Source organism: Sagittula sp. SSi028 (assembly GCF_048553715.1).
Taxonomy (GTDB): Bacteria; Pseudomonadota; Alphaproteobacteria; order Rhodobacterales; family Rhodobacteraceae; genus Sagittula.
This window is the reverse complement of the sequence record NZ_JBLZNC010000003.1, coordinates 1-56,904: the sequence shown is the minus strand read 5'-3', so window position 1 is coordinate 56,904 and position 56,904 is coordinate 1. Positions and strand designations below refer to the sequence as shown.

52 protein-coding genes and 1 tRNA gene are annotated in these 56,904 nt (G+C 62.2%); 21 read left to right on the top strand and 32 right to left on the bottom strand.

The features are described 5' to 3' along the window. Positions 1-50: 50 nt before the first annotated feature. The 5 genes from atpD to ACN5AZ_RS06405 form a co-directional block, all read right to left on the bottom strand. Positions 51-1,472, bottom strand: a complete 1,422-nt coding sequence (gene atpD / locus ACN5AZ_RS06425; protein ID WP_419428039.1) for a F0F1 ATP synthase subunit beta — start codon at positions 1,470-1,472, stop codon at positions 51-53. Positions 1,473-1,491: 19 nt separating this feature from the next. Next, complete coding sequence (locus ACN5AZ_RS06420; protein ID WP_419428038.1) at positions 1,492-2,376, bottom strand: F0F1 ATP synthase subunit gamma; 885 nt, start codon at positions 2,374-2,376, stop codon at positions 1,492-1,494. A 12-nt stretch (positions 2,377-2,388) separates the two neighbouring features. Continuing rightward, positions 2,389-3,927 (bottom strand): F0F1 ATP synthase subunit alpha, encoded by a 1,539-nt coding sequence (atpA, locus tag ACN5AZ_RS06415; RefSeq protein ID WP_419428037.1) that lies wholly within the window; start codon positions 3,925-3,927, stop codon positions 2,389-2,391. Further along, on the bottom strand, positions 3,928-4,491 hold the full coding sequence (locus tag ACN5AZ_RS06410) for a F0F1 ATP synthase subunit delta (RefSeq protein WP_419428036.1): 564 nt from the start codon (positions 4,489-4,491) through the stop codon (positions 3,928-3,930). It abuts the gene before it with no gap. Between the two features lie 322 nt (positions 4,492-4,813). Then, positions 4,814-5,566: a methyltransferase domain-containing protein gene (locus ACN5AZ_RS06405; RefSeq protein WP_419428035.1), complete on the bottom strand. Its 753-nt coding sequence runs from the start codon at positions 5,564-5,566 to the stop codon at positions 4,814-4,816. An 85-nt stretch (positions 5,567-5,651) separates the two neighbouring features. Between ACN5AZ_RS06405 and gloB the strand changes: the two genes are divergently transcribed. The 3 genes from gloB (at position 5,652) to ACN5AZ_RS06390 (ending at position 9,940) form a co-directional block, all read left to right on the top strand. Next, a complete protein-coding gene (gloB, locus tag ACN5AZ_RS06400) occupies positions 5,652-6,413 on the top strand; it encodes a hydroxyacylglutathione hydrolase (protein WP_419428034.1) in 762 nt (253 codons plus the stop codon). 191 nt (positions 6,414-6,604) lie between these two features. Next, a complete protein-coding gene (gene clpA, locus ACN5AZ_RS06395; protein WP_419428033.1) occupies positions 6,605-8,938 on the top strand; it encodes an ATP-dependent Clp protease ATP-binding subunit ClpA in 2,334 nt (777 codons plus the stop codon). Positions 8,939-8,983: 45 nt separating this feature from the next. Continuing rightward, positions 8,984-9,940 carry a M23 family metallopeptidase gene (locus ACN5AZ_RS06390; protein WP_419428032.1) on the top strand — a complete coding sequence of 319 codons (957 nt, stop codon included), beginning with the start codon at positions 8,984-8,986 and terminating at the stop codon, positions 9,938-9,940. Here the strand turns inward: ACN5AZ_RS06390 and ACN5AZ_RS06385 are convergent. The 3 genes from ACN5AZ_RS06385 to ACN5AZ_RS06375 form a co-directional block, all read right to left on the bottom strand. After that, a complete protein-coding gene (locus tag ACN5AZ_RS06385; RefSeq protein WP_419428031.1) occupies positions 9,937-12,216 on the bottom strand; it encodes a peptidoglycan -binding protein in 2,280 nt (759 codons plus the stop codon). The genes ACN5AZ_RS06390 and ACN5AZ_RS06385 overlap by 4 nt on opposite strands. Before the next feature lie 3 nt (positions 12,217-12,219). After that, on the bottom strand, positions 12,220-13,392 hold the full coding sequence (locus tag ACN5AZ_RS06380) for a biopolymer transporter ExbB (protein WP_419428030.1): 1,173 nt from the start codon (positions 13,390-13,392) through the stop codon (positions 12,220-12,222). A 129-nt stretch (positions 13,393-13,521) separates the two neighbouring features. Further along, a complete protein-coding gene (locus tag ACN5AZ_RS06375) occupies positions 13,522-14,052 on the bottom strand; it encodes a gamma-glutamylcyclotransferase (RefSeq protein ID WP_419428029.1) in 531 nt (176 codons plus the stop codon). A 93-nt stretch (positions 14,053-14,145) separates the two neighbouring features. Between ACN5AZ_RS06375 and ACN5AZ_RS06370 the strand changes: the two genes are divergently transcribed. Further along, on the top strand, positions 14,146-15,105 hold the full coding sequence (locus ACN5AZ_RS06370) for a DUF2125 domain-containing protein (RefSeq protein ID WP_419428028.1): 960 nt from the start codon (positions 14,146-14,148) through the stop codon (positions 15,103-15,105). Between the two features lie 10 nt (positions 15,106-15,115). On the opposite strand, the gene ACN5AZ_RS06365 is transcribed toward ACN5AZ_RS06370, so the two are convergent. Further along, positions 15,116-15,604, bottom strand: coding sequence for a peroxiredoxin (locus ACN5AZ_RS06365; protein ID WP_419428027.1), 489 nt, complete (start codon positions 15,602-15,604; stop codon positions 15,116-15,118). An 88-nt stretch (positions 15,605-15,692) separates the two neighbouring features. On the opposite strand from ACN5AZ_RS06365, the gene ACN5AZ_RS06360 reads away from it, so the two are divergent. Further along, a complete protein-coding gene (locus ACN5AZ_RS06360) occupies positions 15,693-16,895 on the top strand; it encodes an NAD(P)/FAD-dependent oxidoreductase (RefSeq protein WP_419428026.1) in 1,203 nt (400 codons plus the stop codon). Next, on the top strand, positions 16,892-17,446 hold the full coding sequence (rsmD, locus tag ACN5AZ_RS06355) for a 16S rRNA (guanine(966)-N(2))-methyltransferase RsmD (protein ID WP_419428025.1): 555 nt from the start codon (positions 16,892-16,894) through the stop codon (positions 17,444-17,446). The genes ACN5AZ_RS06360 and rsmD overlap by 4 nt, the downstream gene beginning before the upstream one ends. 12 nt (positions 17,447-17,458) lie before the next feature. Here rsmD and ACN5AZ_RS06350 read toward each other — a convergent pair whose 3' ends face one another. Together ACN5AZ_RS06350 and ACN5AZ_RS06345 are read right to left on the bottom strand one after the other, a co-directional pair. After that, the gene (locus ACN5AZ_RS06350) at positions 17,459-18,646 is read right to left on the bottom strand and encodes an oxidoreductase (protein ID WP_419428024.1); all 1,188 of its coding nucleotides are present in this window, start codon (positions 18,644-18,646) and stop codon (positions 17,459-17,461) included. Positions 18,647-18,784: 138 nt separating this feature from the next. After that, on the bottom strand, positions 18,785-19,816 hold the full coding sequence (locus ACN5AZ_RS06345; protein WP_419428023.1) for a TRAP transporter substrate-binding protein: 1,032 nt from the start codon (positions 19,814-19,816) through the stop codon (positions 18,785-18,787). 251 nt (positions 19,817-20,067) lie between these two features. On the opposite strand from ACN5AZ_RS06345, the gene ACN5AZ_RS06340 reads away from it, so the two are divergent. After that, positions 20,068-21,042, top strand: a complete 975-nt coding sequence (locus ACN5AZ_RS06340) for an MBL fold metallo-hydrolase (RefSeq protein WP_419428022.1) — start codon at positions 20,068-20,070, stop codon at positions 21,040-21,042. Positions 21,043-21,114: 72 nt separating this feature from the next. Here ACN5AZ_RS06340 and map read toward each other — a convergent pair whose 3' ends face one another. Continuing rightward, positions 21,115-21,924, bottom strand: a complete 810-nt coding sequence (gene map, locus ACN5AZ_RS06335) for a type I methionyl aminopeptidase (RefSeq protein ID WP_419428021.1) — start codon at positions 21,922-21,924, stop codon at positions 21,115-21,117. Positions 21,925-22,085: 161 nt separating this feature from the next. Here map and ACN5AZ_RS06330 point away from each other — a divergent pair, with 161 nt between their 5' ends. The 3 genes from ACN5AZ_RS06330 (at position 22,086) to ACN5AZ_RS06320 (ending at position 25,057) form a co-directional block, all read left to right on the top strand. Beyond that, a complete protein-coding gene (locus tag ACN5AZ_RS06330; RefSeq protein ID WP_419428020.1) occupies positions 22,086-22,745 on the top strand; it encodes a histidine phosphatase family protein in 660 nt (219 codons plus the stop codon). A 128-nt stretch (positions 22,746-22,873) separates the two neighbouring features. Beyond that, positions 22,874-23,923: a saccharopine dehydrogenase gene (locus ACN5AZ_RS06325; protein ID WP_419428019.1), complete on the top strand. Its 1,050-nt coding sequence runs from the start codon at positions 22,874-22,876 to the stop codon at positions 23,921-23,923. 3 nt (positions 23,924-23,926) lie between these two features. Next, positions 23,927-25,057 (top strand): saccharopine dehydrogenase family protein, encoded by a 1,131-nt coding sequence (locus ACN5AZ_RS06320; RefSeq protein WP_419428018.1) that lies wholly within the window; start codon positions 23,927-23,929, stop codon positions 25,055-25,057. A gap of 48 nt (positions 25,058-25,105) precedes the next feature. Here the strand turns inward: ACN5AZ_RS06320 and ACN5AZ_RS06315 are convergent, their stop codons facing one another. From ACN5AZ_RS06315 to ACN5AZ_RS06305, 3 genes are read right to left on the bottom strand one after another with little or no spacing between them, the layout of a single operon-like run. Next, positions 25,106-26,230 carry a CaiB/BaiF CoA transferase family protein gene (locus ACN5AZ_RS06315; protein WP_419428017.1) on the bottom strand — a complete coding sequence of 375 codons (1,125 nt, stop codon included), beginning with the start codon at positions 26,228-26,230 and terminating at the stop codon, positions 25,106-25,108. Then, complete coding sequence (locus tag ACN5AZ_RS06310) at positions 26,227-26,919, bottom strand: DsbA family protein (RefSeq protein ID WP_419428016.1); 693 nt, start codon at positions 26,917-26,919, stop codon at positions 26,227-26,229. Before ACN5AZ_RS06310 ends, ACN5AZ_RS06315 begins: the two co-directional genes overlap by 4 nt. Before the next feature lie 15 nt (positions 26,920-26,934). Beyond that, entirely contained in the window at positions 26,935-27,489 is a 555-nt protein-coding gene (locus tag ACN5AZ_RS06305) for a DUF721 domain-containing protein (RefSeq protein ID WP_419428015.1), read from the bottom strand. A gap of 103 nt (positions 27,490-27,592) precedes the next feature. Between ACN5AZ_RS06305 and mutY the strand changes: the two genes are divergently transcribed. The 3 genes from mutY to ACN5AZ_RS06290 all read left to right on the top strand — a co-directional run bounded on the left by mutY (position 27,593) and on the right by ACN5AZ_RS06290 (position 30,863). Next, positions 27,593-28,663, top strand: a complete 1,071-nt coding sequence (gene mutY / locus ACN5AZ_RS06300) for an A/G-specific adenine glycosylase (protein ID WP_419428014.1) — start codon at positions 27,593-27,595, stop codon at positions 28,661-28,663. A 57-nt stretch (positions 28,664-28,720) separates the two neighbouring features. After that, positions 28,721-29,869, top strand: coding sequence for an alkane 1-monooxygenase (locus tag ACN5AZ_RS06295; RefSeq protein ID WP_419428013.1), 1,149 nt, complete (start codon positions 28,721-28,723; stop codon positions 29,867-29,869). A 73-nt stretch (positions 29,870-29,942) separates the two neighbouring features. After that, a complete protein-coding gene (locus tag ACN5AZ_RS06290) occupies positions 29,943-30,863 on the top strand; it encodes a manganese-dependent inorganic pyrophosphatase (protein ID WP_419428012.1) in 921 nt (306 codons plus the stop codon). Positions 30,864-30,968: 105 nt separating this feature from the next. On the opposite strand, the gene ACN5AZ_RS06285 is transcribed toward ACN5AZ_RS06290, so the two are convergent. Continuing rightward, positions 30,969-32,087, bottom strand: coding sequence for a TauD/TfdA family dioxygenase (locus ACN5AZ_RS06285; protein WP_419428011.1), 1,119 nt, complete (start codon positions 32,085-32,087; stop codon positions 30,969-30,971). A gap of 168 nt (positions 32,088-32,255) precedes the next feature. Then, positions 32,256-32,954 carry a DNA/RNA nuclease SfsA gene (gene sfsA / locus ACN5AZ_RS06280; RefSeq protein ID WP_419428010.1) on the bottom strand — a complete coding sequence of 233 codons (699 nt, stop codon included), beginning with the start codon at positions 32,952-32,954 and terminating at the stop codon, positions 32,256-32,258. Positions 32,955-33,005: 51 nt separating this feature from the next. Between sfsA and ACN5AZ_RS06275 the strand changes: the two genes are divergently transcribed. The 4 genes from ACN5AZ_RS06275 to ACN5AZ_RS06260 are packed head-to-tail and all read left to right on the top strand — an operon-like array spanning position 33,006 to position 35,962. Beyond that, positions 33,006-33,728, top strand: coding sequence for a competence/damage-inducible protein A (locus ACN5AZ_RS06275; protein ID WP_419428009.1), 723 nt, complete (start codon positions 33,006-33,008; stop codon positions 33,726-33,728). Positions 33,729-33,739: 11 nt separating this feature from the next. After that, complete coding sequence (locus ACN5AZ_RS06270; RefSeq protein ID WP_419428008.1) at positions 33,740-34,495, top strand: GNAT family N-acetyltransferase; 756 nt, start codon at positions 33,740-33,742, stop codon at positions 34,493-34,495. Beyond that, complete coding sequence (locus tag ACN5AZ_RS06265; protein ID WP_419428007.1) at positions 34,492-35,058, top strand: peroxidase-related enzyme; 567 nt, start codon at positions 34,492-34,494, stop codon at positions 35,056-35,058. Before ACN5AZ_RS06270 ends, ACN5AZ_RS06265 begins: the two co-directional genes overlap by 4 nt. Continuing rightward, positions 35,030-35,962, top strand: coding sequence for an OmpA family protein (locus ACN5AZ_RS06260; RefSeq protein WP_419428006.1), 933 nt, complete (start codon positions 35,030-35,032; stop codon positions 35,960-35,962). The genes ACN5AZ_RS06265 and ACN5AZ_RS06260 overlap by 29 nt, the downstream gene beginning before the upstream one ends. 110 nt (positions 35,963-36,072) lie before the next feature. Here the strand turns inward: ACN5AZ_RS06260 and ACN5AZ_RS06255 are convergent, their stop codons facing one another. The 12 genes from ACN5AZ_RS06255 to ACN5AZ_RS06200 all read right to left on the bottom strand — a co-directional run bounded on the left by ACN5AZ_RS06255 (position 36,073) and on the right by ACN5AZ_RS06200 (position 52,206). Next, on the bottom strand, positions 36,073-36,978 hold the full coding sequence (locus tag ACN5AZ_RS06255; protein ID WP_419428005.1) for a LysR family transcriptional regulator: 906 nt from the start codon (positions 36,976-36,978) through the stop codon (positions 36,073-36,075). A gap of 201 nt (positions 36,979-37,179) precedes the next feature. Further along, positions 37,180-37,740: a type 1 glutamine amidotransferase domain-containing protein gene (locus ACN5AZ_RS06250; protein ID WP_419428004.1), complete on the bottom strand. Its 561-nt coding sequence runs from the start codon at positions 37,738-37,740 to the stop codon at positions 37,180-37,182. Positions 37,741-37,889: 149 nt separating this feature from the next. Further along, positions 37,890-39,914: an FAD-dependent oxidoreductase gene (locus tag ACN5AZ_RS06245; protein WP_419428003.1), complete on the bottom strand. Its 2,025-nt coding sequence runs from the start codon at positions 39,912-39,914 to the stop codon at positions 37,890-37,892. A 119-nt stretch (positions 39,915-40,033) separates the two neighbouring features. Continuing rightward, positions 40,034-41,605, bottom strand: a complete 1,572-nt coding sequence (locus ACN5AZ_RS06240; protein WP_419428002.1) for a methyl-accepting chemotaxis protein — start codon at positions 41,603-41,605, stop codon at positions 40,034-40,036. Positions 41,606-41,691: 86 nt separating this feature from the next. After that, positions 41,692-42,198, bottom strand: a complete 507-nt coding sequence (gene msrA / locus ACN5AZ_RS06235; protein WP_419428001.1) for a peptide-methionine (S)-S-oxide reductase MsrA — start codon at positions 42,196-42,198, stop codon at positions 41,692-41,694. After that, the gene (gene msrB, locus ACN5AZ_RS06230; protein ID WP_419428000.1) at positions 42,195-42,644 is read right to left on the bottom strand and encodes a peptide-methionine (R)-S-oxide reductase MsrB; all 450 of its coding nucleotides are present in this window, start codon (positions 42,642-42,644) and stop codon (positions 42,195-42,197) included. Before msrB ends, msrA begins: the two co-directional genes overlap by 4 nt. A 403-nt stretch (positions 42,645-43,047) precedes the next feature. Further along, positions 43,048-44,091 (bottom strand): tRNA epoxyqueuosine(34) reductase QueG, encoded by a 1,044-nt coding sequence (queG, locus tag ACN5AZ_RS06225; RefSeq protein WP_419427999.1) that lies wholly within the window; start codon positions 44,089-44,091, stop codon positions 43,048-43,050. A gap of 22 nt (positions 44,092-44,113) precedes the next feature. Next, positions 44,114-44,779, bottom strand: a complete 666-nt coding sequence (locus ACN5AZ_RS06220) for a glutathione S-transferase family protein (RefSeq protein WP_419427998.1) — start codon at positions 44,777-44,779, stop codon at positions 44,114-44,116. A gap of 83 nt (positions 44,780-44,862) precedes the next feature. Beyond that, entirely contained in the window at positions 44,863-45,600 is a 738-nt protein-coding gene (mtgA, locus tag ACN5AZ_RS06215) for a monofunctional biosynthetic peptidoglycan transglycosylase (RefSeq protein ID WP_419427997.1), read from the bottom strand. 119 nt (positions 45,601-45,719) lie between these two features. Next, a complete protein-coding gene (locus tag ACN5AZ_RS06210) occupies positions 45,720-45,992 on the bottom strand; it encodes a putative quinol monooxygenase (RefSeq protein WP_419427996.1) in 273 nt (90 codons plus the stop codon). Between the two features lie 78 nt (positions 45,993-46,070). Continuing rightward, positions 46,071-50,615, bottom strand: coding sequence for a glutamate synthase large subunit (gene gltB / locus ACN5AZ_RS06205; protein WP_419427995.1), 4,545 nt, complete (start codon positions 50,613-50,615; stop codon positions 46,071-46,073). Positions 50,616-50,766: 151 nt separating this feature from the next. Beyond that, positions 50,767-52,206: an NAD(P)-dependent oxidoreductase gene (locus ACN5AZ_RS06200; RefSeq protein WP_419427994.1), complete on the bottom strand. Its 1,440-nt coding sequence runs from the start codon at positions 52,204-52,206 to the stop codon at positions 50,767-50,769. Between the two features lie 230 nt (positions 52,207-52,436). Here ACN5AZ_RS06200 and ACN5AZ_RS06195 point away from each other — a divergent pair, with 230 nt between their 5' ends. Continuing rightward, entirely contained in the window at positions 52,437-53,240 is an 804-nt protein-coding gene (locus tag ACN5AZ_RS06195) for an undecaprenyl-diphosphate phosphatase (protein WP_419427993.1), read from the top strand. Here the strand turns inward: ACN5AZ_RS06195 and rlmH are convergent, their stop codons facing one another. Continuing rightward, a complete protein-coding gene (gene rlmH, locus ACN5AZ_RS06190) occupies positions 53,241-53,711 on the bottom strand; it encodes a 23S rRNA (pseudouridine(1915)-N(3))-methyltransferase RlmH (RefSeq protein ID WP_419427992.1) in 471 nt (156 codons plus the stop codon). A gap of 7 nt (positions 53,712-53,718) precedes the next feature. Next, positions 53,719-54,114, bottom strand: coding sequence for a ribosome silencing factor (gene rsfS / locus ACN5AZ_RS06185; RefSeq protein WP_419428452.1), 396 nt, complete (start codon positions 54,112-54,114; stop codon positions 53,719-53,721). Positions 54,115-54,356: 242 nt separating this feature from the next. Here rsfS and ACN5AZ_RS06180 point away from each other — a divergent pair, with 242 nt between their 5' ends. Continuing rightward, entirely contained in the window at positions 54,357-55,211 is an 855-nt protein-coding gene (locus ACN5AZ_RS06180; RefSeq protein WP_419427991.1) for a DUF4394 domain-containing protein, read from the top strand. Between the two features lie 40 nt (positions 55,212-55,251). Here the strand turns inward: ACN5AZ_RS06180 and ACN5AZ_RS06175 are convergent, their stop codons facing one another. Further along, a complete protein-coding gene (locus ACN5AZ_RS06175; protein ID WP_419427990.1) occupies positions 55,252-55,941 on the bottom strand; it encodes a M48 family metallopeptidase in 690 nt (229 codons plus the stop codon). Between the two features lie 109 nt (positions 55,942-56,050). On the opposite strand from ACN5AZ_RS06175, the gene ACN5AZ_RS06170 reads away from it, so the two are divergent. Continuing rightward, positions 56,051-56,371, top strand: a complete 321-nt coding sequence (locus ACN5AZ_RS06170) for a TIGR02300 family protein (protein ID WP_419427989.1) — start codon at positions 56,051-56,053, stop codon at positions 56,369-56,371. Between the two features lie 215 nt (positions 56,372-56,586). Beyond that, a tRNA-Ala gene (locus ACN5AZ_RS06165) sits at positions 56,587-56,662 on the top strand. Positions 56,663-56,904: the final 242 nt, after the last annotated feature.

Sequence of the window (56,904 nt, the reverse complement as noted above, 5' to 3'; positions counted from 1 at the left end):
TGGTGAACCGGCAGGTAGGGCGGGATTACATCCCGCCTCACCCGTTCGGATTAGGCAGCGTCTGCGGCCATTTTCTCGGCTTTGGCGAGCACCTCGTCGATGCCGCCAACCATGTAGAAGGCGCCCTCGGGCAGGTGGTCGTATTCACCGGCCACAACAGCCTTGAACGACTTGATGGTGTCTTCCAGCGGAACCTGAACACCGTCAGAGCCGGTGAAGACCTTCGCCACGTCGAACGGCTGCGACAGGAAGCGCTGGATCTTACGGGCACGGGCCACGGTCAGCTTATCCTCTTCGGACAGTTCGTCCATCCCGAGGATGGCGATGATGTCCTGCAGGGATTTGTAACGCTGCAGGATACCCTGAACGTCGCGTGCCACCTGATAGTGCTCTTCACCCACGATCTGCGGGTCCATCAGACGCGAGGACGAGTCCAGCGGGTCAACGGCCGGGTAGATGCCCAGTTCCGAGATCGCACGGTTGAGAACCGTGGTCGCGTCGAGGTGGGCAAAGGTCGTTGCCGGTGCGGGGTCGGTCAAGTCGTCCGCGGGAACGTAGACAGCCTGGATCGAGGTGATCGAGCCGTTCTTGGTCGAGGTGATGCGTTCCTGCATCGCGCCCATGTCGGTCGCCAGCGTCGGCTGGTAGCCCACAGCGGAGGGGATACGGCCCAGCAGAGCGGACACTTCGGAACCGGCCTGCGTGAAGCGGAAGATGTTGTCCACGAAGAACAGAACGTCGGTGCCGGACGCGTCGCGGAACTGTTCCGCCAGCGTCAGACCGGTCAGGGCCACACGTGCACGCGCACCCGGAGGCTCGTTCATCTGGCCGTAGACCAGAGCCACCTGCGACTCCTCGAGGGCGTCGGGCTTGATGACGTTGGATTCGATCATCTCGTGGTACAGGTCGTTGCCTTCACGGGTCCGTTCACCAACACCGGCGAACACGGAGTAGCCCGAGTGCACCTTTGCGATGTTGTTGATCAGTTCCATGATCAGAACGGTCTTGCCCACGCCGGCGCCGCCGAACAGGCCGATCTTACCGCCCTTGGCGTAAGGCGCCAGCAGATCGATGACCTTGATGCCGGTCACGAGGACTTCGGATTCGGTCGACTGGTCGATGAATTCCGGGGCCGGTGCGTGGATCGGGCGGTATTCGTCCGCGGTGATCGGCTCACCTTCGTCGACGGGCTCGCCCACGACGTTCAGGATGCGGCCGAGGGTCTTCGGACCAACGGGAACCGAGATCGGTGCGCCGGTGTCGGCCACTTCCTGGCCACGAACGAGACCTTCGGTCGCGTCCATCGCGATGGTGCGGACGGTGTTTTCGCCGAGGTGCTGCGCCACTTCGAGAACAAGCGTCTTGCCGTTGTTGTCGGTGGTCAGCGCGTTCAGAATTGCCGGCAGGTGGTCGTCGAACTGGACGTCGACCACGGCGCCAATCACCTGGGTGATCTTGCCTTGTGCTGTCATTGGTTTCTCTCCGGGTTCCTTAGAGCGCCTCGGCGCCCGAAATAATTTCGATCAGTTCGTTGGTGATGACGGCCTGACGCGAGCGGTTATACTCGATCGTCAGTTGGTCGATCATCTCGCCCGCGTTGCGGGTCGCGTTGTCCATTGCCGACATACGGGCACCCTGTTCAGAGGCCGCATTTTCGAGCAACGCCGAGAAGATCTGCGTTGCCACCCCACGCGGGAGCAGGTCAGCCAGGATCGCCTCTTCGTCGGGCTCGTAGTCGTACAGGGTGGACGCGCCGTCCGCCGCGGTCTCCTCAGCGGTTTCGTAGGACGCCGGGATGACCTGAAGGGCCGTCGGATCCTGCGAAATCACCGAGTTGAACTTGGCAAAGAAGATCGTCGCCACGTCGAACTCACCGCCGTCAAAACGGGCCAGCACATCACGGGCAATGCCCTGTGCGTCGCCGTAGCCGAGGCGTTTGACCTCGGACAGGTCCACATGACCCACGAAGAGGTCGCTGTATTCCCGCTTGAGCTGCTCGCGACCTTTCTTGCCGACCGTCAGGATCTTCACGGTTTTACCCGCGGCCTTCAGTTCGACAATCTTGGCTTTGGCCAGCTTGACGATGTTTGTGTTGAAGCCGCCGCACAGACCGCGTTCGGCGGTCATGACCACCAGCAGATGTACGTCGTCTTTGCCGGTCCCCGCCAGAAGGCGGGGGGCCGTGTCGCTGTCGCCGACAGAAGCGGCCAGGGACGCCATCACCGCGTTGAAGCGTTCCGCGTAGGGGCGGGACGCTTCGGCCGCATCCTGGGCGCGGCGCAGTTTTGCAGCCGCGACCATCTGCATGGCCTTGGTGATCTTGCGGGTCGATTTGACCGACGCGATCCTGTTTTTGAGATCCTTAAGATTGGGCATCGGATGATCCTCTTACGAGAAGTCCGCTGCGTATTCGTCAAGAACCGCTTTCATTTTCTCAACCGGCTCGCCCTTCTTGAACTTGGGATCTTCTGTTTCGATCCAGTTCAGGAAGTCAGCTTTCTGCGAACGCAGGAACTGCAGCAGGCCTTTTTCGTAGCGGCCCACGTCGGACACGGCGATCTTGTCGAGGTAGCCGTTGGTGCCGGCGAAGATCACGCAGACGATTTCCGCGTTGGTCAGCGGCGAATACTGCGGCTGCTTCATCAGCTCGGTCAGGCGCGCACCACGGTTCAGCAGCTGCTGCGTCGCGGCGTCGAGGTCGGAGCCGAACTGCGCAAAGGCGGCCATTTCGCGGTACTGGGCGAGCGACAGCTTAACCGGGCCGGCCACGGAGGACATGGCGTCGGTCTGAGCGGAGGAGCCCACACGAGACACGGACAGACCGGTGTTCACAGCGGGGCGGATGCCCTGATAGAACAGTTCGGTTTCCAGGAAGATCTGACCGTCGGTGATCGAGATCACGTTGGTCGGAATAAACGCGGACACGTCGCCGCCCTGGGTTTCGATGATCGGCAGAGCGGTCAGCGAGCCCGAGCCGTTGTCTTCGTTCAGCTTCGCCGAACGCTCCAGCAGACGCGAGTGGAGGTAGAAAACGTCGCCCGGGTAAGCTTCGCGGCCCGGCGGGCGGCGCAGCAGCAGGGACATCTGACGGTAGGACACGGCCTGTTTGGACAGGTCATCATAGATGATCAGGGCGTGCTTGCCGTTGTCGCGGAAGTACTCGGCCATTGCGGTCGCGGCGTAGGGCGCGAGGAACTGCATCGGTGCCGGGTCGGACGCGGTTGCGGCCACCACGATCGAGTAGTCGATCGCACCGGTTTCTTCGAGCTTCTTCACCAGCTGGGCAACGGTCGAACGCTTCTGACCAACGGCGACGTAGATGCAGTACAGCTTCTCGTCGTCGGACTTGGCGGCGTCGTTGTAGGACTTCTGGTTGAGGATCGCGTCCAGAGCAACGGCGGTTTTACCGGTCTGACGGTCACCGATGATCAGCTCGCGCTGGCCACGGCCGATCGGGATCATCGCGTCAACGGCCTTGAGGCCGGTCGCCATGGGCTCGTGCACGGATTTACGCGGGATGATGCCCGGCGCTTTGACGTCGGCGATGCGGCGCTCTTCGAAGGAGATCGGGCCCTTGCCGTCCAGCGGGTTGCCCAGACCGTCGACAACGCGACCCAGCAGGCCGTTGCCCGCGGGCACGTCCACGATGGAGTTGGTGCGCTTGACGGTGTCGCCTTCCTTGATGTCACGGTCGGAGCCGAAGATCACGATACCGACGTTGTCGGTTTCGAGGTTCAGCGCCATGCCCATGATGCCACCGGGGAATTCGACCATCTCGCCGGCCTGAATGCTGTCGAGGCCGTGGACACGGGCAATACCGTCCCCAACGCTCAGCACGCGACCCACTTCGGCGACTTCGGCATCTTGCCCGAAGTTCTTGATCTGGTCCTTTAGGATCGCAGAAATCTCTGCTGCTTGGATACCCATTTATCCGACCTCTTTCATTGCATTCTGAAGGGAGTTGAGCTTCGAGCGGACCGACGTGTCGATCATCTTGGAGCCCACCTTGACGATAAGACCACCGATGAGGCTTTCATCGACGGTGGCATTGATCTTTACGTCCTTGCCGACCTTCTCCTTGAGGGTCTTGGCAAGGTTGGCCGACTGTTCGTCGGTCAGCGGCTGCGCTGTCTGCACCTCTGCGGTGACTTCGCCCTTTTCGTCGGCGAGCATTTCACCAAGGCGACGGACAAGCGCGGGCACCACAAACAGGCGACGCTTCGACGCCATCAGGCCCAGCACGTTCTGCATCGCGGGGATCAGGCCCATGGCCTTTGCGACAGCGCCGATGGCGTCTGCCTGCTCCTCGCGCGTGTAAACCGGGTTCACCAGCAGTTCACGCAGATCGTCGCTGTCCTTAAGGGCAGCGCTGAGGTCATTAAGGTTCGTTTCGAGCCGCGGGAGATTATTGTTCTCCTTCACGATCTCGAAAACGGCGGTGGCATACCGTTCGGCGATGCCGGAGGAAATCGAGCTGTCAGACACGTCCACCCTTCCGGTTTTCGGCCCCCGTCACGCTCCCGCCGAATGGCGAGGCGTCCGAAGGCATCTTAAAGCCCTGATTTTGGCCAAGGCAGGGAAATCGTGGCGGATGTAGCAGAGCCTCACGCACGTCGCAACATCCTTAGGACTCGGGCCGTTTCCGGCTAAAGTTAATAATATCATAAGGTTGCTTGAATTCGCGACGCCAGCGCCCAAGTTTACGTCGATAAAAGAACAATTTTTTCACGTTCTTGCGACGATTCCTCACAGGTTTTTTGACGGATCAACGGCCGGGGTGGGACGAATTGATGCAGCTGGCCGGCATTTTGCGTCACACAGAGCCGACAGCCTTACCCGGTTTCGGGGCCAGAACGCCCAAAGGATTGCTGACACGCTTTTGTTCGCCCAGCCCCGCGCGGGTTGGCGGATACCGCTTTGCCGCCTCGACGATCATCACGCCGCCCGCAGCCACAGGCACCATACGCCCCAGTTTTTCCCACAAAGGACCGGTTTTCATCCAGAACCGTCGCCCCGAGGGCGGCTGATACAACACGCTGACAGCGCGTTCGGGGATAAAATCATGTTTCTTGAGCTGCGATTCGAGCTGGCCCAGCGAATAGGGTCGCCCGTAGCCGAAGGGCGTCCAATCCGCCCGCGCCCACAGCCCCGAGCGATTCGGCAGCACGAACAGCGCCTTGCCGCCCGGTCCCAGCACCCGATAGGCCTCGTCCAACAGATCCGAGGGGCGCTCGGACGTCTCCAGCCCGTGCATCAGGATAAGCCGGTCCACATGGCCGGTTTCCAGCGGCCACAGGGTTTCCTCGCACAAGACAGACACATTCGGCAGACCCGCAGGCCAGGGCATCACCCCTTGCGGCGCGGGCATCAGCGCGCTTACCCGTCGCGCCTGTTTCAGGTAGGGCCGCAGCAGCGGCGCGGCAAAGCCATAGCCCACAACGGTCTGGCCCTGCACATCCTGCGCCGACCAGCTGCGCAGCACCTCTGCGCGCACGATCTTTTGCGCCGCACGCCCCAGCGCACTGCGGTAGTAGAAATCGCGCAACGCCTGAACGTCGAGGTGCATGCTCTCTCCCTAAGAACTCCGGTTGAAGCGCCCCCGAAGATCGGTCACGCTGACGCTATCTTTACCAAGCATACGGGGAAACACCATGCCTCTGGACGTTGTTACCGTCCCCTGCCTCAGCGACAATTACGCCTACCTCGTGAATGGCCCCGACGGGGTGGCCGTGATCGACGCCCCCGAAGCCGCGCCGCTGATCGCCGCGCTGGAGGCGCGCAACTGGCATCCGTCGGTCATCATGCTGACGCACCACCACCACGATCACGTGGGCGGCGTGGCCGAACTGGTCGCGCGCTACGGGTGCAAGGTCATGGGCCCCGCGTCCGAGCGCGACAAACTGCCACCTCTGGATCACGCTCTGGAGCCGGGTTTCGCCGGCGGCACCGGCGCAGGCCGTGTCGAGGTGATCGATGTGGGCGGTCATACCCTTGGGCATATTGCGTTCCACTACCCCGAAGGCGGCTATGTCTTTACCGCCGACAGCCTTATGGCGCTGGGGTGCGGGCGCATCTTCGAAGGCACGCCCGCGCAGATGTGGGACAGCCTGCAACGTCTGGCCGCCCTGCCCCCCGACACCATCGTCTGTTCGGGGCACGAATACACGACATCGAACGCCGCCTTTGCCCGCACTATTGAACCGCAGAACGCAGACCTTATCTCTAGGACAGAACAGATCGCTGCGGCCCGCGCCGAAGGGAAACCCACCGCGCAGGTGCCGCTTTCATTAGAACTTGAAACCAATCCCTTTTTGCGTGCCTCCCAACCGGCGGTCAAAGCCGCGTTGGGCATGCAAGATGCCTCGGATCTTGATGTCTTCACCGAGATTCGCGCCCGCAAGGACCGCTTTTGAAACGGCCCTGTCCCGCGCTGCCCGATCCGGGCCGCGCTGGATGATGAAGCGACTGGCACGGGACTGGCGTTTGGCCGAATGTGACATGGCTGTGAAAAGAAAAAACTTGAAGCCGCGGATTAATCGACCAAACTTTAACCTAACGGGGCAATGCTGATCCTGATGGACAGCGCAGACAAGAGGAGCACACAGTGCCTTCATTCTCGAACACCCTTGAGCAGGCCATTCACTCTGCGTTGGCTTTGGCAAATTCGCGCAGCCATGAATTTGCAACGCTTGAGCACCTGCTGCTTGCGCTTATCGACGAGCCGGACGCCTCCCGCGTGATGAAGGCATGTTCCGTCGATACCGAAGAGTTGCGCACCACATTGGTGGAATTCATCGACGAGGACCTGTCCAATCTCGTCACCGACATCGAAGGGTCCGAAGCGGTGCCCACCGCCGCGTTCCAGCGCGTGATCCAGCGCGCGGCCATCCATGTGCAGTCCTCTGGCCGCACAGAGGTCACCGGCGCCAACGTTCTGGTGGCTATTTTTGCCGAACGTGAATCGAATGCCGCCTATTTCCTGCAGGAGCAGGACATGACGCGCTACGACGCGGTGAATTTCATCGCCCATGGCGTGGCAAAGAACCCCGCCTTTGGCGAGGCCCGCCCGATCCAAGGCGCGACCGAGGAAGAGGATCAGCAGTCCTCTGAAAGCACCAGCCAAAGCACCGCGCAGGATAAAGAATCCGCGCTGGCGAAATATTGCGTCGATTTGAACGTAAAGGCCGATGAGGGCGACATTGACCCGTTGATCGGACGCGCCCACGAGGTTGAGCGCTGCATTCAGGTGCTGTGCCGCCGCCGCAAGAACAACCCGCTTCTGGTCGGTGATCCCGGTGTGGGCAAAACCGCCATCGCCGAAGGGCTGGCCCGCAAAATTATTTCCGGTGAAGTCCCTGAGGTGCTTGCGGAAACCACGATCTACTCGCTGGACATGGGCGCTCTGCTTGCAGGCACCCGTTACCGCGGCGATTTCGAGGAACGCCTGAAGGCGGTCGTGACCGAGCTTGAGGAACATCCCGATGCGGTGCTGTTCATCGACGAGATCCACACCGTTATCGGTGCCGGTGCCACATCCGGCGGCGCGATGGATGCGTCCAACCTGCTGAAACCTGCACTGCAGGGCGGCAAGCTGCGCACCATGGGCTCGACCACATATAAAGAGTTCCGCCAGCATTTCGAAAAGGACCGCGCCCTGTCGCGCCGGTTCCAAAAAATCGACGTCAACGAACCCTCGGTGGAAGATACCGTGAAGATCCTGAAAGGGCTGAAACCCTACTTCGAGGAACATCACGCGATCAAATACACCAACGACGCGATCAAAACCGCTGTGGAACTGTCGGCGCGGTATATCAACGACCGCAAGCTGCCGGATAAGGCCATCGACGTCATCGACGAGGCAGGTGCAGCCCAGCATCTGGTCGCCCAGTCCAAACGCCGCAAATCCATCGGCACCAAGGAGATCGAGGATGTGGTCGCCAAGATCGCGCGCATTCCTCCGAAAAACGTCTCCAAGGATGACGCCGAGGTGCTGAAAGATCTCGAAACCTCGCTGAAGCGCGTGGTCTTTGGTCAGGACAATGCCATCGTGGCGCTGTCCTCGGCGATCAAGCTGGCCCGCGCCGGTCTGCGCGAACCCGAGAAGCCGATTGGCAACTACCTCTTTGCGGGCCCGACCGGCGTCGGCAAAACCGAAGTGGCCAAACAACTGGCGGATCAACTGGGCGTGGAACTGCTGCGTTTCGACATGTCTGAGTACATGGAGAAGCACGCCGTTTCCCGCCTGATCGGCGCGCCTCCGGGCTATGTCGGCTTTGATCAGGGTGGCCAGTTGACCGACGGTGTGGACCAGCACCCGCATTGCGTCCTGCTGCTCGACGAGATCGAGAAGGCGCACCCGGATGTCTACAACATCCTGTTGCAGGTCATGGACCACGGCACGCTGACCGATCACAACGGACGTACTGTGGACTTCCGCAATGTGATCCTGATCATGACCTCGAACGCCGGCGCGGCGGACATGGCCAAGGCGGCCATCGGCTTCGGCCGCGACCGTCGCGAGGGTGAAGACACCGCCGCCATCGAGCGGACCTTCACGCCGGAATTCCGCAACCGTCTGGATGCGGTCATCAGCTTCCAGCCGCTGCCGCGCGATACGATCCTGCAGGTTGTCGAGAAGTTCGTTCTGCAGCTCGAAGCGCAGCTTCTGGATCGCAACGTGACCATCGAGCTGACCCGCCCTGCTGCGGAGTGGCTTGCTGAACGTGGCTACGACGACAAAATGGGGGCCCGCCCGCTGGGACGCGTCATTCAGGAACACATCAAAAAGCCGCTGGCAGAGGAGCTTTTGTTCGGCAAGCTGACCAAAGGCGGCATTGTCAAAGTGTCGGTCAAGGATGGCGAATTGGTGCTGGATCTGAACGGGCCGGAAAACCCGCGACTGGATTCGAAAAAGCCACCGCTGCTGACGGCAGACTAAAGTGATCGGGGCGTCCTTCGGGGCGCCCCTTTTCATATCCCCGCCATGATTTTCCTACGTAACCTGTCGATTGCCACCCTGCTCTGGCCCTCGCCCGTGCTGGCGCAACCGATGCTGACCTTTCCCGTCGACTGCACTATGGGCCAGACCTGCTTTATCGAGGATTACGTCGATCACGACCCACGCCCCAACCAGCAGCGCGATTTCACCTGTGGCATCAACAGTCGCGACGGTCACAAAGGCACCGACATTGCCTTGCTGTCGTTTGACGCGTTGGGCACGCCGGTGCGTGCGGCTGCGGCAGGACAGGTCTTGCGCACCCGCGACGGCATGGTGGACGACCGGACCATGGCCGGGGTGACGCCGCAAAACGCCTGCGGCAATGCCGTGGTGGTCGATCACGGCGACGGCTGGCAGACGGTCTATTGCCACCTCGCTGAAGGCTCGATTGCCGTTGCTGTCGGCGACAGGGTGCAAACGGGCGATCAACTGGGCGGGGTCGGCCTGTCCGGCCAGACCAACCACCCCCATCTGCATCTTGGTCTGCTGCACAACGGACGAGTGGTGGACCCGTTCGCCCCCGACAGCGCTGCATGCGGCGAAACGGGCGACAGCCTTTGGGCCACGCCCCTGCCCTATACTGACACCGGCCTGATCACGGCGGGCTTTTCAGACCGCCTGCCGGATCTGGAGGCCGTTACCAGCGGATCCGCCCGCGTGGCCGTCAGTCCCACAAGCGCACCGCTGGTCATCTACGCCCATGCCGCCCACGCCCAACATGGCGATCTGTTAACTCTTGAGGCGCATGGCCCGGAGGGAGAAGTCTTTCACCGCACCATCATCCTGAAAACCCCGCAAGTCAGCACGATGCGGGCCGCAGGCCGCCGCGCCCCTGACGCGGGCTGGCCACCCGGAGACTATCTGGGAGAGGCCACGCTCACCCGCAAAGGTCAGGTGATCGCCCATCGGTTTGCCCACACCACCGTGCAGGACCGCCCCTAGCGTTCGGTCAGCTTCAGTTCGATCCGGCGGTTCAGGGCGCGTGCGGCGGCGGTGTTCGACGGATCCACCGGCTGGTACTGGCCAAAACCGTTTGCCGCCAGCCGGTTCGGCGGGATGCCGTAGCTGTCGATCATCTCGCGCACCACGGCGCGGGCGCGCGCCTGACTGAGATCCCAGTTGTCCTCGAAGGTGCTGTTGGCCCGCACCGGAATGTTGTCCGTATGGCCGTCCACGCGGATGATCCAGTCGATGCCTTCGGGGATGTCCGACGCAATGCCGCGCAGGATATTCGCCACTTTGGAAATTTCGCGCTGGCCCAAAGGCGACAGATCCGCGGACCCCAGTTCAAACAGCACTTCGGAGGAGAAGACAAACCGGTCCCCTTCGATCCGAATACCGTCGCGGTCGCCGACCACCTCGCGCAGACGCCCGAAGAATTCCGACCGGAACCGCTCCAGATCGGCTTTTTCGGCCTCCAGCCGGCGACGCTCTTCTTCTTCGAGCCTGCGCCGCTGGCGTTCTTCCTGCGCCACACGGGCAAGCGCCGCGTTCAATTCCGACCCGAGGTTTTCCAGCTGTACCTGCGCTGCGGCATCACGCGCCTTGCTGTCATCGAGCAGCGCTTGCAGCTGTGACAACTGCGCGCGCAGCTCGGCCACGCTGCGGTTCAACGCCTCGACCCGCAATTGCGATTCCCCGGCCGCTTCGCGGGTTTGCGCCAGCTCATCACGGGCTTGCGCCAACAGGGCCTGACGCTGGTCTGCCGCGTCCATTGCCTGTTGCTGCGCCTGTTCTGCCGCGCGTTGCGCCGCCAATGCTGCGGCCAGCCTGTCGCGGGCTTCGGCAGCCGTGGTTTGCGCCGTCACGCGGGCGGCCAAGGCGGCGGCCAATTGTTCTTCCAGCGATGTGGTGTCGTCCGACGCCGCCTGTGCCTCCAGTTGCGCGCGCAGGGTTTCCGCCTCGGCGCGGGCCTCTTCGATGGCAGAGCGCGCGGTGACCAGATCACTGCGGGCCTGCGTCAGCTCTGCGCGCAGGGTGCGGGTGGCTTCTTCGGCGGCGGACAGGGCAGAGGCGCCGTCGCTCACCTCCCCCTGCGACGCGGCGAGATCCGACACCAGCTCTGCATTGCGCGCCTGCAGACGGGCAATCTCTTCCTCTTGCGCCTCGGAGGCGGCGATTTGCGCAAGTGCCTGCGCGAGTTTGGCGGACAGGTCGGACAATTGCGTGGCGCGGGTCTGCGCGTCGGCCTGCAGCGCGGCCAGATCCCGTTCGGCGGCATTGCGGGCCTGTTCCTCGGCGGCGCGGGCTTCTTCTGCGGCGCGGCGCGCCTCTTGTGCGGCCAACAGATCATCGCGCAGACCGGACACCCGTTCGTCGGTTTCGGCCCCCGCCGCCTGCGCATCCGCCAGCCGCGCCTCAAGCGCGTCGATCCGGTCCTGCATATCGGCAGAGGTTTGTTGCCCCGCCAAGAGCGCCTCGGCCAGTCGCGCGTTCAGGTCGGTTTCAGCCGCACGGGCCGCTGCCAGCAAGGTCAGGGTTTCCTCCGCCTCGGCGCGCGCCTCTTCCAAGGCCAGCGTCATGGCCGTCAGCTCGGCATCGGCGTTTTCCAGTCGGGCACGCAAGGCGCGGGCGGCTTCGGCCTCCGCCAGCTTGGCGGCTTCCTCTTCGGACAGAGCCTGTTCCAACTCTTCCAGCTCAGCGGACAAGGCCCCGGCCTGTGCGGTGCTGTCCGCGTTGCGGGCGCGCAGGTCGGCAATCAGCGCCTCCAAAGCCGCGCGGCGGCGTTCCGCCAAGGCGGCGGCCTCAGCCTGTGCGTCCAGATCGGTCTGCGCCGCGCCAAGCTCGGCGGTCAGCGTCTCGCGTTCCGACAAAAGCGATGCCACCTGTGATTCGAAGGCGGTGATCCGCGCGGCTGCGGCATCCAGTTCAGCGGCCTGCGCGTCGCGCGTCTGTGTAAGCGTGGCAATCAAAGCCTCTGCATCGGTCAGCTCGGCCTCGCGATCCCCCAAAGAGGCGCGCAGCTCATCCACATCCGACGACAAGGCCGCCGAGCGACGCCGCTCCACGCCCAGCGCCTCGGACAAGGCCAGCAATTCGGTCGACAGCGAATCCAGCTCGCTTTCTTGACCAGTGATCGTCTCGTTCAGCACAAACTGGATCACCATGAAGATCGACAGTACAAAGGTCAGGACCAGCAGCAGACCCGTCATCGCATCGACGAAACCGGGCCAGATGTTGGCCTGAAACCGTGCGCCTGTGCGTCGCGACAGGGCCATGGTCTATTCGCCCCGCGGACGTGTGCCCCGGGACGCGCCAATGGCCCGCGACAGGGCAGAGATATCGGTGCGCAGCTCGGCCATGCTTTCCTGACGGCCCGCGCTGATTTCTTCGAGAATTCGCAGCATCTGCACGTCGATCGACCGCAGGCGCATCCGGCTTTCCGCGTCGAGCCCTTCGTTGGCTTCCTTGGACCGGATCGCCTCGGCGAGATGTTCCTGCCCTTCGGCCACGCGGGCCAATGCCTGCGCCGAAGGGGCCGTGGCCTCCATCCGCTCGGTCATGCGTTCGATGCTGTCAGCCAGCTGCGACAGGCGCATATCCACCTCGGAGCGGCTCTGCTCGGCCTCGGCAAACAGGAACTGCATCCTCTCCATCTGGTCGGCCATCTGGTCAAGAACCACACCGGCGGCCCCCAGATCGGGACCGTCGCCATCAGAGGAGAATCCGATGCGGGTGATGGAGGACAGCCATTCCTCAAGCTCGCGGTAGAACCGGTTCTGCCCGTGGCCTGCAAACAGTTCCAGAAGGCCCACGATCAGCGAACAGGCCAGCCCCAACAAGGACGAGGCAAAGGCCACGCCCATCCCGCCAAGCTGGCTTTCAAGGCCGGACATCAATCGGCCAAAGACCGCGACGCCGCTTTCCCCCTCGGACGGGGCAAGGGACTGGATCGTTTCGACCAGCGCGGGCACCGTCGTTGCAAGTCCGTAAAAGGTCCCCAACAGCCCGAGAAAGATCAAAAGCGAGACGATATAGCGCGTGATTTCGCGCGCCTCGTCGATGCGCTGCGCCACGGATTCCAGAATGGAGCGGGTCGAGGTCGTATTGATCTGCATCCGCCGGTCCCGACGACTGCCCAGCAGCGTCGCAAGCGGTGCCAGCAAGGTCGGCGCCTGAACGCGCACTCCCTGATCGCCGCTGGCCGTGAACCGCTCGATCCAGCGCACCGCCGACATCAGGCTGAGCACCTGCCAGAAACAGGCAAAAACCCCGCACAGGAAGACCAACAGGATGAACCCGTTCAGATAGGGATTGGCCTCGAACACCGGCAGGACACTGGGCGCGGCCAGAACGGCCCCCAGCGCAGACAGCGCAAGAACCGCCAGCATCAGAACGATCTGACGGACGGGATGAGAGAAATGCGGCTCGGCCTCGCGGTCGGGCTGGTCCATAGGGACACCTGACACTTTGTGATACTTGGTTAATTGGTACGGGTTTCGCAGCGCCCCGCCAAGGGCTTATCCGTGACGCAGGCACAAGCGCGCAGGTTACAGCCAATATGTTGCTGAAACGTCGCCCCTTTAGCCCGTCGTCAGGGCACTGACCTGACGGCTGAGCCATTGCAGGTCCGGATCGGGAATGCCCAGCTCATCAAGATGGTTGGCGGTGTTGTGCAGGTATTCAGGGTTCGGCCCCCGCCCGCCCACAGCCCCGGCGATAATGCGGGCCTGTTCGTCCAAAGACAGCTTGCAGTATTGTTCGTGGTCGGGGTCAATGACATAGGCCAGCGCCTCGATCCGGTGGCCGGTGGTCAGCTCAAGCGGCACGTGCTTTTCGTAATAGGCCGATGACACCAGTTCGCGGTCACGCAGGTAGGCCAATGTCTCGGCCTCTGTGCCATCGGCGGCGCGCAGCGCCACGCCGTCACAATGCGCGCCCTCTTCGGCATCCAGCGCCATGACCAGCCCGGGGCGTTCGACCGTCCCGCGATGGTGGATCGAATACATGCAGAAACTGCGCGAAAACCCGTGCAGACGGGCCTGCACGCGTTCTGCAACCTCAAAGCCCGGATTCCACAACAAGGACGCGTAGCCAAAGACCCAAAGCGACATATCTTCCCCTCTCGCGCAGCTAGGCGCGGGCCTGTGTTCGGTGTACACCCCGCCCTGTACCCCTGCGCGGGCGGCAATGCAAAGAGGCTTGATGTGAAACGGTATGTAGCAGTGGTTCTGGCGGCGGCCCTGATCTGGAGCGGCTACTGGTTTGTGCAGGCGCAGGCGCTGCGCGGTAGCATCGAGGACTGGTTTGACGCCCGCCGCGCCGAAGGCTGGACCGCCGCCTATGACGATCTGACGGTGCGCGGGTTTCCGTCGCGGCTGGATGTGACGATCACGCAGCCCGACATCCGCGATCCCGACAGTGGAACCGGCTGGCAGACGCCTTTTGTTCAGATCCTCGGGCTCAGCTACCGGCGCGATCACGTGATCCTTGCCTTTGCGGACACGCAGCGGATCATCACCGCGGAGCATGATCTGCAAATCGCCTCTGACGGGTTGCGCGCCTCGCTGGTCGAAGAGGACGACGTCATCGCGCGGCTCAATGTCGAGGCGCGCACGCTGAACATCACCGGCGCGGAGGCGCAGATCGCGCTGGCCCAACCGCTGTTGAATTTCCACCGCACCACCGGCACGCAGTACCGGCTGGCGGCGTCCTCCACCGGGATCGCCGCCCCGCAGTCCGGCCTGAACGGGGGCGGGTCAGACGCGCTGACCCTGCAACTGCTGACGGAGTTCGCGCAGCCATGGACGCTGGATGCCCTAAGCGGCGACCGCCCTGCCCCGCGCGCCGTGGACATTGTGCAGGCATCTTATCGACATGCGGAGCTGGAGCTTGACCTGAGCGGTGGCGTGACCGCCGATGCCGAGGGACGCATGGACGGTGAGATCGCATTGCGGGCGGTCAATTGGAAAGCCTTGCTGGATCAGGCGCGCGACATCGGCACGCTGCCAGATGCTCTGGCTGATCCGTTGGAGGATGCGCTGACGCTTGCAGCAGGCCTGTCAGGGCAACGCGATACGCTGGATGTGCCGCTGACGTTCCGGCGCGGGGCCATGTTTTTTGGCATGATCCCCTTGGGGCAGGCGCCACGGCTGCAATGGCCGTGACGCCCTTGTCTTACAGCAGGTCCAGAACCGCAGAGCCGCAGGAGCTTTCGCAAACGCCGGGGTTCTCGTCGAGGTTCAGCTCGACCACCTTGCCATCATCCACGATCATGGCGTAGCGCTTGGAGCGGTCGATCAGACCGGCGGGCGGTGCTGTGAATTCCATGCCCATCGCCTTGGTAAAATTGGCTTCGCTGTCTGCAAGGAAGGTGATCCCCGCCTTGTCGCCACCTGTGTGGCGCGACCAGCTGTCCATCACAAAGGGGTCGTTGACCGCGATGCAGATGATCTCTTCGACGCCCTTGGCGGCAAAGGCGTCCTTGTTCTCGATAAAGGACGGCACGTGGGCATTGGTGCAGGTGCCGGTGTAGGCGCCCGGCAAAGCAAAGATCACGACCTTGCGCCCTTTGACCAAAGCGCCCAGTTCGACCGTCTCCGGCCCGTTTTCGCCAACACGCAGCAGCGTGGCTTCGGGCAGCATATCACCTTTGGAAATCGCCATTGTTCTATCCCTCCTTGGAATTGCGTTTCTATGGTCCGGTAAATAGTGTGCGCCCGACAAAGGCAAACGTATTGCGAGGAACAACACAATGGGCAAAGTCGTCGTTGTAGGGGGCGGACAGGCGGCGGCGTCCTGTGTGGCCCGCTTGCGCAGCAAAGGCTTCGATGGACGGATCACATTGGTGGGCGAGGAACCCGTGCCCCCCTACCAGCGCCCGCCGTTGTCCAAGGCTTATCTGCTGGGCGATATGGCCGAGGAGCGCCTGTATCTGCGCCCGCAAAGCTACTACGACGACAACGCAATCGATCTGCGCCTGAACGCGAAAGCCACTGGGATCGACCGCGCGGCAAAGATGGTGATGGCCGGGGGAGAGGCGCTGGCCTACGATGATCTGGTGTTGTGTACCGGCTCCCTGCCACGGCGTCTGCCCGCCGCGATTGGCGGCGATCTGGGCGGCGTATACACAGTGCGTACACTGGCTGATGTGGACGCGATGCAGCCCGTGTGCAGCAGCGGCAAACGGGTGCTTGTGGTCGGCGGCGGCTATATCGGGCTCGAAGCGGCGGCGGTCTGTTCCAAGCTTGGCCTGACGGTTACTCTGGTCGAAGCAGCGGAGCGGATCCTGCAACGGGTCGCCGCGCCCGAGACCTCTGACGTGTTTCGCGACTTGCACCGGGGCCACGGCGTCGACCTGCGCGAAGGCGTGGGGCTGACCCGTCTGACCGGCGGCGACCATGTGACCGGCGCAGAGCTGTCTGATGGCAGCACGCTGGACGTCGATCTGGTCATTGTCGGCGTCGGCATCACCCCCGCGCAGGACCTTGCAGAGGCCGCCGGGCTGGAGATCCTCAACGGTATCGCCGTGGACGCCCAAGGGCGCTGCAGTGACCCGGCCATCTGGGCCGCGGGTGACTGCGCCTCCTTCCCCCATGGGGCGGGGCGTATCCGGCTTGAAAGCGTGGGCAATGCCTTAGATATGGGCGAGCTTGTGGCCGATAACATCATGGGCGGAGGGCGTGACTACACCGCCAAGCCTTGGTTCTGGTCGGATCAATACGATGTCAAACTGCAGATCGCGGGTTTGAACACAGGCTACGACCGCGTCGTCGTGCGCCAAGATGGCGAAGCGCGGTCGCATTGGTATTTCGAGGCGGACACGTTGCTGGCGGTGGATGCCATCAACGACCCCCGTGGCTATATGGTTGGCAAACGTCTGATCGAGGCCGGAAAATCGCCTGCGCCGGACGCCTTGGCCGATCCGCAGACCGAGCTGAAAGCCCTATTGCGATGAGAATTATCGCCGGAGACTGGCGCGGACGGCGTTTGGCCAGCGTGGGCAAGGGCGATCCCGGCGCGCATCTGCGCCCCACCACCGACCGCGTGCGCGAAAGCCTGTTCAACATGCTTGGCGGCGGACGCTTTGGCGATCCGTTTGACGATGCCGTGGTGATGGATCTGTTCGCAGGCACCGGCGCGCTGGCGCTGGAGGCGCTGTCGCGCGGTGCGCAGTCGGCAACCTTGGTGGAAAAAGGCCGCGCGGGCCAATCCCTGATCCGAGAGAATATTAGAACGCTGGACTGCGCTGATCGTGCGCGCCTGCTGGGGACGGACGCCCTGCGCCTGCCCCGCGCGGAAACAGCGGCCAGTTTGATCTTTCTCGATCCCCCCTATGGCAAGGGGCTGGGACAAAAGGCGCTGGACAGCGCCCGCATACAGGGCTGGATCGCGGAGGGCGCGCTGATCGTCTGGGAGGAAAACAGCCCCCAAACCGCCCCAGCCGGGCTGGAGATCGAGGACAGCCGACGCTACGGCGATACCCATGTGACCGTGCTGCGCGCCTGAACACGCGCAGGGTCATTTACCACGAAACCGCGCCGTCCATGACGCCGCCCTTTGGGTATCGCGCGCCTCATAGTCGGCCAACGCCTGTGGCAGATCTTGCGGTGAATAATCAGGCCCTGCTCCGGCAAGATGTGCCATACGCATTGTATACCACGCGGTAACGCCGCCCTCTGGCAGGTTCTCAAATCGTGGGAATTGCGGGTCCGATGCCACCTCTTCCCACCATAACTGCGGCAACGACGGCGAGAGGATCAGGCCACGCGCAAGCCCGATCAGATCAACACCGCTTTGCCGCACGTCCACAGCCTGCGCGCGGGTTTTGATCCCACCGGTCAGCATCAGAGGCATGTCCGTCAAGGCGCGCGCTGCCTTGGCAAAATCGATAAAGTACGGCCCCTTGCCTCCGCTATCCGATGCCGAGCGTGCACCGGGAAAGTAGGTTCCGCCGCTGATATCGATCAGGTCGATCGGGCTGCGGTCCAGTGCCGCAACCACCGCCAGCGCGTCCTCGTGGTCGAACCCGCCTTCGAGCTGGTCGCTCGCGTTCAGCTTGACGGCCACCGGATAGTCGGGGCCAACCGCATCGCGCACCGCGTCAATCACCTCCAGCAACAGGCGCATCCGGTTTTCGATGCGCCCGCCGTAGGCATCGCTGCGCCGGTTGAACAAGGGCGACAAAAACTGGCTTAACAGGAACCCGTGGGCCGCATGCACCTGCACGCCGCCAAATCCGGCCGCTTTGGCCCATGCGGCGGTGCGGGCAAATTCAAACGGCAGCGCGGTGATGTCGAGCGTGGTCATCGCCGCGCAGCGCAAACTGCCGATCGCCAGATCTGACGGCCCCTTGGGCGTGCTGATCGGCGGATGCGCCATTGCGCCCGCGTGTCCCAGTTGCACCCAAAGCTGCGCGCCCTGCGCCGCCCCTGCTTGCGCCAAAGTCTGTAAGGCCGCGTGATCCGATCCCTCTGACAGCACAAGGTTTCCGGGCTTTTCGGCGGCTTCGGGATTGCCTTGCACCTCGCCGATAATGGACGCCGCAACGCCGCCTTCGGCCCAACGCCTGTAAAGCCGCGACTGCGCCGCAGTCGGATCGCCGCGCCCGTCCCCCAGCGAATCCGACATCGCTGATTTGACGATCCGGTTTTTCAGAACCACCCCGCAGGGCAGGGTCAATGGCGTGAATAGGGCATCAGGTGTCATAGGGCGAGCCTAGCCCAGCATCCCCCGCCTGTCTTTGCCAAGGCCACGCCTTGGGGCCGACACCACCCCAAGTGCCACATAAAAAGGCCACCACCGGAATGATCCGATGGTGGCCCAAAGCTGTCAGCCGCGACAGGATTATTCGGTCGCGCGCGCCTCTTCGACCATGGCGCGCGCGTCATCGACAAGTTGCTGACCGGGAAGACCCTTGCTGTCCATGTCTGCGATCCATTCCTGCGTGACCTCCTCGCCCAGCGCCTTCAGGCGGTCGGTTTCGGCCTCGGACAGCTCGTTGATCTCGTTGCCGGCCTCGGCCATCAGATCCTTGCCCCACGTGTCGCCGGTGTCGTGAGCACGTCCCGCCCAGGCAGAAGTCTCAAGACCGGAGTTCGCATCGATCACCGCCCGTAGATCGTCGGGCAAGCTTTCGTAGATGTCCTTGTTCATCGCCCAGATGAAGAACAGGTTGTACAGGGCATCGTCGCCTGCCACGTCGGTATGGCTGTCGGTCAGCTCATCGAGCTTGAGCGAGGGCGCCATTTCCCATGTGATCACGCCGCCGTCCAGAACGCCCTTGGACAGCGCTTCGGGGAATTGCGGGACCGGCATGCCGATGGGGCTGGCGCCCAGTTTTTCCAGCAACATTGTGGCGGTGCGCGACGGGCCGCGCAGCTTTTTGCCCTGCAGGTCCTCGACCGTCTTGGGGCCTTCACCCTTGAGGTGGACCAGACCGGGGCCATGCATATGCGCCGCGATCAGATGCACGTCCTCGAAATCGTCCATCAGGTATTTCTGGGTGAAATTCCACGCCGCAATCGACGCCTGTTCCCCGGATTTTGGCCCCATAAAGGGCAGCTCCATCGCCTCGGTTTCAGGGAAACGACCTGCAGTGTAGCCCGGAATGACCCAGCCGCCATCAATGATGCCATCGACGATCAGGTCATATTGTTCCGGCGCAGAGCCGCCCAATTGCATGAAGGGGTAGATCTCCACCTTGATGCGGCCATCGCTCTCAGTCTCGATCTTTTCGGCCCAGGGTTCGATGAAATACCGCGGGTTGGCGGAATTGGGAGAGACGAAATGCTGAAAACGCAGCGTGACCTCTTGGGCATAGGCGCTGGAGGCGGAAAGTGTCGCGGCAAGCGCGGCGGTCATCCAGAAACGGGTCATCGGGGCTCCTTCCCTGTCATGCTGCGAGACGCAGCGATGCTGTTGACCTATTAACCTGTTGGGCAATGCACAAGCCCGCAAGCGTGATCTGTCACAACGCTGCGGCACAAACCTGTTGCCGTTCCTAAACAAATGCACCTTTGAGGGGAATTTTACGCTGCGCTCCCCTCCCATCAATTTTAGTAGATTTGTCGCCAACCGGTGCTAACATCGCGCGCCGGTTCACATATTCGCAAAGGGAGATTGCGCCAGTGTCCATGACCCGCCCCAGTCGCCGTGACATTTTGTCGATGGCCGTTGCTGCCCCCACCTTGTTGCTGCCCGCCACGGCGCGCGCGCAGGCCTTGGGCGCAACCGCTGCGGGCAATCCACAGCATTTCAGCTTTACCCTTGGGGCCGCCAAACTGACTGTCGTGTCCGACGGTTGGCTGGAGACGCCCGCAGCGCATCTGGGTGTCAACGTCGACCCGCGCGATGTGGCACGCTTTCTGCAAAGCTATTTCCTGTCCGTGGACACAAATGTGGCGCACACCAACCATCTGGTGATCGAGATCGGAGAGGCCGTCGTGCTGGTCGATGCGGGCTCTGGTGGTCGGTTCATGCCGACCGCTGGCAAACTGATGGGCAATCTGGCCGCCGCTGGCATTGATCCGCAAACGATCACCCATGTGGTCATCACACATGCGCACCCCGATCACATCTGGGGCGTGCGCGATGCCACTGGCGGGGCGGTGTTGCCGCAGGCCAATCACTTTGTCTCTGGCGGGGAGCATCAGTTCTGGCTGCAGGACGGGTTGGCCGCAGGTCTGTCCGACGACATGAAGCGTATCGCCGAAGGCGCGGCAGAGGCGCTGCAGACTGACGGGATCGACTGGACCTTGCTGCACAACGATCAAGAGGTCGTGCCGGGCGTGCGGATCATCGACACCCCCGGCCATACGCCCGGACATATTTCCGTGGTGATCGAAAGCGAAGGCAAGCAGCTGATTGCGCTCGGCGATGCGATCAACCACGCCTATATGAATTTCGCCCATCCCGATTGGGTGAACAGCTTTGATATGAACCCGGAGGCCACGGTGGACACCCGTCTGCGTCTGCTGGACATGGCGTCGCGGGATCGCATGGCGGTTCTGGGGTATCACTTCCCCTTCCCCGGCGTGGGCCATGTGCGCAAGTCCGGCGACGCCTATCAGTTCATACCCGCGCTTTGGCAGTGGACGGGGTAACCCCCCGCCATCCAGACCGCAAAAAGGCCGCGCCGGATCTCACCGCGCGGCCTTTTTCATACGCTGCCCGTGTCAGTAGGTCGGGTGGAAGCGGCCTGTCGGTGACAGGGTAAAGATGTCCACCCCGTCCGACGTTACGCCGACCGAGTGTTCAAACTGCGCCGACAGGGATTTGTCACGGGTGACGGCGGTCCAGTCATCGGCCAGCACTTTGGTCTCTGGACGGCCCAGATTGACCATCGGCTCGATGGTGAAAAACATCCCCTCTTCGAGACGCGGGCCAGTGCCCGGGCGGCCGTAGTGCAGCACATTGGGCGGCGCGTGGAACACGCGGCCCAGCCCATGGCCGCAGAAATCGCGCACAACCGACATGCGCTGCGCCTCCACATAGCTTTGGATGGCGTGGCCGATGTCACCAAAGGTGTTGCCCGGTTTGACCGCATCGATCCCCTTCATCAGCGAATCATGGGTGATCTGGATCAGCCGCTCGGCCTTGCGCGGCAGCTTGCCCGCCACATACATCCGCGAGCTGTCACCGAACCAACCGTCCAGAATAACGGTCACGTCAATGTTCAGGATATCCCCGTCCTTGAGCACCTTGTCGCCGGGGATGCCGTGGCACACCACATGGTTGACCGAGATGCAGGAGGCATGCTGATACCCCTTGTAGCCGATGGTGGCAGAGGTCGTGCCCAGTTCGGTCACGCGACGGGTGATGAAATCATCAAGCTCGCCGGTGGTTTTGCCCACATCGACCAGCTCGGCCACCTCGTCGAGGATCTGCGCCGTGATCTGCCCTGCCTTGCGCATCCCTTCGAAATCCGCGTCCGAATGGATGCGAATGCCTTCTCGCGTGGTGCGTCCGGGGTGTGCTTGGTTCACGGGCCAAATCCTTGGTGCTGAAAACGGGTCCGAGGCTCATTTAGGGGGTTTTGCCATCAGTTTCCAGCCCCGAGGTCCCGCAACCGCACAAGCAAACAAGGCTTTTCCTGCCTCCGCAGAGCGCGTACTGCTGGCCGCGCAGTTTACAGGAGCCTATCCAGATGTCGCATGTGACCCTTGTTCGCCACGGTCAGGCCAATACCGAAGCCCGCGACGAAATCAGCTATGACCGGCTGAGCGATCTGGGCTGGCAACAGGCGCGCTGGTTGGGCGGGCATCTGCGCGACACGCACGAACAGTTTGCCCGCGTCTACACCGGCACCCTGCGCCGCCATATCGAAACTGCCGAGGGAATTGCCGCCGATTGCGATCACGCACCAGTGCAGGATCCCCGCCTGAACGAGATGGCCTATTTCGATCTGGCCACCGCGGTTGAACAGGAACACGGGCTGGCCATGCCGTCCGACCGCGAGGGCTTTGTCACCCACCTGCCCCGCGTCTTTGACCTGTGGCAGCGTGACCGGATCGAAGGGGCACCCGAACGTTTCGCGGATTTCGAGACCCGCGTGCGCGACGCGCTGACCGAAATCGCGGCGGGGGATGGGCGCGCCTTGGTGGTGACCTCTGGCGGGTTGATCGGCATGGCCATGCGGATTGTGATGCGTCTGGATGTGGCGGCGCTGGCCGCCGCCTGTATCGCGATCGAGAACACCTCGCTTCACCGTATCCAGCCTTTGGGAGAGACGCTGCTGCTGACGCAATTCAATGCTTTGCCGCATCTCGATACGCCCGAACGCCGTTTTGCGCGGTCGCATCTCTAGGCAGGTTTTGCCGCGATCCGGCTTTTGCCATGCTGCAACGGCACCGTTGCTGCAGATCAGGGTTGCACCGGCAGGGCGTCGTGGGTTCTGTGTCTTCTGACAGGATGAACGGCCACGGAGGAGAGCCCATGACGCATCTTTGGGTCCGCGCGGAATACCGCGCCAACGAAGAACGTGTGGGGCTGACCCCGGACGGGTTGCGCGATCTGGTGGCGCGCGGTTTTCGCGTCACGGTCGAGGACAGCGCCACCCGCATCATCCCGACGCAGGCTTTTGCCGACGCGGGCGCGGAGATCGCGGCCAACGGATCATGGACCGATGCCCCCCGCGATGCGCTGATTTTCGGCCTCAAGGAGCTGCCCGAAGGGGACGGCCCTTTGGTTCATCGCCACATCATGTTCGGCCACGCCTATAAGAACCAGACCGGCGCAAAGGCGTTTCTGGACCGGTTCACACGCGGCGGCGGCACCCTGTATGATCTGGAATATCTGGTGGATGCCACTGGTCGGCGCGTGGCGGCCTTTGGCTACTGGGCAGGCTATGCGGGCGCGGCTGTGTCCCTGCTCGCCTATGGGGCGCAGGTGCAGGTCCAGCCTTGCCCGGCAGTGTCCACCTGGCCGGATGCACAGGCGATGCGCACCGATGTTCTGGCCGCCATCGAGGGGCGCGCACTGCCCCGTGCCATCATCATCGGCGCGCTGGGGCGCGTGGGGTCAGGTGCGGCGGCCCTGTGTCACGAGGTCGGCATACAGACCACCGCTTGGGACATGGCCGAGACCGCGCATGGCGGCCCCTTTCCGGAGGTTCTCGCGCATGATCTGTTTTTTAACTGCATCCTTGCGACCGATGGTGTGCCGCAGTTTGTCCCCCCTCAGGCCGGAGACATGGACCGCCAGCTTCGGGTGATCGGGGACATTGCCTGCGACCCCACCAGCCCGTTCAATCCGGTTCCGGTCTACGATGCGGCGACCACATGGGACCAGCCGGTGACACGCGTGCACGACACGCCGCCGCTGGACGTTATGGCCATCGACAATCTGCCATCCCTGCTGCCGCTTGAATCCTCGCTGGATTTTGCTCAGCAGCTTTTGCCCCATCTCAAGACGCTCGACGCAGTGGATGCGGGCGTCTGGGGCCGCGCGGCCAACACCTTTCACCACCACGCAAAAGGAGCCTGAAACATGACCGTACATTGGTGTGGCACAGGTCTGTCGACCGTTCCCGGCCTGCGGCGCCTGCTGCAAAGCGATACCCCTGTGACCGTCTGGAACCGGACCATGTCCAAGGCACAAGAGGCCGTGGGCGATCTGACCGAAGACATCCGCAGCTTTTCACTGGAGGATCTGGCAGCGGCCCTGCACCCCGGCGATGTGGTGGTGTCCATGCTTCCGGGCGACTGGCATGTGCCCCTTGCAGAACGTGCGCTGGCGGCGGGTGCACATTTTGTATCCTCGTCGTATATCTCGCCCGAGATGCGCAGCCTGAACGATCAGGCCGCCGAAAAGGGGCTGTGCTTTGTCAACGAGGTCGGGCTGGACCCCGGCATTGATCATCTGATGGCGCATTGGCTGATTGCTGACTACCGCGCGGACAGCGGCTTCGATGCCGGCAACACGGTCTCGTTTACGTCCTACTGCGGCGGCGTTCCCAAAGAGCCCAATGCCTTTCGCTACAAATTCAGCTGGGCGCCCGTGGGCGTGCTCAAGGCGCTGCGCTCGCCCTCGCGGTCGATCCGCCATTTCACCGAGCTGGAGGTCGCCCACCCGTGGGAGGCGCTCAGCCGCTATGACGCCCCCCTGCCCACGCCCGAAAGCTTTGAGGTCTATCCGAACCGCGACAGCCTGCCCTTTATGGACGATTACGGTTTTGATCCCGACTGGCAGGTAAAGGATTTCGTGCGCGGCACCCTGCGCCTGAACGGCTGGGCCGACGCTTGGGCCGACATTTTCAGCGTCGCCCCGCAAGCCTCGGATGCCAAGCTGCAAGACATCGCGGACCGGCTCTTGGCGGAAAATGCCTATGCCGAGGGCGAGCCGGATCGCGTCGTGATGTGTGTCGCGCTCAAGGCGGAACGGGACGGGCGTCCCGTCTACCACAAGACCTATGTGATGGATGCCTGGGGGGATGCGCGTGGCTCTGCGATGGCGCGGCTGGTGTCCCACCCCGTCAGCTGGGCGGTGGAGGCAGTGCTGGCCCGCGCGGTCGCGCCGGGCGTCACTGCTGCGCCTTCTGATCCAAAGCTGGTCAATCGCTGGCTGGACGAGGTGCAGACCCTCGCGCAGCATATGATGGTGGTCGATCATCTGGCCTGACGCAAAAGGGCGGGAATGACCCCGCCCTTTTGAACTAAACCAGCAGGGCTATTTTCCCTGTCCCAGCGTCGGTGCCGGTCGGCCCAGCACAAGCTCTGCGTCCGAAAACCGGAAGGGAGAGCGCACACCGGGCACGCCGTCGGGGGCGATCTGCAACCCGCGTGCCACCACTTGGGGGTCGGCAAAGACCTCGTCCATCGAGTTGATGGGACCGGCGGGAATACCATCCGCCTCGCAAGCCGCCAAGAGCGCCTCTTTCGTCATTTGCGATGTCGCAGCCGTCAGCCTGTTGGTCATGTCCTCACGGTTGGCGATCCGGTCCGCGTTGGTCAGAAATCTGGGATCGGTTGCCATATCCGCCAGCCCCAGAACCCGCGTCAGACGCTGATACTGGGCGTCATTGCCGGTGGCGATGATGATATGCCCGTCCGCACAGGCAAAGACCTGATAGGGCGTCAGATTGGGATGGTAGTTGCCCGTCCGCTCCGGCGGGGTGCCGGTGCTGAGGTAATTCAACGCCTGATTGGCCATGGCAGAGACCGCGCAATCCAGCAACGCCATGTCGATGTGCTGCCCCTTGCCGGTCACATGCCGCTGATGCAGCGCTGCAAGGATGCCGGACACGGAATAAAGCCCCGTGAACAGATCGGTGATGGCCACGCCTGCCCGCTGTGGTGCGCCGTCCGGGTCGCCGGTGATAGACATAAAGCCGGACATGCCCTGAATGATATAGTCATAGCCCGCGCGATGCGCATAAGGCCCATCCTGACCGAACCCCGTGATCGAACAGTAGATCAGCCGCGGGTTCACTTCTGACAGCGATGCGTAATCCAGACCGTATTTCGCCAGACCGCCGAGCTTGAAATTCTCGATCAGAATGTCCGCTTCCGCGACCAGAGCACGGACCTCTGCCTGCCCTTCGGGGGTTCGCAGGTCCACCACGACAGAGGATTTGCCACGGTTGCAGGAATGGAAATAGGCGGCGGTTGTCTCGGACTCGGTCTCGATAAAGGGCGGGCCCCAGCGGCGCGTATCATCGCCTGCGGGGGCCTCGACCTTGATGACCTCGGCGCCCAGATCCGCAAGCGTCTGGCCGGCGAACGGCCCGGCAAGTATCCGGGCCAGTTCAATGACTTTGACCCCCGCGAGGGGGCCATTGGGCGCGGACGTCATTCGCCGAGCTTCTCGTCCAGAATCTCTGCGAAATCCGCGTAGTTCATGTTGGAATACTTCTGCCCATCAATCATGAACGACGGGGTCGACGTGATGTCGTCACGGGTCGCGTTTTCCTGATACCATGTCAGCAGCGTGCGCAGCTTGTTCTGGTCGGTCAGGCAGGCGTCGAGCTGGTCGCTGTCGAGACCTGCCAGACGGCCGATCTTGCGCAGCTCATCGGCGGTGCCGGCTTCGTCACCGTCGCGTGCGGGCGCAAGGAAATCGTCCTGCGCCTTGTAGATCATATCCGTGATGCCAAAAAATTTCTCGGACCCACCACAGCGCGCGATCATCGACGCCCACATGCCGTATTTGTCGAAATACACTTCGCGGTAGGTGAATTTCACCTTGCCGGTATCGACATAGTTTTCCTTGATCTGGGGGATCAGGTTGGCGTGCGCACTGGCGCAATGCGGACAGGTATACGAAGCGTATTCAATCACTTCGATCGGTGCGTCTTCGGCCCCGATGGTCATGTCCTCAATGGTCGAGGTGTCCACCTCGGCCGCGCCGCCTTCCTGGGACTGGGCCATCGCGGCCCCCGGCAGCGCCATCCCGCCCGAGGTCGGTGCGGTCTGCGTCATATACAGTGCGCCACCCGCAACAAGGGTCAGCGCCACCGCGCCCGAGGTCAGAAACTTGTTCATATGTCTAGCCTTTTCCTACTTCGCAGAGCGGGGCTCGCGCCGCTCTGATTTCGATATGACATTTGCGCCCAGCCGTTCAAGCGCGGCACGCAAACCTTCATCCCCGATGCCTGAAGACAGATCACGCGCCTCGGCCACGGCTTCGGGCTTGGGCGCGCGGGGGTGTGCTTTGGGTTTGGAGTGGTCGAAACTGGCCTGCCCTTCGGCAAAGCCCACCGGCGCGGTCTGGGTCACGATCACGTGGCGGATCGCCTCGAACCCGTAGACCGCGTTGATCCGTTCGACGATCTCGGCCTTGCGCATCTCGAGGATCGGGGCAAACGACCCTTTGGTCAGAACGACCAGCTTGGCGCCGTAATCGTTGTGCACCTTGCCCTCCAGACGGACGCGTCCGTATTTGATCTCGATGGGGCGGGTCATGCGGGCCAGATCCTCGCCCACGATTTCCTCCCAATGGGTGAGCACGCGACTTTCGGCAAAGCCCCGCGATTCGGAGGCCTTGCGGATCTGTCCCGACAACAGCTTTTCGGCGCGGGCAAAGCCGTATGTGCTGGTTTTGCGCTTGGTCATGCGTTGCCTTTCGATACGCCCCGTTGACTTGGCCGGTCGGGGGCTATTGTAAGGGGCGGTTCCCGTCGGGCGCCAGCCCCCATCTGCCACAGGATACTCACCCTTGCGTGACCCCGCCGTTGCATCCGAATTATCCGCAGCCCTTCTGCAATGGTACGACCACAACGCGCGCGATCTGCCGTGGCGCGTGTCACCGCGCGCGCGCCTCCGGGGCGTGACACCGGACCCCTACCGGATCTGGATGTCGGAAATCATGCTGCAACAAACCACTGTTGCCGCAGTGAAAGACTACTTTCATGCCTTTACCACCCGCTGGCCGACGGTGCATGATCTGGCCGCCGCCGAGGATGCGGATGTCATGGCCGCCTGGGCCGGATTGGGGTACTACGCGCGCGCCCGGAACCTGCTGAAATGTGCGCGTGCGGTTGTGGCCGATCACGGCGGGCAATTTCCCGCCGATCACGCCACATTGCTGACCCTGCCCGGCGTTGGCCCCTACACCGCAGCCGCCATCAGCGCGATTGCCTTTGACGATCCTCAGGTCGTGGTGGACGGCAACGTGGAACGGGTCATGGCCCGGATGCACGACGAACACACCCCCCTGCCCGAGGCAAAACCCATCCTGACCGCCTATGCCGCAGCGCTGACACCGGCGGAGCGGCCGGGCGACTATGCCCAAGCCGTCATGGATCTGGGCGCGACCATCTGCACCCCCAAACGCCCCGCCTGCGGGCTGTGCCCCTGGCGCAGCAATTGTCATGCATGGGCCGAAGGCACCGCCGCCGAGTTGCCCAAGAAATCCCCGAAAAAGAAAAAGCCCGTGCGTCGCGGCACCGCCTATCTGGCGCGCCGAATCGATGGTGCTTGGCTGCTGGAAACCCGACCGGACAGCGGTTTGCTGGGGGGCATGCTTGGCTGGCCCGGAACCGACTGGCTGGATGTGACAGGCGAGCCGCCCGCCGAAAACCCGCCCATCCGCGCGGAATGGAAAACCGTCGGCGGCGAGGCGCGGCATACATTCACCCATTTCCACCTGATCCTGACGGTCAAAACAGCACTGGTGCCGCTGGACCGCCAGCCCACACGCGGGCAATTTGTCGAGCTGGCCGATTTCAGCCCCGCCGATCTGCCCACGGTTATGCGTAAGGCGTTTGACCTTGCGCAAGGACGTTAAGCCGCGCTTGGGACAACGCTCTGCCTGCGCTATAATATCCAAAACCGGAGCAGAGCCGTGGCAGACACAACCATCATCCCCGCAGCCAAAGTGGCGCGCCTGACCGCCGCGCTGCCATTTTTCCTAAGCTTTATCCTGATCCCGCTGGTCTGGACAGGCGCGTTGATGGGCGGCTGGTGGGTGACCATCACTCCGCTGGTGACGTGGTATCTGTTCTCGGCCATCGATATCCTCACCGGCCTGAACGGCAAGAATGCCGATCTCGAAACCACCGAGGCGCAGCTGTTCTGGTACAAGTTGCTGACCCGCATCTGGGTGCCGGTGCAGTTCATCACCCTGTTCAGCCTGATCTGGTACGTCACCCGCGCCGACCATCTGGGCGGCTGGGAAACTTTCGGCGTGATGTTCGGGCTGGGCGTCATGAGCGGCACGGTGGGCATCGTCTACGCCCACGAGCTGATGCACCAGCGCAACCGGATGGAACGCTGGCTGGGGGATATTCTGATGGCGATGGTGCTGTATTCGCATTTCCGCAGCGAACATCTGCTGGTCCATCACCGCTATATCGGAACGCCGCGCGACCCTGTGACCGCGCGCTACAACGAAGGGTTCCACCGCTTCTACCCGCGCGTTCTGTGGCAAAGCCTGACCTCGGCCTTTGGGGCGGAACGGGCGATGCTCGCGCGCAAGAACCTGCCTTGGACCGACCGCTCCAACCCGTTCTGGCGCTACTGGGGGCTGCAACTGACACTGCTGCTGCTGGCCTTTGTGCTGGGGGGCTGGACCGGCGTGGGGCTGTTCGTCGTACAGGCGGGCGTGGCGATCTGGCAGCTTGAGGTGGTCAACTACGTGGAACATTACGGGCTGACGCGCCGCCATTTGGGCGCGGGCAAATACGAACATGTTCTGCCACGCCATTCGTGGAACGCATCGCATACGGCGACCAACTGGCTGATGATCAATCTGCAGCGCCACAGCGATCACCACTACAAACCCGACCGGCGGTTTCCCCTGTTGCAGACCTACTCGGCCGAGGACGCGCCACAGCTGCCCTATGGCTATCCGGTGATGGCGATGCTGGCCATGGTGCCGCCCGCGTGGCGGCGGGTTATGAACCCAAAGGTCCGCGCATGGCGCGCGCAGCATTATCCCGACATCACCGACTGGTCGGACTACAACAAGGCCCGCCATCCCTTGCCGCGCTAACCCTTGACGGGGTGACAATCGGCCCGCGCAAGTCTATAGCGCGGGCAACGAAATCCACCGCAAGGACACCGCTATGACGACGCTCGTTTTCGGCCACAAATCCCCCGACACAGATTCCACCGGCTCCGCGATCTTTTGGTCGTGGTATCTCAACACCGTGAAAGGTGTCGAAGCCAAGCCGGTGCTGCTGGGCGAACCCAACACCGAAGCGGCGTTCATGCTGTCGCACTGGGGTCTCGAGAAGCCCGAGATCATCGACGACGTGACCGCCGGCCAGCCCGTTGTCATCGTGGACACCAACAACCCCGCCGAGCTGCCCGCGTCGATCAATGACGCCGACATTCAGGCCATCATCGACCACCACAAGCTGGTCGGCGGACTGGAGACCAAAGGCCCCATCGACATCACCGTGCGCCCCTTGGCCTGCACCGCGACCATCATGGTCGACCTGATCGGCGCCGAGATGGAAAACGCCCCCAAAGAGATCAAAGGCGCGGCGCTGACCTGTATTCTGTCGGACACGCTGGAATTCCGCTCGCCCACCACCACCGACCATGACCGCGCCGTGGCCGAAGGTCTGGCAAAGGATCTGGGCATTGATCTGGGCGATTACGCGGCACAGATGTTCGCGGCGAAATCCGATGTCTCTGCCTTCTCTGACGCGGAACTGATCCGTATGGATTCCAAGGAATACGCCGTGGACGGCGTGAAATTCCGCGTGTCGGTTCTGGAAACCACCGCGCCCGAGATCCCGCTGGGCCGCAAGGACAGCCTGATGGAGACCTTCAAGACCGTGGCCGCCGAGGACGGCGTTGACGAAGTGTTGCTGTTTGTCGTGGACATCCTGAAGGAAGAGGCCACGTTGCTGGTCCCCAACGACCGCGTGAAATCCGTGGCAGAGAAATCCTTTGGCGCGTCCGTCAGCGGCGACAGCGTGGTCCTGCCCGGCGTCATGTCGCGCAAAAAGCAGATCATCCCCAACCTGAAGGTCTGATCAGGCCGCTTTGGCCGATTGAGAATGATGAAGCGCCCCCGCCGCAAACGGGGGCGCTTTTTCGTGGGCGGGTTATAGGTATTTGACCCAAGGAAAAACGAAGGCTTAAGGGTGTTGGTTGGCCTGTGCCAGCACCCGCATCCGGCTGTCCCATTCGCCGCGATCCACATAGGCGCCGCGCAGGTGGCGCCGGCCTGTGGCCGGGTCAAAGGACTGGCGGCCATGCAGCGTGCGGCGATTGTCGAAGACCACCATTTCACCGGCGGCGAGCTTGAGCGCAATGCCGTAGTCGGGGCTGCGCAAACGCTGCATGAAGCTGCGGTAGGCGCGGTAGAATGCGGGCAACTGATCCGCGGCTAGGTCCATGATATCGGCGAGATGTGCGTTGAAGCAGATCTCGGACACATTGCCCGTCTCGTTCAGCACGATGACCGTTTTGCGCGACCGGATGTCGGTGTGTTGATCGTGGAACCGGAAAGGCACGGTGACACGGGTCAGCAGATCAAATGCCTGCGGGTCGGCATCGCGCAGGTCCTCTGCCACGGCGATGCCATCGCAGAAGGTCGAGCCGCCGCCCTGTGCCTCGTTGGCGATGCAGTGCAGGAATTGATAGCCCGGCGGGAGGTCCTGATTGGTCAGGTCGGTATGCAAAGGCAAGGCATCTGCCGTATAGGCGAGGTTGTTGGGATCGGGTTTCGAGATGACCTCGAACGTGACGCCGAAGTTTGTTTCGCGCAGATGGCCAATGCGGCGCGCGCAGTCCAATCCGGCCTCCGGGTCATCGGGGAGACCTGTGACAATAGACAGCCCGTAGCGTTTGGTCGCCGCCAGCCAGTCCGCAAAGCGCGCCGCATCGTCAAGGTCGGTGACGGCAAAGCGCGGCACGCCGGAGGCGCCCAAATCGGCGCGCCAAGGCGTTGCGGGGACATGCGCGGGGTCCGCGCGTCGTTGTCCGGGGCGGTGTGCCTTGATCCAGTCCAGATCGAACCGGCTGTCTGTTTCAGCTTCGGGCCAGCGCAGCACCAAGGCCGCGCCGTCGACTTTGGCCTGCACGGGCGCAATATCGAGGTCAACGCTGGTGAGATCGAACATGCGCTCGCCGGTTTGCGGATGGAACCCGCCGGGATCAGTGTCGCGCAGCCAGAGATAGGGGAAATGGCCCGTCGTGCCATCCGGCCACGTCAGGTTCAGGGCGTCGGCCCCGCTTGTCAGGGTCACAGTCATGGAAAAGTCCGTTAAAAGAGGGTCACAAGGTCATGTTCAGGCCAACCACCCGCCCCGGCGGTGGCCACCATTCATGCACCTTGCCATGCGGATGCCCTGCGATGCGTCCCAACACGGTCATGCGCGCCCCTCCTTGCGTGTTACCAAAGCCTGCCCGGCCTGCTTTGGTCAAGCCTCGACATCCAATGGGCCAGCAAGGGTGATCCCCTCGGGCGAGATATCGCAGCCCAGCGCCATGACCTCGACACCGGCGCGCAGCGCGTCTTGGAACGCGGCGGCATAGGCTGGATCGATATCTTCCGCCAAGCGCATACGCCGGGCGTCCGTCCGTTGGACCAGATACAGCATGACCGCCCTATGGCCATCCGCCACCATCTGCGACAGCTCGCCGAGATGTTTGGTGCCACGTGCGGTCTTGCTGTCGGGGAATTCCGCGAGACCCGGCTGGCGCAGCAAGGTCACGGATTTCACCTCGACATAGGTATCGGGGCCGTTGCCGGACAACAGAAAATCGATGCGGCTGTTTTCGCCGTATTTGACCTCGGGGCGGACAAGGTTGTGCCGGTCCAGCCCGGCGATGGTGCGCGCCTGCAATGCCGGTTTGACGATGCGGTTCGCGGCGCCCGTGTCGACCCCGACAAAGGCCCCGTCCTGTTCAACCAGACGCCATGCCCATTTCAGCTTTTTCTTGGGGTCGTCGTTGGGTTCCAGCCAGATGCGCTGCCCCTCGCCCGCCAGACCAAGCATCGAGCCGGGATTGGCGATATGAGCGGTGATTTCACGCCCGTCGTCCAGCAGGCAATCTGCCAGAAACCGTTTATACCGCCGGATCAGCGTCGCCGGCACCAGTTGTGTTTGAAAGCGCATGTGGCCAGCCCTATACGTTAACGCACACGGGGTGCAATACAGGAGACGACCATGCCCAATCCCACCGCCGCCATGCTGGTGATCGGGGACGAGATCCTCTCGGGTCGGACCCGCGACAGCAACATGCACCATCTCGCCAATGAGTTCACCCGCCATGGCATCGACCTGAAAGAGGTGCGCGTCGTGTCCGATGACCGCGATGCGATCGTCGCCGCCGTTCAGGCGCTAAGCGCGGCGTTTGACCATGTTGTAACCTCTGGCGGGATTGGCCCGACCCATGATGACATCACCGCGCCTTGTGTGGCAGCCGCCTTTGGCGTGCCGATCACGGTGCGCGATGACGCGCGTGCCCTGTTGCAGGCGCATTACGACCGGTCCGGGCAAGAGCTGAACGAGGCACGGCTGCGCATGGCCCGCATCCCCGATGGTGCGACGCTGATCGATAATCCGGTCTCCACCGCGCCGGGATTTACGCTGAACAATGTGCATGTCATGGCCGGTGTTCCCAGCGTGTTTCAAGCCATGGTGGCCAGCCTGATGCCAACCCTCACGGGGGGCGCGCCGGTGCTGTCGCAAACCCTGCGCGTGATGCGCGGCGAAGGCGACGTGGCCCAGCCACTGGCAGAGCTGGCAGACGCCTTTCCGGAGTTGCAGATCGGCAGCTACCCGTTCCAGAAAGACGGCGCGTTTGGCACCAACCTTGTGGTACGCGGCAGCGATGCGGCGCAGCTCGATGATGCCATGACCCGGCTGAACGCGCTGTTTGCCGACTAGATCCCTATCGCATGATCCAGTCAAAGCCTGACCTGCCCCGTCTTTTCTCTGTGCTGGAGGCCACTTGGCCTGCGGCGGCGCAAATCGACACCGGCCCGTGGACCCTGCGGGAGGGGCGCGGCGGCGGCAAGCGGGTGTCGGCGGCCACAGCCCGTGCCCCGTGGCGTCTGGACGATGTCAGCGCGGCGGAAACCGCCATGCGGCTGATGGGACAGGACCCGCTGTTCATGATCCGAGAAAGCCTGACCAGATCGGATCAAACGCTGGACGTGACGCTGGACAGTCAGGGGTATGATGCGGTGGATGCCACGCAGCTCTGGCTCGCACCGGTGTCTGCGTTGTGCGAGCGCCCTTTGCCGCGTGTGTGCGCCTTTACCATCTGGGAGCCGCTGGCGATCATGCACGACATCTGGGCCGAGGGTGACATCACAGAGCCCCGGCTGGCCGTGATGGACCGCGTCACCGGACCCAAAACCGGGATTTTCGGACGCGTGTCCGACAGCCCCGCCGGGTCAGGGTTCTGCGCCCTGCACGAGGGCACCGCTATGGTGCATGCCTTGCACATTCTGCCCGATCATCGGGGCAAGGGTCTTGGCGGTTGGATGATGCGGGCCGCAGCCTTCTGGGCGCGATCAAAGGGCGCATCGTGGATCGCCTGCGCCTCGACCAAGCAAAACACCGCTGCTTCGGCCTTGTATCAATCATTGCGGATGGAAGCGGTGGGCGGCTACCATTACCGTATGCTGACAGCGAAAGAGGATCCATGACCGACCGGCCCACCGCCCTGAACCTGCCCCCTGTCGACCCGCTGCCCGCTGACACGCAGGCCTATTTCGATCTGTGTCAGGACAAGCTGGGGATGGTGCCGAATGTGCTGCGCGCGCATGCCTTTGACATCGACAAGCTCAACGCTTTTACCGCGCTGTACAACGATCTGATGCTGGCCGGATCGGGCCTTAGCAAACTGGAACGCGAAATGATCGCGGTGGTCGTCTCGGCAATCAATCGCTGCTTTTACTGCCTGACCGCCCATGGGGCCGCCGTGCGTGAACTGTCGGGCGATCCCCGCCTGGGCGAAATGCTGGTGATGAACTGGCGTGTGGCCGATCTGAACCACCGTCACCGCGCGATGTTGAGCTTTGCCGAAAAGGTCACGATCGATAGCCACAAGATCGGCGAATACGACCGCGAGGCCCTGCGCGATGCCGGATTTTCAGACCGTGACATCTGGGACATCGCCAATGTGGCGGGGTTCTTCAACATGACCAATCGGGTGGCCTCTGCCACGGATATGCGACCGAATGACGAATACCACGCTCAGGCGCGTTGAGGGCGCACTGGGACTGTTGATCCTGACGCTGGTGCCGATGATGGCCATAGCGCAGGACCTGTCCCTGCCCACAACAGCGAAACGCAGCTTTCACACGCAACAAGACCCCGGTGCCTACGCTTTGCCTGTCGCCCCCTATGCGGACGGGGCCCTGCCCACGACCCGCGTCGAAGGCCGGATCGAGGTCGAAAGCTGGCGCATCCCCGACGCGGCAGAGACGCCGTTCCAACTGGTGCAGCCGCTGCGCGATGCGCTGACCGATGCGGGGTTCGAGCTTTTGCTGGATTGCAACGCGCGCACCTGCGGCGGCTTCGATTTCCGGTTCTCGACATTGGTGCTGCCTGCGCCGCAGATGTTTGTGTCGCTGGACAATTACCATTTCATATCCGCCCGCAAGACAGGAGAGGGCGCCGTCAGCCTGCTGGCCAGCAAAGGGCCAAAAGACGGCTATGTGCAGATCATCCGTGCCGGGCAGGACCTGCGCAGCGATGTCGTCGCAGACGCGGCCCCTGCCCTGCCGCCCACAGCATTAAACACCGTTGACGCGCTTAAGGCACAAGGCCACGTGGTGCTGGAGGATCTGGTGTTTCAATCGGGCTCGTCCGAACTGGATGGCGAGGCCATCGGCTCACTGGATGCGCTGGCGTCCTACCTGCGCGCCAACCCCGCAGATCGACTGGTTTTTGTCGGCCACACAGATGCCACCGGATCGCTGGACGCCAATCGCGCCGTGTCCCTGAAACGGGCGCAGGCTGCGCAACGCTATATGCAAGAGCGACACAATATTCGCGACCAGATCGATGCACGCGGCGCGGGGTATCTTGCGCCACTGGCGTCCAATCTGACCGACGACGGCCGCCGTGCGAACCGACGGGTCGAAGCGGTGCTGCTGCCCCCGCAGTGATCCAAATACAAAAAATTGCCCCTGCGACTTCTGTCGGCAGGGGCAGTGTGCCTAGCATCAGGCGGGGAAATTGCGCAACGCTGACGAAAGCCGTCGCGCAAAACCGGGACTCACCAAGTGATGGGGCCTTTTTCCGCAAAGGCGTGCACAAGGAAATCGATGAATGCGCGGACCTTCGGCTGGGTAAAGCGGCCCGGCGGGTAGACGGCATAAACGCCTTGGGTCTCGACCGGCAGTTCGGGCATCGCGTCTTCGACCAGACCGGCCTCTAGCGCGTCGTGATACAGATACGACGGCAGATAAGCGATGCCGAGACCTGCGATACAGGCGTTGAGCAGCGACTGGCCGTCATTCACCGTCAACCAGCCTGCGGTGCGCACCTGTCGTTTTTCGCCCGAGGGGGCCGTCAGTTTCCAGACATTGCCCGAAGACTGGTTCGAATAGTGCAGCAGCTTGTGTTCGTTCAGATCGTCAATGCGCTGCGGGCGGCCGTATTTCTCAAAGTAGGCCGGCGCGGCGATCATGCGCTTTTGAGTCTCCGTCAGCTTGCGCGCGCGGAGCGTGGAATCTTCGAGCTCGCCAATCCGAATGGCCATGTCAAAGCCTTCAGAGATCAGTTCCACATAGCGGTTGTTCAGCACCATATTGACCGTGATGTCCGGGAATTCGGCGAGGAATTCGCCCAGAACCGGCGAGAGATGGTTCACGCCAAAATCTGTCGCAACCGAGATCCGCAGCAGTCCCGACGGGGCGGATTGCATAGACGTCACCAAGGCATCCGCCTCGCCTGCATCATTGAGAACCCGGCGGGCGCGGTCGTAATAGGCCAGACCGATTTCTGTCGGGGACACGCGGCGCGTTGTCCGGTTCAACAAACGTGCGCCAAGGCGCGCCTCCAGCGAGGAGACATGTTTGGAAACGGCGGATTTCGAGATCCCCATTTTTTTGGCGGCATCGGTAAAACCACCTTGGTCTACCACGGTGGCGAAAGCCTCCATCTCGGTCAGCCGATCCATTCCGGTCTCCTCGTCGTCGTTCTTGCGTTGGAAACAAGCAATGCCCCTCAATCACGGCTGAACTTGGGCAGGGAATGGACAATATCAGGAAGTTTGCGGGCACCGTGGCCCATTTCGAAACACGCGCTGCGCAGCAAAAACCCCCGCCACGGGCAACCGCAGCGGGGGTTTTCTGAGACTTATCAACAGAAACCTACGCGGTTACGCAGCTTTCTGATTGTGGCGGCCTTCCTCGATCTCCTCGACGATCTTGGAAACAAAGTCCTTCAGATCTTCGGGCTTGCGCGAGGTGACGATGCCGCTGTCGGCTACCACCGGCTCATCCATGACGCGCGCACCTGCATTCTTCAGGTCCGTGCGGATCGACGGGAAGCTGGTTGCCTCACGGCCGGCAATGATATCTGCCTCAATCAGCAGCCAAGGCGCATGACAGATTGCGGCGACCACCTTACCCTGACGGGCAAAGCTGCGGATCAGTTCGATGGCCGGTGCCTCGACACGCAGGAGGTCAGGGTTGATCTGGCCGCCCGGCAGAACGATGGCATCATACTGGGTGGCGTCGGCGTCCGCGATTTTCAGATCGGCATCCGCGTCTCGGCCCCAGTCGGAGCCTTCCCAGCCCTTGATTGCCTTGCCGTCCAGCGTGGCCACGTGAACCTCGGCCCCTTTGGCGCGCAGTTGGTCGCGCGGGAATTCCAGCTCGGACTGCTCGAACCCGTTGGTGGCAATGATCAGCACTTTTGCGTCGGTGATCTTGGTCATGGGTTTCTCCTCATCGTTGTTACTGTGTGCAGTGGACTGTGCTCTGCTTTCAGGGTGACAACGGGAGCGCTTGCCGATTGGTTCCAAGCCCGAAAACGCAGAAAGGAGGCACAAGGCCCCCTTTCGCTGAACTTCGCCTGTGACGTGGATTAGAGCGTCGCGGCCAGCCGAACCCCTTGGTCAATAGCGCGCTTTGCGTCCAGTTCCGCCGCCACATCCGCGCCGCCGATCACGTGGCAGGATTGCCCCTTCGCCGCCAAGGCATCCGCCAAAGAGCGCTCGCTCAGCTGACCGGCACAGAGCACAACGGTATCACAGGCGATCACCTCGGGGCGTTCGCGCGCCTCGCCGTAGGACACATGCAGGCCGGCATCATCAATCCGTTCGTAGTTCACGCCGGCTTTCATATCGACGCCCTTCATCTGCAACGCCGCACGGTGAATCCAGCCTGTGGTTTTGCCCAACCGTTTGCCGGGCTTTTCAGCTTTGCGCTGCAGCAAAGTGATGGCGCGCGTTGCGGCCTCCGGCTGCGGCCCTTCGGGGGCAAGACCGGACCGTGCTTCTGCCGGGTCGGTCACGCCCCATTCGCGCATCCATTCGGGCAGGCTTTCGGTCGGGCTTTCGTCGGTTACAAGGTATTCGGACACATCGAAGCCGATACCGCCAGCCCCGATGACCGCAACGCGATCACCCACCGGCACCTTGTCGCGGAGCACATCGATATAGCTGCGCACCTTCGGGTGGTCCTGTCCTTCGATCTGGGGATCGCGGGGCACCACACCTGTGGCCACGATGACCTCGTCAAAATCGGCCAGATCTTCGGCGCCGACCCGTGTGTTCAGCCGCAGGGTCACGCCGCTTTCGGCCAAGGCCGCTCCGAACCAGCTCACCAGTCCATGGAACTCTTCCTTGCCGGGGACCTGTTTCGCCATGTTCAACTGGCCGCCAATTTCAGACGCCGCATCGAACAAGGTGACCGCATGCCCCCGCTCAGCCGCGGTCATGGCCGCCGACATGCCCGCCGGGCCTGCCCCCACGATTGCCACGGATTTGGTGACCGCAGCCGGTGTGATAGTCAGTTCCGTTTCGTAGCCAGCCTTGGGGTTCACCAGACAGGACGAGACTTTCCCTTGGAACGTATGATCAAGACATGCCTGATTGCAGGCAATACAGGGCGCGATCAGATCCGCCCGTCCGCTTTCGGCCTTGTTCACAAAATCTGGATCGGCAAGGAACGGACGCGCCATTGACACCATATCGGCGCAGCCTTCCGCCAATACGTCCTCGGCCACTTGGGGCGTGTTGATCCGGTTCGAGGTGATCAGCGGTACCGAAACCTGACCCATCAGTTTTTTGGTCACCCAAGCAAAGGCGCGGCGGGGCACGCTTGTCGCGATGGTCGGAACGCGGGCCTCATGCCACCCGATGCCGGTGTTGATGATATTGGCACCGGCCGCCTCGACCGCTTGTGCCAATTGCACGACCTCATCAAAGGTTGAGCCATTCGGGATCAGATCGATCATCGACAATCGATAAATGACGATGAAATCTTCGCCGACCGCCTCGCGCACGCGTTTCACCACCTCGACCGGAAGCCGCATGCGGTTTTCATAAGAACCACCCCATTGGTCCGTGCGTTTGTTGGTGTGCGAAACAAGAAACTGGTTCAGAAAGTACCCTTCGGAGCCCATGATCTCGACGCCATCATACCCCGCTTCCCGTGCGCGGGCGGCGGAAGTTGCGATATCGGCGATCTGTTTTTCAATCCCCGCCTCGTCAAGTTCCTTTGGCGGGAAGGGGGAAATGGGCGATTTGATGGGGCTGGGAGCGACACAGTTTGGTCCGTAAGCGTAGCGTCCCGCATGCAGGATTTGCATCGCGATCTTGCCACCCGCCGCATGCACCCGATCCGTGATCAAACGGTGGTTTTCGATGTCTTTTGGTGTGAACAATCCCGCCGCGCCCGGAAACACACCGCCCTCTGCATTCGGGGCCATGCCCCCGGTCACCATAAGCCCGACACCGCCACGGGCGCGCGTGGCGTAGAATTCGGCCACCCGATTCCAGTCCCCGCGTTCTTCGAGGTTTGTGTGCATGGACCCCATCAGAACACGGTTTTTCAGCGTGGTGAATCCAAGGTCCAGCGGGCGCAGCAGGTGCGGATAATCGGTCATGGTCAGGCCTCCCTCTTTGCGAGTAGAACACACCAACACGTTTACGTTGTCACCCGCCTACGTCACGTCAAACCAGTTATGTTGACGTCGGGCTATGCTGCCCCGATCGTGCAGTCACATCACGCCGCGCGCGTGTCATCGGCGGGGTGTTCCGCCGACCATCCTTGGCCCTCCTCGGCCTCTGCCGCAACACGAAACTCACCAATTCGAGCGGAGAGGTCCTGTGCCGCCCGCGCGATACGGTCGGACATCGCGGTCAATTCCTCACTCATGGCTGCGGTCGACTGGGTGTTAGCGTCGATTGCCGAAACTGTACGGCTCATGTCGTTGAGCGAACTGCTTTGATCCGCACTCCGGGCGCTGATCTCTTCGTTGTAGCCGTTGACGCGATGGACCTCGCTGCGGATTGCCTCAAGCGAAGCGATCGAGTTGGACACCAGTTCCACACCTTCCGTCACACGGTCTTCGGATTCCACGATCAGATCCCGGATGCCGCTGGCCGCCTCTGCCGTGCGTTGGGCAAGCTGCTGCACCTCCATCGCGACAACAGCAAATCCTTTGCCTGACTCGCCAGCGCGGCTGGCCTCTACCCCCGCATTCAAGGCCAGCAAATTGGTTTGGAAGGAAATGTCATCAATCAGGTTAATAATGCGCGCGATTTCGTGAGAGGAGGTTTCGATCGAACGCATGGCCTCCATCGCCTTGCCGGTAATCTCGCGCGAGCGTTCTGCCCGGCTATTCGCCTCGGACGCTGCGCGCGAGGCCTCCCCCGCTTTTTCCGCAGTCACCCGAACAGATTCCGTCATGGAGCTGAATGTCGTCGTCGTATTTGCGATATCGTAGGCCTGACGCTCCCCCCGTTGGGACAGATCAGAGGTGGAGGATGACAGAGCGCGGGCCTCTTCATGGAAGGTTCTGGCGGCCTCTGCCGTCTCGGCAATGGTGGCGCGCAGAACTTCGAGCGCGGCGTTGAAATCGCTCCGCATTGCCTCGTAAGGCCCGTCCAGTTCGCGCGTGATCTGACAGGTCAGGTCACGTTGCGCCAAACGCGCCAAACGGTCCCGCAGCAAGTCAACCATCTCATGTGCCAGAGCTTCGTTCGCCTCGGACGTGGCCTGCGCCTCTTCCGCGTGACGGGAATGCTCCATCTGCTGTTGAGCGCTTTCCTCCAGCCGCTCCACCATCAGGTTACGGTTGCGCACCAACACGATCAGACCCGCAGATTCCATCACCACGACCACGGCATGCAGTGCCGTCCGCTCGATATTCGCAAGCAAATCGACAGTTGGATAAACAAGAGAAGGTAGCAAAATCGTCAGTCCGAGGTGGTGCACAGCGGTCAAAGCCGCGCACCACAAGACAAGGCTGACCCGCGATAAAACCGTGACCAACGCCAATTGGACGAAGAACAGCATATGCATGTCCAATTGCCACGGATGACCGGCTGCAACGGCGGCGGCGAGCATGGGCACCGCGCTCATCGCCGCCACCAAGGCAAAGTCCCCAGCGACCGTCGCTGATCGGGAGGCGAGCCAGCCAAGCACACCCAATGCGGCCACAGCCCCCAAAGGCACCAGAACCCCGTTCCCCACAAAGAACGCCACAATCACCGGTAAGGGCAACACCAATAAAAGCGAGGCGGCCGCCAGCTTTCGACCTTCCTCGGGTGCGGGGGTAAGTGCGCGTTTCATATAAATACTCCTGCTGGGCCAACAGCTGTACAGTGGCGCAGCAGGAGTAAACGCGCGCATCTTTCGATCCGCTTAACGGAACATGGTCATTCTGCGGCAGATCGGCGGGGCAAGACCCAATCGGGGCGCGCAAAGTGGCAGGTATACCCGTTGGGAAGCCGCTGCAGATAATCCTGATGCTCGGGTTCCGCCTCCCAAAAGGCGCCCACCGGCTCGACCTCGGTCACGACTTTGCCGGGCCACAGTCCGGAGGCCTCGACATCCTTGATGGTTTCCAAGGCCTCGGATTTCTGATTATCATCAACGTAGTAGATCGCCGAGCGGTAGCTCATCCCGATGTCATTGCCCTGCCGGTTCACCGTGGTCGGGTCGTGGATCTGGAAAAAGAACTCCAGCAATCTGCGATAACTGATCTGCGCGGGATCAAAGATGATCTCGATGCCCTCGGCATGGGTGCCGTGATTGCGATAGGTCGCATTTTCAACATCTCCGCCGGTGTATCCCACGCGCGTGCTTTGCACGCCGGGCAATTTGCGGATCAATTCCTGCATGCCCCAGAAACATCCGCCTGCGAAAACTGCGCGTTCGCTCATGTCAAATCCTCCACCTGATCGATGTATTCGCCGTATCCTTCGGCTTCCATGTCTTCCTTCGCGATGAAACGCAATGCGGCCGAGTTGATGCAATAGCGCAGCCCGCCCTGATCCGCCGGTCCGTCAGGGAAGACGTGGCCCAAATGGCTATCCCCATGGCGCGAGCGGACCTCTGTGCGGATCATCCCATGGGTCGTATCGCGCAGTTCGACGATGTTATCCGCCTCGATGGGCTTCACAAAGCTGGGCCAGCCACAGCCCGATTCGTATTTCGCGGCGCTGGCAAACAGCGGCTCGCCCGATACGATGTCCACGTAAATGCCGCTGCGCTTGTTTTCCAGATACGCCCCCGTGCCGGGACGTTCGGTCCCGCTTTGCTGGGTGACGCGGTACTGTTCTGGCGTCAGGCTTTCGATAACCTCTGGCCTGCGTTCATATTTTGCCATGATCCACCTCCATTGTGTCGCTGTGGGTAAAATGGGGCCTGTTGCCAATAAACAAAGGGCAGGCGAAACATCGCACACGGGTTCGTGTGGCAGACTTGCGTGAATGGCTTTGGACTGCCATGTAACAGGTGGGTGACGACCGCTTTCTCCCAAGACCGCAAAGTCGCCTCGGGCGCAGAGATGGCAGCTCTGCGCTCGTCATACCCCACCCCACACGCTCGTGAACACGTCGAACGCATAGGGCAACCGCGCCGCGGTTACCTGTTTCAGGCCTTGAGTGATTGTGTGTTGGCAGCACGTCCCCCACTCGGCGTAGCACCGACCTGACCATGCTTTCGGATAGTATGCAAGTCTCCGTTTGCCCCAACGTCAGCGCTATTCACGCTGTGTAAACGATTTTCCATTACCCTTGACCCATCGTCAATCGCGCAAGCGCCCATCGCGCGGCATCGGCCACAGCGGCATCTGGATCATCCACCAAGGACTGCGCCGCAGGCTGTAACGCAGCCTTGCCAGAGTTGCCGATGGCGTACAGCACATTGCGCACCATGCGGTCGCGGCCAATCCGTTTGATCGGCGATCCGGAAAACCGCGCCCGAAAGGCCGCATCATCCAGCGCCGCCAGTTCTACAAGCTCCGGTGCGCCGACCCTGTGGTGATACTTTACTTCAGCGGCCTTCTGGGCGAACTTGTTCCACGGGCAAACCGCCAGACAATCATCACAGCCGTAAATCCGGTTGCCCAAACCGGGGCGGAGCGTCTCGTCCACCGGGCCTTTGTGCTCAATCGTCAGATAGGACACACAGCGCCGCGCATCGAGCTGATATGGCGCCGGAAAGGCATCGGTCGGGCAGACATCCAGACACTTGCGGCAGGACCCGCAGTGATCGATCTCCGGCGCATCTGGCACCAGATCCAGCGTGGTAAAAATACAGCCCAAAAAGAACCACGATCCCAAACGCCGGCTGACCAGATTGGTGTGTTTGCCCTGCCAGCCAAGCCCTGCGGCCTGCCCCAAGGGTTTTTCCATCACCGGCGCAGTATCGACAAAAACCTTGATTTCCGGCGAGTTGCCCGCCGTATCGATCAGCCAGCGCCCCAACCGTTTCAGCCGCTTTTTGACAACCTCGTGATAATCCCGCCCCTGCGCATAGACACTGACAGCGCCACGATCGCGCTGTTGCAGCACTTCAAGAGGGTCGCTGTCGGGGCCATAGTTTTCCGCCAACATGACGACAGACCGCGCCTCGGGCCATAAGGCGGACGGATCGCCACGCCAGCCCATCCGCTCAGCCATCCAGCCCATCTGCCCGTGCCGCCCCTCGCCTACAAAGGTCTGAAGCCGTTCCATGACCTGCGGCACATCCGTGGGGTGACAGATGCGACAGTCCGAGAATCCGACATCCGCTGCCTCTTGGCGAAGTTTCGCTGTCAGATCTTCGGACACGCGCGTGCCTCCCCTGCGGGGTCTAGAAATCCAGATCGGCGTAATGCGCAGGCGGCGGGAAGCCGGGCACCTGATCGGCGAGAATGGACCGGAACGCAGGGCGCGACTTGATCTTCGCGTACCAGTCCTTGACCGCCTCGGACCGGTTCCAATCCACGTCCGAGATATAATCCAGCGACGACAAATGCGCGGCGGCTGCAAAATCCGCCAGTGTCATGCTATCGCCTGCCAGCCAACGGCGGTGCTCCAGAAGCCATGCCAGATAATCGAGGTGGTATTTGATCGCCTTGGCACCTGCCTTGACGTTGCCGCTGTCGGGGAACCCGGCCTTCATGACCTTCTTGTTCACCCGCTCGTACAGCAGTTTAGACGTCACCTCGTTGTGGAACTTGTCGTCAAACCAGCCCACCAGACGCCTGACTTCGTACCGGGCATCCGCCGAACGCGGCATGAGCGAGGGATCGGGATATTTCTCCTCGATCCATTCGCAAATCGCGGCGGATTCCGCCATCGTCTTGCCGTCAATTCGCAGGATCGGCACCTTGGCCGCAGGGTTACGCCGCAGGAAATCCGGGTCTTTCTCCCAGTATCTTTCCTCGACCAATTCGCATTCAATCTTCTTTTCCGCGAGGCTCAAACGCACTTTGCGGCAGAAAGGAGAGAGCGGCACGTGATACAGCTTTGCCATGAAAATCCCGATGCGTGGTAACCCACCCCGTCTACCCCCGATCCCCACCGATGTTCAAGCGTCCGCCGCCCCACAGGCCATAGTTAGCCACCAAAACAGGCCGCGCGCCCGTCGGCCGCGATGGTTGCCGCCCCATCCGCAATGGCACGCGCCCGCCTGTCCACAAAGGCCGAAGGCCGGCTGGCGCTGCGCCCTTTGGGATCAGGCAGAACCGCCGCCAGCAGCGCCGCCTGACGCGCGCTCAGATCAGAGGCGGAGGTGCCGAAATAATGCCGCGCCGCCGCCTCGACACCGAAAACACCCTCATCGAATTCGGCCACGTTCAGATAGACCTCGATGATCCGGCGTTTACTCCAGACCCCTTCCACCAAGGGCGTCAGACCGGCCTCAAGCGCCTTGCGCAGCCACGACCGCTCCTGCCAGAGGTAGACGTTTTTGACCACCTGCTGCGACAGCGTCGACCCGCCGCGACGGGCCCCTTCGGCGATGGCCGCGCGGATGGCATCCATGTCAAAGCCCCAGTGTTCGCAGAAATTCGCATCCTCTGCGGCGACCACCGACCGCGCCATGACAGGCGCCACCTCGTCGAGATCGACCCACAGGCGCATGACCCCGTCCAGCCGCCTGCTCTCGCTGCGGATGGTATGCGTGGTGGGCGGGTTGATCACCGTGTAGCCCGTCACCGCCAATGCCACAAAGCCAATGCCCGCCAGTACAAGCATCCACAGCCCGCGCCGCATGCGCTGTCGCAGACTGCGCCCGCTGCTGCGTTTCACCTTCGCCTTGCTCGGCGCTTTCTTCTTTGTCCGTTTTGCTGCCATACGCCCTGTCTACACGCCCCTGCGCCCGGTGCGAGCAAAAATCACATCCGAGGCGCGCGCGCCCGTGCGGGTTGGTGGGCGGGCGAATGGCCTTGGCCAGAGTCCCGCACCCCGACCCGCTATAGCTCCCGTATCTCGTAGCGGCGTTCGATCCCCGCCGTCGCCACCACCCAGCGAGAGGCTGCTGTCCGCGCTTGGTGCGCGTCGAATGCGGCCCGGCTCTCGAACTGCTCGAACACCGTCCAGACCATCGGGTCTGCGCTCTGCTCGACGTCAAACCGCAAACAGCCGGGCTCTGCCCGTGTCAGCTGAATGTGCTCAGACAGATGTACGCGCACCGCGTCCACCTCGGCGTCGGTCTGGCACAGCAAGGTCCCATGCAATTCGATCACAACTCCCCTCTCCACATAAAACGCGCGCGCGCCCCGAAGTCTCCTCCGAGGCGCGCCACTTTGTCAAAGCAGTCCGGCTTATTCTGCCGGCACCGCGATCTCGTCCTCGATGCCCAAGGGATGCGGGATCTTGTCCAGCATCTCTTTCGGGCACACCTGGACAAAGTTGTCTTTTTCCAGATCCCAGTGCTGCAGGATTTCCGCAGCCTTTTGCGACCGTGTCTCTTCCACGTGACGCTCGATCAGACCTTTCAGCTGATCTTCCCAAGCGGCAACCGCCACCTTGCAGGTCACGAGGCTTTCCATGTTCATCAGCGTCTGCGCCTTGCCTTCGGGATCGTACAGGTAGGCCATGCCCCCTGTCATCCCCGCGCCAAAGTTCGCACCGATATCGCCAAGGATCACGGCGATGCCGCCGGTCATGTATTCACACCCGTTGGAGCCACAGCCCTCGACCACCACTTTCGCGCCGGAGTTACGGACCGCGAAACGCTCACCCGCTTTACCTGCTGCAAAGAGATAGCCGTCGGTCGCCCCATACAGCACCGTGTTGCCGATGATCGTGTTCTCGGACGCCTTGAGCGGCGAGACCAGCGGCGGGCGCACGACAACCGTGCCGCCGGACAGACCCTTGGCCACATAGTCGTTGGCATCACCGGAGACCTCAAGCTTTAGCCCCGGGCAGGCAAAGGCCCCAAGGGATTGCCCGGCAGAGCCGGTCAGCTTGATGTGCAGGTGATCGGGCTGCAATGCGTTACGCATACCGAATTTGGACTCGATGTGGCTGGACACCCGCGTGCCGACCGTCCGGTGCGTGTTCTGCACCGCGTAGGACAGCTGCATCTTTTCGCCATCCTGCAGGAAGCGCGCCGCATCGCGGACGATCTCCGCATCCAGCGTGTCCGGCACCGCGTTGCGCGGCTTGTCACGGTTGTAGACGATCTTGTCCGCACCATCGACGCGGATCAGAAGCGGGTTCAGGTCGAGGTCGTCCAGATGCTCTGCACCACGGCTGACCTGCGTCAGAAGATCCGCGCGACCGATCACTTCATCAAGGCTCCGCGCCCCGATTTCCGCAAGGATCTCGCGCACTTCGGTCGCATAGAAGGAGATCAGGTTGACCACCTTATCGGCATTGCCGGTGAACTTGTCGCGCAGCGCCTCGTCTTGGGTACACACACCCACGGGGCAGGTGTTCGACTGACACTGGCGCACCATGATGCAACCCATAGCGATCAATGCGGCGGTGCCGATGCCGTATTCCTCGGCCCCCATCATTGCCGCCATGACAATGTCGCGGCCTGTGCGCAAACCACCATCGGTGCGCAGCGTCACACGTGAGCGCAGGTTGTTCATCGCCAGCACCTGATGCGCCTCGGACAGGCCCATCTCCCACGGCAAACCACAGTATTTGATCGAGGTCGCAGGCGATGCCCCGGTGCCGCCGTTGTGACCGGAGACAAGGATCACATCCGCCTTCGCCTTGGCCACGCCGGCCGCAATGGTGCCCACACCCGAAGACGCCACCAGCTTGACCGTCACCTTACAGCGCGGGTTGATCTGCTTGAGATCGTAGATCAGCTGCGCGAGGTCCTCGATCGAGTAGATGTCATGGTGCGGCGGCGGGGAGATCAGCGTCACGCCCTTGGTCGAATGACGCAGGCGCGCGATCAGGTCGGTGACCTTCATGCCCGGAAGCTGGCCGCCCTCGCCGGGCTTGGCACCCTGCGCGACTTTGATTTCCAGCTCTTCGCAGTGGTTCAGGTACTCGGCTGTAACGCCAAAACGCCCCGAAGCCACCTGCTTGATCTTGGCCGACGGGTTGTCGCCGTTGGGCTCCGGCACGAAATGCGCCGGATCTTCGCCGCCCTCGCCGCTGTCGGACTTGGCGCCGATGCGGTTCATCGCCACGTTCAGCGTCTTGTGCGCCTCGGGGCTCAGCGCGCCCAGCGACATGCCCGGCGTCACGAAACGCTTACGGATCGAGGTGATGCTTTCCACCTCTTCGATCGGGATCGGCGCACCGACGGGTTTGATCGCCAGCAGGTCGCGCAGATGGATCGGCGGGTTGGCCTGCATCGCGTTGGAATACTGCTTCCACAACTCGTAGGACGCGCGGTCACAGGCCGCCTGCATCAGGTGCATGGTCTGCGCACCCCATGCGTGGGTCTCGCCGGATTTGCGCGCCTTGTAGAAGCCGCCGATGGGCAGCACATCGCGCCCACCCACAAAGCCAAGCGCGTGCACTTCTTCGGCTTTTTTCTGGATGCCGTTCACACCGATGCCGGAAATCCGCGAGATCATGCCGGGGAAATACTCGGCGCACATGGCACGCGACAGGCCGACCGCCTCGAAGTTCAGACCGCCACGATAGGAGGAGATCACCGAAATGCCCATCTTGGACATGATCTTGAGCAGGCCTTGGTCGATGGCTTCGCGGTAGCGCGCCACGGCCTCTGTCAGGGTCATGTCCAGCAGACCGCGCTGGATGCGATCGGCCAGCGAATCCTCTGCCAGATAGGGGTTCACGATGGTCGCGCCCGAGCCGATCAGCACCGCAAAGTAATGCGGGTCGATACACTCCGCCGAACGCACCGCCAGCGAGCAGAACGTCCGCAGGCCCTTGCGGGTCAGGTGGCTATGCACCGCGCTGGTGGCCAGAATCATCGGCATGGCAACGCGCGTCTCGGACGTGCCTTCGTCGGTCAGGATCAGGTGGCCCGCACCGGACGACACGGCCTCTTCGGCCTCGGCCCGGATCCGGGCGAGGTTTTCGCGCAACGCGCCTTTGCCACCGTTAAAGGTACAGTCGATGGTCACGCACTGCGCGTTGAAGTGCTTTTTGAGCTCTTCAAACTGGGTGTTGCCCACAAAAGGCGTGTCCAGAACCAGAATTTCCGTCTGGGCGGAGCTTTCGTCCAGCACGTTCTTGAGGTTTCCGAACCGCGTCTTCAGCGACATGACGCGGAATTCGCGCAAGCTGTCGATCGGCGGGTTGGTCACCTGGCTGAAGTTCTGGCGGAAGTAATGCGACAGCGGGCGGTATTTCTTGGACAGAACCGCCGACGGGGTGTCATCCCCCATCGAGGCCAGCGCCTCTTTGGCGTCCTCCGCCATGGGCGCAAGGATCTGTTCCAGCTCTTCGATGGTGTAGCCTGCGGCGATCTGGCGACGGCGCAGGTCTGCACCCTCGAACAGCGGCTTTTCAACCACTTCGGACAGCGGGCCATCTAGTTCGTTGATCTTGCCGACCCACTCGCCAAACGGCTGGGACGCGGCCAGCTTGTCCTTGATTTCGGTGTCGTGGAACAGCTTGCCCTCGGCCATGTCGACCGCGATCATTTGACCCGGGCCAAGCGCGCCTTTTTCACGCACGGTCGCTTCGTCAACGGGCACCATGCCGGCCTCGGAGCCCGCGATCAGCATGCCGTCGCCGGTCACGACATAGCGCATCGGGCGCAGGCCGTTGCGGTCGAGACCACCACAGACCCAGCGGCCATCGGTCATCGCCAGCGCGGCGGGGCCGTCCCACGGCTCCATCACGGAGTTGCAGTAGGAATACATGTCGCGCCACGACTGCGGCAGCTCAACCGCCTGCTTGGACCAGCTTTCGGGGATCAGCATGGTTTTCGCCATGGGCGCATTGCGGCCCGCGCGCACCAGCACCTCGAACACGCCATCCAGCGCCGCCGAGTCAGACGACCCGTTCGCAATGATCGGCTTGATGTCTTCGGCCAGCTCGCCGAACGCGCCAGAGGCCATGCGGATCTCGTGGCTTTTCATCCAGTTGATGTTGCCCTTGAGCGTGTTGATTTCGCCGTTATGGGCCAGCATGCGGAAGGGCTGCGCCAGCCACCACTGCGGGAAAGTGTTGGTGGAATACCGCTGGTGGTAGATCGCGAAGGCGGATTCGAAACGCTCGTCCTGCAGGTCGGGATAGAATTCCGACACCTGTTCGGCCAGCATCATGCCTTTGTAGATGATCGACCGGCACGACAGCGACGCAATATACAGCCCGCCGTTGCCCGCCACACCGGCCGCCGCTGCCGCCTTTTCGATGCGGCGACGGATGACATACAGTTCGCGCTCAAAGGTTTCCTCGTCCACGCCCTTGGCGTTGGAAATAAGGATCTGCTCGATCTCGGGGCGGGTGGCATTGGCTTTCTCACCAAGGCAGCCGACGGAGACGGGCACGTGGCGCCAGCCGTAGATGTAGTAGCCCATACGCAGGACTTCGGTTTCCACAATGGTCCGGCAGGCTTCCTGCGCACCAAAATCGGTCCGCGGCAGGAACACCTGCCCCACCGCCAAAAGCTCGTCCTTGCGCGGGGTGTGGCCGGTGCGTTCGACCTGATCGTAGAAGAAGGACACGGGGATCTGCACGTGGATGCCAGCGCCATCGCCGGTCTTGCCGTCGGCGTCGACAGCACCACGGTGCCAAATGGCCTTGAGCGCGTTGATGCCCGCCTCCACGACCTTGCGCGAGGGTTTCCCGTCAAGGCTGACAGCCAGACCCACACCACAAGAGGAATGCTCCTCGCTTTCGTGGTACAGCCCGTTTTCGGACATCCATTTGCGCTTGGCTTCCTCGTTGCGCACCCATTCTGCGTCGAACTTGGTCATGGCTCACGCCCTCCATAATGGCCGCTCGCGGGCGGCCGCGTCATCTGTGTGAAACCGCTTACGGGTTTCGGATCCGGTGCTGGCGGGGCCGGTCAGGCCCATCGCCGCAAATGTTTGAAACGGCCCCGGCGCACACCGGGGTGGCGCAGCCTTATTCGGCAGCAACAGCGGCCTTGGCGTTCAGGTCGGCCAGAAGCGCGTCGACACAGTCGCGGCCATCACGGATAGCCCAGACCACCAACGATGCACCACGCACGATGTCACCGATGGCGTAGACGCCATCCAGCGCGGTGCGGCCGGTGGTGAATTCCGCTTTCACGGTGCCCCAGCGGGTGACTTCGAGACCATCGGTGCCCCAGAGCTTCGGCAGCTCTTCCGGCTCGAAGCCGAGCGCCTTGATCACCAGATCCGCAGGCTCGTCGTAGTCGGACCCTTCGATCAACTCGGGGCTTTGACGGCCCGTCGCATCAGGGGCGCCCAGACGCATTTTCTGCACGCTGACCGCGCTGACCACATCGCCGCCCTTGAAACCGGCGGGGGCTGTGAGCCATTCAAAGACCACGCCCTCTTCTTCGGCGTTTTGCACTTCGCGCTGTGAGCCGGGCATGTTGGCGCGGTCGCGACGGTACAGACATTTCACCGATTCAGCACCTTGGCGGATTGCGGTCCGCACACAGTCCATCGCCGTGTCACCACCGCCGATCACGACAACCTTCTTGCCGCTGGCATTCAGGGTGCCGTCCTCGAATTCCGGCACGCTGTCGCCAAAGTTCGCCGCCTTATTGGAGGCGGTCAGATAATCCAGCGCCTTCACGATGCCCTTGGCACCGGCACCAGGGCCACCCAGATCGCGGGATTTATACACGCCGGTGGCGATGATGACGGCATCATGCTGGGCGCGGATCTCGTCAAAGGACATGTCGACGCCGACATTGCAGTTCTGCACAAAGCGCACACCGCCCTGTTCAAGCTGCTCGATGCGGCGCATCACAACGTCCTTTTCCAGCTTGAAGCCGGGGATGCCATAGGTCAGCAGGCCGCCCGCGCGATCATAGCGGTCGTAGACCGTGACCTGCACACCGGCGCGGCGCAGCATGTCAGCCGCCGCCAGCCCACCGGGGCCTGCGCCAATGATGCCGACGCTTTCGGTGCGCTCCTGCGCAGGCGCGGCGGGTTTCACCCAGCCGTTTTCCCACGCGGTGTCGGTGATGTATTTCTCGACCGAGCCGATGGTCACAGTGCCATGGCCGGATTGTTCAATCACACAGTTGCCTTCGCACAGACGGTCCTGCGGGCAGATACGACCGCAGATTTCCGGGAAGGTATTGGTGGCCTGGCTGACCTGATACGCCTCTTCCAGACGGCCCGTCGCGGTCAGGCGCAGCCAATCGGGGATGTTGTTGTGCAGCGGGCAGTGCGACTGGCAGTAGGGCACGCCGCATTGCGAACAACGGCTCGCCTGCTCTGTGGCCTTACGATCGGCAAATTCTGCATAGATTTCGTCGAAATCCTTGTTACGAACCTCGGCCTCGCGCTTTTGGGGCATTTCCCGCGCGGTGGAGACGAATTTCAGCATCGGCTGTTTTGCCATGAGTCGCTTTACCTCTTCGGGGTGTGGCTATCGTGTTTGACGCTTCTTTATCCAAGGCCCGCGAGAAAGAAAAGTCAGCATGACTGACCTAAACGCAGATTTACGCAGCGCCAAATGGTAAAAAACCTCCTGCAGGCGAAAAATATAGGTCCGAACCGGATCTATATAATGCCTTCCCCCTCAGAAACAGGGGGTTATACACAGCATACAACTACAGTGGGTTTTCACCAATGCCTTTGCTTCACCTTCTGATTCTGGCTCTTATTCAGGGCATTACCGAATTTTTACCGGTTTCCTCGTCTGGACATCTGATTCTGCTGCCCGGATTGACCGGCATGGCGGATCAGGGCCAAGCGATTGATGTCGCGGTGCACGTGGGCACGCTGGGGGCTGTGGTGGCCTATTTCTGGTCGGACGTGCGGGATGCAGCGCTGGGAACACCGCGCGCCCTCATTGGCAAGGTCGACACGCCGGGTGCGCGTCTTGCTGCGCTGCTGCTCATCGCCACGGTGCCCGTCATCGTCATCGGTGTCACGCTCAAGGTAACGGGGCTCAGCGACATGATGCGCAGCATCAGCGTAATTGGCTGGTCGATGCTGGTGTTCGGGCTGGTGTTGTACTGGGCGGACAAAACCGGCGCGGAAACAAAGATCGACGCGGACTGGTCCCTGCCCGACGCGTTCAAGATGGGGTTGTGGCAGGCGGTTGCCCTGATCCCCGGCACATCGCGGTCCGGCATTACCATCACGGGCGCGCGTCTGCTGGGCTATACCCGCGAAGACGGCGCAAAGCTTGCCATGTTGATGTCGATCCCGACAATCCTTGCCTCGGGCGTCCTGCTCGGGGCCGAAGTCGCATCCGAGGCCAATGCTGCCCTGCTGAAGGACGCCGCCATCGGTGCGGGATTTGCCTTCGTCGCGGCATTCGCGGCCCTGGCGCTGATGATGCGCCTGCTGAAATCCGTCAGCTTCACACCCTATGTGGTGTATCGCGTGATCCTCGGGGTTGTCCTACTGGGTATTGCCTACAGCTGATCACACCCGGTGGTAGGGCGAGCCGCCAAGGATTGATGCCGCACGGTAAAGCTGTTCCGACAGCATCACCCGCACCAACATATGCGGCCAGACCATGGCCCCGAAACTTAGCGCAAAATCCGCCTCGGCGCGCAAGGCCGGGTCGATCCCATCGGCCCCGCCGATCACAAAGGCCAGATCGCTGCAGCCGGTGTCCCGCCATTTGGCAATCTGGCTGGCGAAATCTGGCGAGCTCATGACACGGCCACGTTCATCCATAACGCACAGCTTTGCGCCATTGGGCAGCGCACGACGCAGCAGAACGGCCTCCGCCGCCATGCCGCCGCCTTTGCGGTCCTCGACCTCGACGACATTGACCGGACCAAGGCCCATGCCCCGCCCGGTTTTATCAAAGCGATCAAGATAATCTGAAATAAGCTCGCGTTCTGGACCGGCCCGCAGCCGGCCCACCACGCATAGATGCACCTTCATGCTACGATCAGGCCGTGGCCGTCGCAGGCATCCACATCTTTTCGAGCTGGTAGAACTCGCGCACTTCAGGGCGGAACAGATGCACGACAACGTCGCCCACATCCATCAGCACCCAATCGCCGGTGTTCTTGCCTTCCATCTTGCTCAGCACGCCGAAATCGGCCTTGAGCTGCTCGGACAGGATCTCGGACAAGGCCGCGACCTGACGCGAAGACCGACCAGAGGCGATCACCATGTAATCGCAAACAGAGGTCTTGCCGCGCAGATCAATCTCTACAACGTCTTCGGCCTTGTTCTGATCGAGAAGGGCAAGTATGGCGTCGCGCAAGGTTTCGCTCGACGGGTTGGTTTGGGCCGCGCTCATGGGCAGCCCCTGTGCAGCGGTTTCACCCGCATGTTGCATGGCAGACAGGACATAGTCCTCCTTCACGTTAACGCCGCAAATCCCCGGCGCCGGGACATCCAAAATATAACACCGACCTTGTGAAATCTCAATGTCAGCGGGCGAATTCGGCGCCCAATGGCGCATGCCCCGGCAAATGTCGAACAAAAAACTTCAGATTACGTGAAACTACGTGGCGGCGCGCGGCGTGTGTTCCGGTATCGCTCGCCCGATACGGGCGGCTTCCAACACGGAGACGCATCATGCACCGCATCCTTCTTTCCTCTGCCGCCATCCTGTCCTTGACTGCCGGAACAGGCTTTGCCGCCGGTCACGCCAGCACCATGGGCTACGCCCTGGCCGACGACGGCAGCACATTGGTTGTCATGCCCGATATCGCGGCGCCTGCGGATGCGCAGACCTTTGAACTGGAAACGGCTCTGGACGCCATCGCATTTCGCCCGGTGACAGGTGACCTGCTCGGCCTGACCGACGGCATGGTCTACACGATCAACCCCGCGGACGGCACGCTGAACGATCTGGGCGCAACCTTTATGGAGGACGCAACCATCGGTGAAGACGCCATGGTGGCTTTCGACTTCAACAACGCCATCGACGCTGTGCGCGCAGTGTCGTCTGCCGGTGACAATCTGGTCTATTTCCCCGACGGCTTTGGCGATGGCGACGAAAAGGCCGGATCGGTCCGCCGCATGACCGACCTCGCCTACGCAGAAGAGGACGAGAACGCAGGCGCCACACCGATGGTCTTTGCCAATGCCTACACCAACGCCATCGCGGGCAAGACCGCGGGCAGCACGTTCCAATACGGGCTGGACGCAGGCACGGATGCGCTGGTGTCTATCGCCAACAACGCAGGCACCTTGGCCACCATCGCCCCGATCACCGTCGGTGGCGAAACGGTCGATCTTTCCGGCATGGGTGGATTTGACATCCTGTCCGCCGAAGAAGGCTCGGACGCGGCCTATGCCGTGTTGCAGATGGAAGGCGCAGAGACCGCCGGTCTCTATAGCATCGATCTGGAAACCGGCGCGGCCACTTTGCTGTCCGATCTGGGCATGGGTGGCCTGTCCGGCTTTGCCGTCTCCGCTGGCATGTAAACACACCGGCAAGGGGCGGCACTCCGTCGCCTCTTGCGCTTCAGTCGAACCGGTAGCGGTGCAATTCGTTGCCATGCTCCCGCAGCCATTTGCGCGCGGCGGTCCAGTCCCCGTACAGCGTCTGCACCTGATCCCAGAACGCCTGTGAATGGTTCATATGCGCCAGATGGGCGACCTCATGGGCGGCCACATAGTCCAGCACCTCCGGATGCCCCAGAATTAGCCGCCACGAATACATCAAGCCGCCATCAGATGTGCACGACCCCCATCGTGACCGCGTGTCGCGCAGGGTCAGGCGGCTATACGGACGACCGAGCGCCTCGGCATAGCGATCCGATGCCGCCGCCAGCCGATCCCGCGCCAGCGTCTTGAGATACCCTTGGACACGCGCACCGATCCGGCACTCTTCCCCCGGCACAAACAGCTGATCCTCCCGCCGCTGCACCGACCGCCCCTGCCCCGCCACGACCGTATGCAGCCTGCCTTCGATCGGCAGCCGCACCCCAAGCCCGACCGCAATCACCGCCCCTTGCTTTGACAGATGTTTGCGCAGCCAGTCCGCCTTGGATTCCACAAAAGCGCGCCCCTCCCCTTCGGACACCGAGCGCGGCAAGGTTAGCGTCACCCGCCCGTCAAGCTGCGAGATCCGCAGCGACAAACGCCGTGCCCGCGCGGACCGGCGCACCGTGACCGCGATCTCGGGGTTGCCAGCAAGACGTATCTGGCCCATATGACCTTTTCTCCCCCAAAGGCTTTGACTTCATACCGGTCTTATGGCAGGGGGCATAGATTGTCGACGGGGCCATGTGAGGGTCCCAGTTACCAAGAGGGGATCACCCATGCCGAAGGAAGAATGGGGCACAAAGCGCGTTTGCCCGACCACCGGCAAGCGCTTTTACGACCTCAACCGCGACCCCATCGTCAGCCCGTACACCGGCGAAGTGGTCAACGTTGAAACCGGAAAACGCAGCTTGATTGCAGCCGATGCCGAAGACAAGGCCAATAAGGCCAAAGAGAACGACTCCGATGAGGTCGATCTGCTCGACGATGATGACGTCGATGTGGATCTCGACGATGACGATGTTCTCGAAGACGAGGACGATGACAACGTCTCGCTCGACGATATTACCGACGTCGCAAACGACGACGACGATTCCTGATATATCCGGAATCCCGTTGCGACAGGGGCCTTTCGGGGCCCCTTTTGCATGTCTGTAGCGCGTGGATCGGTTGCTGTGAAAAAACCTGCAAAAGGGCGAATTTTCCGCTTGAACCCCAAAGCGTCTACGCGTAATCACGCCTCCACAGCGACGGTGTCGCTGCCCAGGCGATCCCCTCGAACGATCCACGATCCTAGAGGATATCACCAAAAGATGGGGCCTTAGCTCAGCTGGGAGAGCGCTACAATGGCATTGTAGAGGTCAGGGGTTCGATCCCCCTAGGCTCCACCATCTCAACTTTCAGAGCCGGATCAGATCGTATTGCCCTGAAAGGAAAAGAAGTTTCCGGTGTTCTAACTCCGTTTTCTCGGCAATATTGAACTGGACCTGTCACGGTATTGTGCCGCCCGGTCCCCCCCAAAAAAAATTAGTGGTGTTCAAAAGTAGAATTTTCTCGGCAAGATATCTGAGGAGATTTACGATGAAGAATGGACGGTACAGCGACGCGCAGATCATGGCGATCCTGAAGCAGG

Coding starts and splice junctions, on each gene's coding strand:
- atpD (WP_419428039.1), bottom strand. CDS start 1,472: ATGACAGCACAAGGCAAGATCACCCAGGTGATTGGCGCCGTGGTCGAC.
- ACN5AZ_RS06420 (WP_419428038.1), bottom strand. CDS start 2,376: ATGCCCAATCTTAAGGATCTCAAAAACAGGATCGCGTCGGTCAAATCG.
- atpA (WP_419428037.1), bottom strand. CDS start 3,927: ATGGGTATCCAAGCAGCAGAGATTTCTGCGATCCTAAAGGACCAGATC.
- ACN5AZ_RS06405 (WP_419428035.1), bottom strand. CDS start 5,566: ATGCACCTCGACGTTCAGGCGTTGCGCGATTTCTACTACCGCAGTGCG.
- gloB (WP_419428034.1), top strand. CDS start 5,652: ATGCCTCTGGACGTTGTTACCGTCCCCTGCCTCAGCGACAATTACGCC.
- ACN5AZ_RS06390 (WP_419428032.1), top strand. CDS start 8,984: ATGATTTTCCTACGTAACCTGTCGATTGCCACCCTGCTCTGGCCCTCG.
- ACN5AZ_RS06385 (WP_419428031.1), bottom strand. CDS start 12,216: ATGGCCCTGTCGCGACGCACAGGCGCACGGTTTCAGGCCAACATCTGG.
- ACN5AZ_RS06380 (WP_419428030.1), bottom strand. CDS start 13,392: ATGGACCAGCCCGACCGCGAGGCCGAGCCGCATTTCTCTCATCCCGTC.
- ACN5AZ_RS06375 (WP_419428029.1), bottom strand. CDS start 14,052: ATGTCGCTTTGGGTCTTTGGCTACGCGTCCTTGTTGTGGAATCCGGGC.
- ACN5AZ_RS06365 (WP_419428027.1), bottom strand. CDS start 15,604: ATGGCGATTTCCAAAGGTGATATGCTGCCCGAAGCCACGCTGCTGCGT.
- ACN5AZ_RS06360 (WP_419428026.1), top strand. CDS start 15,693: ATGGGCAAAGTCGTCGTTGTAGGGGGCGGACAGGCGGCGGCGTCCTGT.
- rsmD (WP_419428025.1), top strand. CDS start 16,892: ATGAGAATTATCGCCGGAGACTGGCGCGGACGGCGTTTGGCCAGCGTG.
- ACN5AZ_RS06350 (WP_419428024.1), bottom strand. CDS start 18,646: ATGACACCTGATGCCCTATTCACGCCATTGACCCTGCCCTGCGGGGTG.
- ACN5AZ_RS06345 (WP_419428023.1), bottom strand. CDS start 19,816: ATGACCCGTTTCTGGATGACCGCCGCGCTTGCCGCGACACTTTCCGCC.
- ACN5AZ_RS06330 (WP_419428020.1), top strand. CDS start 22,086: ATGTCGCATGTGACCCTTGTTCGCCACGGTCAGGCCAATACCGAAGCC.
- ACN5AZ_RS06325 (WP_419428019.1), top strand. CDS start 22,874: ATGACGCATCTTTGGGTCCGCGCGGAATACCGCGCCAACGAAGAACGT.
- ACN5AZ_RS06320 (WP_419428018.1), top strand. CDS start 23,927: ATGACCGTACATTGGTGTGGCACAGGTCTGTCGACCGTTCCCGGCCTG.
- ACN5AZ_RS06315 (WP_419428017.1), bottom strand. CDS start 26,230: ATGACGTCCGCGCCCAATGGCCCCCTCGCGGGGGTCAAAGTCATTGAA.
- ACN5AZ_RS06310 (WP_419428016.1), bottom strand. CDS start 26,919: ATGAACAAGTTTCTGACCTCGGGCGCGGTGGCGCTGACCCTTGTTGCG.
- ACN5AZ_RS06305 (WP_419428015.1), bottom strand. CDS start 27,489: ATGACCAAGCGCAAAACCAGCACATACGGCTTTGCCCGCGCCGAAAAG.
- ACN5AZ_RS06290 (WP_419428012.1), top strand. CDS start 29,943: ATGACGACGCTCGTTTTCGGCCACAAATCCCCCGACACAGATTCCACC.
- ACN5AZ_RS06285 (WP_419428011.1), bottom strand. CDS start 32,087: ATGACTGTGACCCTGACAAGCGGGGCCGACGCCCTGAACCTGACGTGG.
- sfsA (WP_419428010.1), bottom strand. CDS start 32,954: ATGCGCTTTCAAACACAACTGGTGCCGGCGACGCTGATCCGGCGGTAT.
- ACN5AZ_RS06275 (WP_419428009.1), top strand. CDS start 33,006: ATGCCCAATCCCACCGCCGCCATGCTGGTGATCGGGGACGAGATCCTC.
- ACN5AZ_RS06270 (WP_419428008.1), top strand. CDS start 33,740: ATGATCCAGTCAAAGCCTGACCTGCCCCGTCTTTTCTCTGTGCTGGAG.
- ACN5AZ_RS06265 (WP_419428007.1), top strand. CDS start 34,492: ATGACCGACCGGCCCACCGCCCTGAACCTGCCCCCTGTCGACCCGCTG.
- ACN5AZ_RS06260 (WP_419428006.1), top strand. CDS start 35,030: ATGACGAATACCACGCTCAGGCGCGTTGAGGGCGCACTGGGACTGTTG.
- ACN5AZ_RS06255 (WP_419428005.1), bottom strand. CDS start 36,978: ATGGATCGGCTGACCGAGATGGAGGCTTTCGCCACCGTGGTAGACCAA.
- ACN5AZ_RS06250 (WP_419428004.1), bottom strand. CDS start 37,740: ATGACCAAGATCACCGACGCAAAAGTGCTGATCATTGCCACCAACGGG.
- ACN5AZ_RS06245 (WP_419428003.1), bottom strand. CDS start 39,914: ATGACCGATTATCCGCACCTGCTGCGCCCGCTGGACCTTGGATTCACC.
- ACN5AZ_RS06240 (WP_419428002.1), bottom strand. CDS start 41,605: ATGAAACGCGCACTTACCCCCGCACCCGAGGAAGGTCGAAAGCTGGCG.
- msrA (WP_419428001.1), bottom strand. CDS start 42,198: ATGAGCGAACGCGCAGTTTTCGCAGGCGGATGTTTCTGGGGCATGCAG.
- msrB (WP_419428000.1), bottom strand. CDS start 42,644: ATGGCAAAATATGAACGCAGGCCAGAGGTTATCGAAAGCCTGACGCCA.
- ACN5AZ_RS06220 (WP_419427998.1), bottom strand. CDS start 44,779: ATGGCAAAGCTGTATCACGTGCCGCTCTCTCCTTTCTGCCGCAAAGTG.
- mtgA (WP_419427997.1), bottom strand. CDS start 45,600: ATGGCAGCAAAACGGACAAAGAAGAAAGCGCCGAGCAAGGCGAAGGTG.
- gltB (WP_419427995.1), bottom strand. CDS start 50,615: ATGACCAAGTTCGACGCAGAATGGGTGCGCAACGAGGAAGCCAAGCGC.
- ACN5AZ_RS06200 (WP_419427994.1), bottom strand. CDS start 52,206: ATGGCAAAACAGCCGATGCTGAAATTCGTCTCCACCGCGCGGGAAATG.
- ACN5AZ_RS06195 (WP_419427993.1), top strand. CDS start 52,437: ATGCCTTTGCTTCACCTTCTGATTCTGGCTCTTATTCAGGGCATTACC.
- rlmH (WP_419427992.1), bottom strand. CDS start 53,711: ATGAAGGTGCATCTATGCGTGGTGGGCCGGCTGCGGGCCGGTCCAGAA.
- rsfS (WP_419428452.1), bottom strand. CDS start 54,114: ATGCAACATGCGGGTGAAACCGCTGCACAGGGGCTGCCCATGAGCGCG.
- ACN5AZ_RS06180 (WP_419427991.1), top strand. CDS start 54,357: ATGCACCGCATCCTTCTTTCCTCTGCCGCCATCCTGTCCTTGACTGCC.
- ACN5AZ_RS06175 (WP_419427990.1), bottom strand. CDS start 55,941: ATGGGCCAGATACGTCTTGCTGGCAACCCCGAGATCGCGGTCACGGTG.
- ACN5AZ_RS06170 (WP_419427989.1), top strand. CDS start 56,051: ATGCCGAAGGAAGAATGGGGCACAAAGCGCGTTTGCCCGACCACCGGC.